General features: G+C 68.5%; 46 protein-coding genes and 3 pseudogenes. 31 read left to right on the plus strand and 18 right to left on the minus strand.

The features are described from left to right. The 12 genes and pseudogenes from AB0I73_RS27785 to glgA (AB0I73_RS27840) all read left to right on the plus strand — a co-directional run. A pseudogene (locus AB0I73_RS27785) lies at positions 1 to 431 on the plus strand (transposase); the annotation flags it as partial. Between the two features lie 747 nt (positions 432 to 1178). Continuing rightward, positions 1179 to 2927: an AMP-binding protein gene (locus tag AB0I73_RS27790; RefSeq protein WP_363041767.1), complete on the plus strand. Its 1749-nt coding sequence runs from the start codon at positions 1179 to 1181 to the stop codon at positions 2925 to 2927. A 69-nt stretch (positions 2928 to 2996) separates the two neighbouring features. Further along, a complete protein-coding gene (locus tag AB0I73_RS27795; protein ID WP_363041769.1) occupies positions 2997 to 3971 on the plus strand; it encodes a hypothetical protein in 975 nt (324 codons plus the stop codon). Continuing rightward, on the plus strand, positions 3964 to 4533 hold the full coding sequence (locus AB0I73_RS27800) for a hypothetical protein (protein WP_363041771.1): 570 nt from the start codon (positions 3964 to 3966) through the stop codon (positions 4531 to 4533). Before AB0I73_RS27795 ends, AB0I73_RS27800 begins: the two co-directional genes overlap by 8 nt. Positions 4534 to 4616: 83 nt before the next feature. Beyond that, positions 4617 to 5231: an SIS domain-containing protein gene (locus AB0I73_RS27805; RefSeq protein WP_363041773.1), complete on the plus strand. Its 615-nt coding sequence runs from the start codon at positions 4617 to 4619 to the stop codon at positions 5229 to 5231. A 5-nt stretch (positions 5232 to 5236) separates the two neighbouring features. After that, on the plus strand, positions 5237 to 5815 hold the full coding sequence (locus AB0I73_RS27810; protein ID WP_363041775.1) for an HAD family hydrolase: 579 nt from the start codon (positions 5237 to 5239) through the stop codon (positions 5813 to 5815). Beyond that, positions 5812 to 6915 (plus strand): galactose-1-phosphate uridylyltransferase, encoded by a 1104-nt coding sequence (gene galT, locus AB0I73_RS27815; protein WP_363041777.1) that lies wholly within the window; start codon positions 5812 to 5814, stop codon positions 6913 to 6915. The genes AB0I73_RS27810 and galT overlap by 4 nt, the downstream gene beginning before the upstream one ends. A gap of 7 nt (positions 6916 to 6922) precedes the next feature. Next, positions 6923 to 8674, plus strand: a complete 1752-nt coding sequence (locus tag AB0I73_RS27820; RefSeq protein ID WP_363041779.1) for an ABC transporter ATP-binding protein — start codon at positions 6923 to 6925, stop codon at positions 8672 to 8674. Positions 8675 to 8724: 50 nt separating this feature from the next. Then, positions 8725 to 10161 carry a glycogen/starch synthase gene (locus AB0I73_RS27825; protein ID WP_363041781.1) on the plus strand — a complete coding sequence of 479 codons (1437 nt, stop codon included), beginning with the start codon at positions 8725 to 8727 and terminating at the stop codon, positions 10159 to 10161. After that, the gene (locus AB0I73_RS27830) at positions 10161 to 10460 is read left to right on the plus strand and encodes an HAD hydrolase family protein (RefSeq protein ID WP_363041783.1); all 300 of its coding nucleotides are present in this window, start codon (positions 10161 to 10163) and stop codon (positions 10458 to 10460) included. The genes AB0I73_RS27825 and AB0I73_RS27830 overlap by 1 nt, the downstream gene beginning before the upstream one ends. Next, positions 10418 to 10999, plus strand: a complete 582-nt coding sequence (locus tag AB0I73_RS27835; RefSeq protein WP_363041785.1) for an HAD-IIB family hydrolase — start codon at positions 10418 to 10420, stop codon at positions 10997 to 10999. Before AB0I73_RS27830 ends, AB0I73_RS27835 begins: the two co-directional genes overlap by 43 nt. After that, positions 10981 to 12165 carry a glycogen synthase gene (gene glgA / locus AB0I73_RS27840; RefSeq protein ID WP_363041787.1) on the plus strand — a complete coding sequence of 395 codons (1185 nt, stop codon included), beginning with the start codon at positions 10981 to 10983 and terminating at the stop codon, positions 12163 to 12165. Before AB0I73_RS27835 ends, glgA (AB0I73_RS27840) begins: the two co-directional genes overlap by 19 nt. Before the next feature lie 34 nt (positions 12166 to 12199). On the opposite strand, the gene AB0I73_RS27845 is transcribed toward glgA (AB0I73_RS27840), so the two are convergent. Next, positions 12200 to 12451: a helix-turn-helix transcriptional regulator gene (locus AB0I73_RS27845; RefSeq protein WP_363041789.1), complete on the minus strand. Its 252-nt coding sequence runs from the start codon at positions 12449 to 12451 to the stop codon at positions 12200 to 12202. 110 nt (positions 12452 to 12561) lie between these two features. On the opposite strand from AB0I73_RS27845, the gene AB0I73_RS27850 reads away from it, so the two are divergent. Further along, positions 12562 to 13971, plus strand: a complete 1410-nt coding sequence (locus AB0I73_RS27850; RefSeq protein WP_363041791.1) for an MFS transporter — start codon at positions 12562 to 12564, stop codon at positions 13969 to 13971. 31 nt (positions 13972 to 14002) lie between these two features. After that, entirely contained in the window at positions 14003 to 15877 is a 1875-nt protein-coding gene (locus AB0I73_RS27855) for a BTAD domain-containing putative transcriptional regulator (protein ID WP_363041793.1), read from the plus strand. On the opposite strand, the gene AB0I73_RS27860 is transcribed toward AB0I73_RS27855, so the two are convergent. The 8 genes from AB0I73_RS27860 to AB0I73_RS27895 all read right to left on the minus strand — a co-directional run bounded on the left by AB0I73_RS27860 (position 15831) and on the right by AB0I73_RS27895 (position 23402). Beyond that, entirely contained in the window at positions 15831 to 16937 is a 1107-nt protein-coding gene (locus AB0I73_RS27860; protein ID WP_363041795.1) for a serine hydrolase domain-containing protein, read from the minus strand. The two genes, AB0I73_RS27855 and AB0I73_RS27860, sit on opposite strands and share 47 nt — an antisense overlap. A gap of 68 nt (positions 16938 to 17005) precedes the next feature. Next, positions 17006 to 18289 (minus strand): YcaO-like family protein, encoded by a 1284-nt coding sequence (locus AB0I73_RS27865; RefSeq protein ID WP_363041797.1) that lies wholly within the window; start codon positions 18287 to 18289, stop codon positions 17006 to 17008. Positions 18290 to 18302: 13 nt separating this feature from the next. Then, positions 18303 to 18983, minus strand: a complete 681-nt coding sequence (locus tag AB0I73_RS27870) for a nitroreductase family protein (protein ID WP_363041799.1) — start codon at positions 18981 to 18983, stop codon at positions 18303 to 18305. Positions 18984 to 18992: 9 nt separating this feature from the next. Next, complete coding sequence (locus tag AB0I73_RS27875) at positions 18993 to 20582, minus strand: hypothetical protein (protein ID WP_363041801.1); 1590 nt, start codon at positions 20580 to 20582, stop codon at positions 18993 to 18995. Further along, positions 20579 to 21136 (minus strand): TOMM precursor leader peptide-binding protein, encoded by a 558-nt coding sequence (locus AB0I73_RS27880; RefSeq protein WP_363041803.1) that lies wholly within the window; start codon positions 21134 to 21136, stop codon positions 20579 to 20581. The genes AB0I73_RS27875 and AB0I73_RS27880 overlap by 4 nt, the downstream gene beginning before the upstream one ends. Positions 21137 to 21164: 28 nt before the next feature. Next, the gene (locus tag AB0I73_RS27885) at positions 21165 to 21821 is read right to left on the minus strand and encodes a 2OG-Fe(II) oxygenase (RefSeq protein WP_363041805.1); all 657 of its coding nucleotides are present in this window, start codon (positions 21819 to 21821) and stop codon (positions 21165 to 21167) included. Between the two features lie 29 nt (positions 21822 to 21850). Then, on the minus strand, positions 21851 to 23041 hold the full coding sequence (locus AB0I73_RS27890) for a cupin domain-containing protein (RefSeq protein ID WP_363041855.1): 1191 nt from the start codon (positions 23039 to 23041) through the stop codon (positions 21851 to 21853). Between the two features lie 184 nt (positions 23042 to 23225). Then, entirely contained in the window at positions 23226 to 23402 is a 177-nt protein-coding gene (locus AB0I73_RS27895) for a hypothetical protein (RefSeq protein ID WP_363041807.1), read from the minus strand. A gap of 746 nt (positions 23403 to 24148) precedes the next feature. Here AB0I73_RS27895 and AB0I73_RS27900 point away from each other — a divergent pair. Next, positions 24149 to 24298, plus strand: a complete 150-nt coding sequence (locus AB0I73_RS27900; protein ID WP_363041809.1) for a hypothetical protein — start codon at positions 24149 to 24151, stop codon at positions 24296 to 24298. A 388-nt stretch (positions 24299 to 24686) separates the two neighbouring features. On the opposite strand, the pseudogene glgA (AB0I73_RS27905) reads toward AB0I73_RS27900, so the two are convergent. Then, positions 24687 to 25869 (minus strand): annotated as a pseudogene (gene glgA / locus AB0I73_RS27905) (glycogen synthase). Between the two features lie 17 nt (positions 25870 to 25886). Beyond that, on the minus strand, positions 25887 to 26930 hold the full coding sequence (locus tag AB0I73_RS27910; RefSeq protein ID WP_363041811.1) for a ParB N-terminal domain-containing protein: 1044 nt from the start codon (positions 26928 to 26930) through the stop codon (positions 25887 to 25889). Between the two features lie 1409 nt (positions 26931 to 28339). Here AB0I73_RS27910 and AB0I73_RS27915 point away from each other — a divergent pair. From AB0I73_RS27915 to AB0I73_RS27925, 3 genes are all read left to right on the plus strand, one after another. After that, positions 28340 to 29059 (plus strand): IS6 family transposase, encoded by a 720-nt coding sequence (locus AB0I73_RS27915; RefSeq protein WP_363041813.1) that lies wholly within the window; start codon positions 28340 to 28342, stop codon positions 29057 to 29059. 166 nt (positions 29060 to 29225) lie between these two features. Then, positions 29226 to 29963 carry a hypothetical protein gene (locus AB0I73_RS27920; protein WP_363041815.1) on the plus strand — a complete coding sequence of 246 codons (738 nt, stop codon included), beginning with the start codon at positions 29226 to 29228 and terminating at the stop codon, positions 29961 to 29963. A 236-nt stretch (positions 29964 to 30199) separates the two neighbouring features. Then, positions 30200 to 31045 carry an HAD family hydrolase gene (locus tag AB0I73_RS27925; protein ID WP_363041817.1) on the plus strand — a complete coding sequence of 282 codons (846 nt, stop codon included), beginning with the start codon at positions 30200 to 30202 and terminating at the stop codon, positions 31043 to 31045. A gap of 274 nt (positions 31046 to 31319) precedes the next feature. On the opposite strand, the gene AB0I73_RS27930 is transcribed toward AB0I73_RS27925, so the two are convergent. The 4 genes from AB0I73_RS27930 to AB0I73_RS27945 all read right to left on the minus strand — a co-directional run bounded on the left by AB0I73_RS27930 (position 31320) and on the right by AB0I73_RS27945 (position 34624). Continuing rightward, the gene (locus AB0I73_RS27930) at positions 31320 to 32303 is read right to left on the minus strand and encodes an NAD-dependent epimerase/dehydratase family protein (RefSeq protein WP_363041819.1); all 984 of its coding nucleotides are present in this window, start codon (positions 32301 to 32303) and stop codon (positions 31320 to 31322) included. An 83-nt stretch (positions 32304 to 32386) separates the two neighbouring features. Then, entirely contained in the window at positions 32387 to 33826 is a 1440-nt protein-coding gene (locus AB0I73_RS27935) for an AMP-binding protein (protein ID WP_363041821.1), read from the minus strand. Further along, positions 33823 to 34353, minus strand: a complete 531-nt coding sequence (locus AB0I73_RS27940; protein WP_363041823.1) for a phosphopantetheine-binding protein — start codon at positions 34351 to 34353, stop codon at positions 33823 to 33825. The genes AB0I73_RS27935 and AB0I73_RS27940 overlap by 4 nt, the downstream gene beginning before the upstream one ends. A 46-nt stretch (positions 34354 to 34399) precedes the next feature. Further along, positions 34400 to 34624 (minus strand): phosphopantetheine-binding protein, encoded by a 225-nt coding sequence (locus tag AB0I73_RS27945; protein ID WP_363041825.1) that lies wholly within the window; start codon positions 34622 to 34624, stop codon positions 34400 to 34402. A 319-nt stretch (positions 34625 to 34943) separates the two neighbouring features. Here AB0I73_RS27945 and AB0I73_RS27950 point away from each other — a divergent pair, with 319 nt between their 5' ends. The 11 genes from AB0I73_RS27950 (at position 34944) to AB0I73_RS28000 (ending at position 47413) form a co-directional block, all read left to right on the plus strand. Next, positions 34944 to 36476: a radical SAM protein gene (locus tag AB0I73_RS27950; RefSeq protein ID WP_363041827.1), complete on the plus strand. Its 1533-nt coding sequence runs from the start codon at positions 34944 to 34946 to the stop codon at positions 36474 to 36476. A gap of 66 nt (positions 36477 to 36542) precedes the next feature. Further along, entirely contained in the window at positions 36543 to 37955 is a 1413-nt protein-coding gene (locus AB0I73_RS27955) for a hypothetical protein (RefSeq protein WP_363041829.1), read from the plus strand. Next, complete coding sequence (locus AB0I73_RS27960) at positions 37952 to 39025, plus strand: TauD/TfdA family dioxygenase (protein WP_363041831.1); 1074 nt, start codon at positions 37952 to 37954, stop codon at positions 39023 to 39025. The genes AB0I73_RS27955 and AB0I73_RS27960 overlap by 4 nt, the downstream gene beginning before the upstream one ends. Next, positions 38995 to 39912 carry a hypothetical protein gene (locus tag AB0I73_RS27965; protein WP_363041833.1) on the plus strand — a complete coding sequence of 306 codons (918 nt, stop codon included), beginning with the start codon at positions 38995 to 38997 and terminating at the stop codon, positions 39910 to 39912. The genes AB0I73_RS27960 and AB0I73_RS27965 overlap by 31 nt, the downstream gene beginning before the upstream one ends. Beyond that, entirely contained in the window at positions 39899 to 41371 is a 1473-nt protein-coding gene (locus AB0I73_RS27970; RefSeq protein WP_363041835.1) for a hypothetical protein, read from the plus strand. The genes AB0I73_RS27965 and AB0I73_RS27970 overlap by 14 nt, the downstream gene beginning before the upstream one ends. Further along, positions 41368 to 42705 carry a condensation domain-containing protein gene (locus AB0I73_RS27975; RefSeq protein ID WP_363041837.1) on the plus strand — a complete coding sequence of 446 codons (1338 nt, stop codon included), beginning with the start codon at positions 41368 to 41370 and terminating at the stop codon, positions 42703 to 42705. Before AB0I73_RS27970 ends, AB0I73_RS27975 begins: the two co-directional genes overlap by 4 nt. After that, positions 42638 to 43423 carry a methyltransferase domain-containing protein gene (locus tag AB0I73_RS27980; protein ID WP_363041839.1) on the plus strand — a complete coding sequence of 262 codons (786 nt, stop codon included), beginning with the start codon at positions 42638 to 42640 and terminating at the stop codon, positions 43421 to 43423. Before AB0I73_RS27975 ends, AB0I73_RS27980 begins: the two co-directional genes overlap by 68 nt. Further along, complete coding sequence (locus AB0I73_RS27985) at positions 43420 to 44772, plus strand: condensation domain-containing protein (RefSeq protein WP_363041841.1); 1353 nt, start codon at positions 43420 to 43422, stop codon at positions 44770 to 44772. The genes AB0I73_RS27980 and AB0I73_RS27985 overlap by 4 nt, the downstream gene beginning before the upstream one ends. 63 nt (positions 44773 to 44835) lie before the next feature. Further along, on the plus strand, positions 44836 to 45834 hold the full coding sequence (locus AB0I73_RS27990) for an ATP-binding cassette domain-containing protein (protein ID WP_363041843.1): 999 nt from the start codon (positions 44836 to 44838) through the stop codon (positions 45832 to 45834). Further along, positions 45831 to 46628, plus strand: a complete 798-nt coding sequence (locus AB0I73_RS27995; protein ID WP_363041845.1) for an ABC-2 family transporter protein — start codon at positions 45831 to 45833, stop codon at positions 46626 to 46628. The genes AB0I73_RS27990 and AB0I73_RS27995 overlap by 4 nt, the downstream gene beginning before the upstream one ends. Next, entirely contained in the window at positions 46625 to 47413 is a 789-nt protein-coding gene (locus tag AB0I73_RS28000) for an ABC-2 family transporter protein (RefSeq protein WP_363041847.1), read from the plus strand. The genes AB0I73_RS27995 and AB0I73_RS28000 overlap by 4 nt, the downstream gene beginning before the upstream one ends. Positions 47414 to 47682: 269 nt before the next feature. Here the strand turns inward: AB0I73_RS28000 and AB0I73_RS28005 are convergent, their stop codons facing one another. The 3 genes from AB0I73_RS28005 to AB0I73_RS28015 form a co-directional block, all read right to left on the minus strand. Continuing rightward, the gene (locus AB0I73_RS28005; protein ID WP_363041849.1) at positions 47683 to 48789 is read right to left on the minus strand and encodes an FAD-dependent oxidoreductase; all 1107 of its coding nucleotides are present in this window, start codon (positions 48787 to 48789) and stop codon (positions 47683 to 47685) included. Positions 48790 to 49121: 332 nt separating this feature from the next. Beyond that, positions 49122 to 50303, minus strand: a complete 1182-nt coding sequence (glgA, locus tag AB0I73_RS28010; RefSeq protein WP_363041857.1) for a glycogen synthase — start codon at positions 50301 to 50303, stop codon at positions 49122 to 49124. 17 nt (positions 50304 to 50320) lie between these two features. Then, the gene (locus AB0I73_RS28015; protein ID WP_363041851.1) at positions 50321 to 51205 is read right to left on the minus strand and encodes a ParB N-terminal domain-containing protein; all 885 of its coding nucleotides are present in this window, start codon (positions 51203 to 51205) and stop codon (positions 50321 to 50323) included. Between the two features lie 1260 nt (positions 51206 to 52465). Here AB0I73_RS28015 and AB0I73_RS28020 point away from each other — a divergent pair. Further along, the gene (locus tag AB0I73_RS28020) at positions 52466 to 52846 is read left to right on the plus strand and encodes a glycosyltransferase family A protein (RefSeq protein WP_363041853.1); all 381 of its coding nucleotides are present in this window, start codon (positions 52466 to 52468) and stop codon (positions 52844 to 52846) included. 63 nt (positions 52847 to 52909) lie between these two features. Then, positions 52910 to 53258 (plus strand): annotated as a pseudogene (locus AB0I73_RS28025) (hypothetical protein); the annotation flags it as partial.

Here is a 53258-nt window from a genome sequence, read left to right on the forward strand (position 1 = left end):
GCCACCAGGTCTTCCTCACCGACACGCCCGTCGCCGGCGGCGGCTCGATCCAGTACCTGGAGGTCCGCCACCGCGCTCACGCCCGGGTCGAGGACCACATCCTCCCCCAGACTCCGTCCGGGGGCACCCCCAGCGGCAAGACCACAGGCTTCGGCCGCTTCCCCTCCCGCCACTTCGCCATCAACCAGGTCTGACTGGAGCTGTCCCTGGCCGCGATCGACCTGCTGGCCTGGGTGCGAACCCTGCTGCTGGACGGCGAGTTGGCCACCGCCGAGCCCAAGAAGCTCCGCTACCGCCTCCTCCACAATGCCGCCCGGATCACGCACGGAGCCCGCCGCCTACGCCTGCGGATCGCAGCTACCTGGCCCTGGCGCCACGAACTGACCACGGCGTTCAGCCGCCTGGTGGCACTACCCCGACCGGCCACCTGACAGACAAAGCAGCCCCTGACCACCCACGACCCGAGGACCCAAGGAGCAACCGGCCATCGCGCCGGGCCCTCGGCACGCCCAACGCCCGACGGCAGCCCCGCGACCTCCGACACGAAGACCACCCCGGATCAGCCGACGTGAACCGAAACACGGAGGTTAGTACGAGGTGTTCGACTGTCCAACTGCTGCAGTGCAGCAGTTGGACAGTCGAACACCCCGTGCCTCAAAGCGCGGGACTCCATAGGGTTGCTGACGGACAACCAGCACCGTGTCATGATCTGCGCCGTGAAGTTCTACGTTCTCGGTTCTTTGCGGATCTCCTCCGCTGCACCCCCACTAAATTCGAAGACTCACAATACTTACCCCAGCGCTCCAACAGAATACGAGGGGCACATTGTTCGATGTATATCCCCTGGACACCGCCGGGTGACGCTACCACGATCACGCAATCGCACCCGGGGGCAATTCCGCCCGTCGAAATTAGCGATGCCCCACCCCTGCCGACCAGGCTACTCACCAGACTTCATAATTCCTGAAAGTTCTTCATGTTTCGCATGAAGAACTCGCCTTTTGCGAGCAATTCGCCGGAGAGCGCGAGGCAGGCCGCCCCATCGAGACTCGTTGACAGAGGCTTTGGACAAAAGGCAGCATCTGCCCGCCACCCGCCGCGTCCAGGGCGCATGCGGTGAGCAGCATTCCGGCTCAGCACCGACATCAGGTTCACACCCGGCGGACGGAGACCGATCAATGAATTTCAGGAAGTCCGGTACCGTCGTAGATTTCTTTCTGGAGTGCGCATCGGAGAATCCCGAGAAGACCGCGATCGCGCTGGCCGACGGACGCGAGATCAGCTTCGCGCAATTGGCGGGAAGCGTGCTCAGCACCGCCGCAGACATCGGGGCCCTCGACTTGCCCCCCGCCTCCCGAGTCGCCCTGGGGTTCCGCGAAGGGGAGTGGATCGACTACGCGATCGCCTACCTCGCCACGCTGCTCTCGGGAGCAACCGCTGTGGTGCTGCCGACCGACGCGCAACTGCACACCCTGAGACTGATCTGTCGGGACTACGGCACCGCCCTCGTGCTGCACCCCGCCGGGGACGCCCCTCCGCAACTGGGGATCGCCGCACGCGTCGTGGGAGCGGGCGGCGGCACGCCGGGCGGGGGGGGCGCACCGCGGCTGCGCGTGGCCGGCCCGGCCACGCTGGCCGACATCGTCTTCACCTCCGGATCCACGGGAACACCCAAGGGCGTGGCCGCCACGCACGCGGACCTGCTGCGGATCGCGGGGGGCTACCGAGACCGGCCCGGTGCCGCGGTCCTGGCGCACGGAATCTCCCACTCCACGGCTATCGGTACCCGGCAACTGCTGCTGTCCACGATGGTCCGCGGGGCCACTATGGCCGCCTGCGTCCCCTTCGAAACCCGGGCGTTCCTCGCCATGGCGGCGGCGCGTTCCGCGTCCACCGCCGTGGTGCCCGCCGCCACGGGTCGGTCCCTCGCACGGGCACTGAACGAGTCCCCCGGCGTACGCCCCGACGCGTTGCGGGTGTTGCGCCTAGTCTCCGATTATCTGCGCCCGGAGATCCACCGCGACCTGGCTGCCTCTCTGCCCGGAGCGCGGGTGATCAACGCCTACGGGCTCACCGAGGCGGGCGATGCCCATCTGGTAGTGGCGGAGGAGGACTGCGACCTCGGTCCCGGTGGACACCCCGCACCAGGCACCGAGGCGGCGATCATGGACGAGGCTGGCGCCCTGCTACCACCCGGCGAGGAGGGGTATGTGTGCCTGCGCGACCAGAAGACGTCCCTGAGCTACCCGACCGACCCGTTCGGCACGGTCGACACCTGGCGCGACGGCTGGACGCTCACCGGAGACCGGGGCCGGATCGACGCCTCGGGTCGGGTCCGCCTCACCGGCCGGGACCACGGCCTGGCCGGGATCGGTGGCAAGACCGTGTCCGTGGCGAGCGTCAAAGCCGCGCTCGAATCCCTGCCCGGAGTGGAAGCCGCCGCCGTGGTGGCACTCCCTCACCCGACCCTGGGCCAGACACTGGCGGCCGCCGTCGAAACCACCGGAGACCCGGCGGAGGCCGACGTCGAGTCACTGGCCGATCGCCTCGCCGGCACACTGCCGGGCCACGCCATCCCCTCCCCCCTTGTGGCCGTGGGCGCTATGCCGCTGTCCCGCAACGGCAAACCCCACCAGGAGAGCGTCCTGCGGCTGGTCCAGCAGCAGTTGGCGTCGGCGTCACGGCCGTGCGAGACCCCCACGGAGAGGCTTGTCGCACATGCGTGGGAAAGGGTGCTGGACCTGGCGGAGCCGCCTGGCGCGGAGTCCGACTTCTTTCAACTGGGCGGGGACTCCATGAGCGCCCTGGAAATCGCCGTCGAACTGGAGAACGAGCTCGGAGTCGACCTTCCGTCGAACGCGCTCTTCACCGCGTCCACGCCCGCAGGCTTGGCCAGGGTTCTCGACGGCCTCCGGCAACAGCCGTGACAGCCCCCACGCGGTCCCGCCGCCCGCCGTTTGGGGCAGGGCCCGACGAGAGCAACGGGAGAAACACTCATGTACACCGACGCCAGCTGCTACCACGCAGCGCTGGCCACCCTGCTCGTCCAGGAGCATCCGGGCACCCGTCCCGAAGTCGTCCTAGGGTGCAGGGTCGGCACCCGAGCCGTCGAGCAGAATGGCGGACTTCTCTTCGGCGACCTGTGGCCTGCCCTGCAAAGTCTGGTGGCGAACGCGGGCCACAGGGTGCTCCACACCGCCGTGGATGAGGGCGTCGGTCTGCCGGAGCTCGCCGAGACGCTGGTCCGCCACGGCAGCGCCGTGGCGGTCCTCGACACCTTCCATCTGGACCACTTCTGGATGGCCCGTCGACAGGTGCACACGCTGCATTCCGTCGTCCTGCGCGAGTTCGACGCGGCCGACGGGTCGGTGCGGATGATCGACCCCGGCGATGTCGTCTCCTTCGACGGGCGGCTCACCCTGAGCTCCCTGGAGCCGGCTCTGACGCGTACCCCTCTCGGCCAGAGCTGGGTGGTAGTCGGGCTCCGTGCCGATGCCCAGGCGTCGCGACAGCAGTCGGCACCCTGGTCCGCGCACCGTTCCGCCCTGGTCGGGACCCATCAACAGACCCTCAGCGGCACCCAGTTGATGCAGGTCTTGAGCGGACTGCTGCCCGTGCTCTTCGCTGCCGGGAGGAGCCAGCCCGGCGGGGGCCCAGTGCCTGCGATTCCGGCCCTCCAGCGCGGCCTGTGGTCCTACCACCACACCCTGCGCTGGTTCGCCCGATACCTGCGCGCGGGGACCGCAGCCGACGGCACCGCGCCCGATACAGCTGCCGCCGTAGACCGGGCGGCGCAGGACCTCCTCGTCATCCGTTCGCTGCTCCGGCGCGCCGGTCTCGGGGACCCCGACTGGCAGCGGTACCGCCGCGAGATCGAACGGCGTCTGGACCGCATCGAGCAGAGCCTGCACTGGGTGGCGGCCGCGTTGCCGGACCCCTCCGCGGCAGCCAAGGAGCCCGACGGTGCATGACACCCACCACGCGCGACACGTCCTCGACCTGGCCGCGGTACGCAACAACACAGGCTGCGCACTGCCCGGCTTCGACTCCCCCGGCGGGTTCGACGGCTTCGGCCGCGCTTATCCGGCCGAGGACCTCCGCCGCCTCGGGGACCTGGTCGGCGGCTGGCCCGAAGGGTTCGGTCGTGGCGCGCACGACAACGTCGAATGCGACGGCCAGTACATCGGATTCACCCGCCCGGTCCTGCTCTCGTCGCTGGTCCTGCTCGGTGCCGCCTGCGGCGGACGGACGGCCGACGAACTGTCCCTCTTCGATGCGGACACGACATCCGAGACTGAAGTCGGGTTCGGCTTCCCCGACTTCCTCTCCCGCACTGATCACGACTGCGACGTGCCCGCCGTCACCTGTTCCACCCTGCGCGATCACGGCCGGGACATCGACGCTCCGCCGCCGAGCATATGGCGCACCGAAATCCGGCTGGCGCATCCGGTGACCTGCTCCGGCCTGCGCCTGCCCATCAATCCCGGACTGCACATGTTCGGCATCCGGGCGCTGGCGGAGAACCGCGTCTGACGGCACCTGCCGTCACTCCGGCGAACTCGCGCCCCACCGGGCTTCCCCACCTTATTCCTCTCGGACACCTGAGGCCTTACACCATGTATCCAGCAAGCGACTCCCACCGCGAGATCACCAACTACGTTGAGAACCTGCGCCGCGCCGTCGACGCCCTGTCACAGCCGGACGTCCTCCAGATCGCCCGGTTCCTGGAGGACACCCACCGCGCCCGGAGAACGGTCTACCTCTGCGGCAACGGCGGGAGCGCCGCCACCGCCTCGCACCTGGCAATCGACCTCTCCAAGAGCACACGGTCGCCCCTGGCTCCGCCCCTGCGCGCGATATCCCTCGTCGATCACGTCCCAGCGCTGACCGCGTGGGCGAACGACGCCAGCTACGACGATGTCTTCAGTAGCCAGCTAGCGGGCCTCGGCACCTCCGGCGACCTGCTGATCGCCATCAGCACCAGCGGGGACTCACCGAACGTCCTCGAAGCCCTGCGCTGCGCCCGGCAGCTCGAGATGCGCACCGCGGGGCTGTTGGGGCCCACTGGCGGCCGCGCAGCCGGGCTGTGCGACGTGTGGGTGGCAGCGCCAGCTCCGCACATCGAGGAGCAGGAGGACCTGCATATGTCCGTCGCGCACATGCTGACCCGGCACATGCGCGCCGTGATCCGCAACGGATGCCACGACGCCGTCGCGGTGGCAGCGAGGTGAGTGCCGTGACCGGGCGCCGTGCCGTTCTGCTCGACCGCGACGGAACACTCACGGAACCGCGGCACCACCCGCGCTCCCCCGCCGAACTCGTGCTGCAGGCAGGCGTCGCCGCCCCCCTGCGCCGACTGCAAGCAGCGGGAATCGCGCTGATCGTGGTCACCAACCAGTCCGCGGTGGCCCGCGGTCACCTCACCGAGCAGGATCTGACCGGCATGCACGACCACCTCCGCGCCGCCCTCTGCTCGCTGGGCGTGACCCTGGACGGGATCTACTCCTGCCCCCACCACCCGGACGGCGTGATCCCGAAACTGGCGCTGCCCTGCACGTGCCGCAAGCCTGAACCAGGCATGCTGCTGCGCGCCGCGCGGGACCTCTCCCTGGACCTCGGCCGGTCCTGGATGGTGGGGGACTTCGCCACCGACGTGGAGGCCGGCCGCCGTGCGGGCTGCCGCACCGCGTGGGTGGGGTCGCACGCGGTGCATGAGGCCGCGGCGCACCGGGGCGGCACCGTGCCCACCCTGCGCGCCCAGACCACCGCGGAGGCGCTGCGGCACATCGAGCTGTCCTTGCGGGAGGCGCCATGACTCGGCCCGCGCCCCGGGTCGGCCGCCTCGCCGACGGCCGCGCCCTGTACCTCTTCGACGACCACGGTCGGCACCCGGAACCCGGCTCTGTACCCGTGGATTCTCGGCGGCTCCCCCCGCCGCCACCGCGCAACCAGCTGCGCTGGGACCCGCTGGCACACGAGTGGGTAGTTATCGCACCGCACCGCCTCGGGCGCGGCCGCGGCCAGGACGGCGGGTGCGCGCTGTGCCCGAGCACTCCGGAGGCCCCCACCGAGATCCCCGCCACCTCCTACGACGTGGCGGTGTTCGATAACCGCTTCCCGGCGTTGCACGGCGCGGCTGAGGAGCCCGTGCCGGCGTGCGGCGGCATCGGTACAAGGGTGCCCACGGCCGGCCGCTGCGAGGTGATCTCCTTCTCCAGCGAGCACCGCACCTCTCCCGCCGATCTGCCGCCGCACCGTATGAGCACGGTCATCGAGGCGTGGATCCACCGCACCCGCGCGATCAACGCCCTCCCCGACGTGGTCCAGGTCGTCTGCTTCGAGAACCGGGGAGCACAAATCGGAGCCACCCAGTCGCACCCACACGGGCAGATCTACGGCTATCCCTTCGAGCCCGCCCGGCTGCGGCGAATGCGTACGGCCGTGCGCAGGGACCGTGAACGGGGTCTTGGCTGCCTGCACTGCCGCATCCTGGCCGCAGAGGAACGGGGCGGCGACCGGCTCGTTCTGCGCACCGAACGGTGGACGGCCTTCGTGCCGTTCGCAGCCCGGTGGCCGTACGAGGTGCATCTGTACCCGCGTCGGCATGTGGCCGAGCTGTCGGACCTCGACGGCCCGGAACGCCGGGAGCTGGCCCGGGTGTACCAGAGCCTGCTGCGCCGATTCGAGCGCGTCGACACGGCGCCGCTGCCTTACATGGCGCTGTGGATCCAGGCACTGGCGCGCGGCGACGAAGGCCTCACCCATCTCCACGCGCAGATGTTCTCCGACCACTTCTCCCAGGCCGTCGCCAAGAGACTCGCCGCGGGCGAACTGGGTGCCGGAACACATGTGAGCGAAGCGGTGCCCGAAGAGGCGGCCCGCAGGCTGCGCGCCGCCGACGACGCCGACCGCTGAGGAATCCATGACACGCGGAACCCAATCTTCGCGGCCACCTGCCGTCCGTGGCTTCCTCCCGCTGATCCGCACGGAGCGGTGGCCTCTGGCCCTCGCCTTCCTCGCTTTCGCCGGGAAGCACAGTCCGGCCTGGCTCGTCCCCTTGGTCACGGCCAACCTGATCGACGTCGTCGTGGCTCACCGGCCGCTCACCGGCCTCACAGCCAACGCGATCGCCCTCCTGATGGTCCTCGCCCTCAACGTGCCGCTGCACATGCTCTACGTGCACTGGATGTACGGCGCATCACGGCGGATCGGGCACCAACTGCGTGCGCAGATGAGTGCGCGACTGCAGCAGCTGTCCATCGGCTACCACCTGCGGCAGAGCGCCGGCGTGCTGCAGACCAAGGTGATCAACGACGTCGGCAACGTCGAACAGGCGCTGCGGCAGTCCGCCGACACCGGTTTCGCCGCGGCCGTCACCCTGGCGGGAGCCCTGGCGGTGATCGCGGTGCGGGCGCCCCTGTTCCTGCCGGCCTTCCTGCTGGTCACGCCACCGGTCGCGGTGCTGGTGCGCCGGCTCAGGTCGAGGCTGGGAGACCAGAATCGGCAGGCGCGGGTCCAGACCGAGCAACTGTCCACCCGTATCGCGGAGATGGTCACGCTCGTCCCACTCACCCGGGCCCACGCGCTGGAGGGCCCGGCACTTCATCGGGTCGAAGACGCCCTGGCCCGCCACACCAGCCGGCACCGGCAGCTCGACCGGCTCAACGGCCGCTTCTCGGCACTCTCCTGGATGACCTTCAACAGCCTCAACGCCCTGTGTCTGCTCGCCGCCGTGAGCGCCGCCTACGCGGGCGTCATGGACATCACCGTGGGCACCGTCGTCATGCTCAGCACCTACTTCTCCTTCCTGACCGGCGCGGTCGGCGGGCTGCTGACCCTGACACCGGTGATCACCAAGGGTGCTGCGTCCCTGGTCTCGATCCAGGAGGTGCTGGCCGAGGCCGAGTTGGAGCACAGCACCGGGCGGTCCACCGTCGCTTCGCTCGCGGGGCACGTCGAGTTCAAAGGGGTCGGCTACACCTATCCCGACTCCGGGCAGGCCGCCGTCAGCGACGTGTCGTTCGCCTGCGCACCGGGCAGGATCACCGCACTGGTGGGCTCCTCGGGCGCTGGCAAGTCGACAGTGTTCTCCCTTCTGATGGGCTTCCTACAGCCAGCTCAGGGCAGCGTCCTGGTCGACGGCCAGGACCTCGCCGACATCGACCTGCGCAGCTACCGCCGCTTCCTGTCCGTGGTGCCGCAGGAACCGGTCCTGTTCGAGGGGACCGTCCGGGAGAACGTGGCCTACGGCCTGCCGGACGTGCCGGACGCGGCGCTCCGCGTAGCGCTGCGGGACGCAGACGCGGAGAACTTCGTTGACGGGCTCGCGAACGGAGTGGACACGGTGGTCGGCGACCGCGGCACGCGGTTGTCCGGCGGCCAGAAGCAGCGCCTGGCCATCGCGCGTGCCCTGCTGCGGGACCCCAGGGTGCTGATCCTCGACGAAGCCACCTCCGCCCTGGACGCGCGCTCTGAGGCCCGAGTGCAGGCAGCGCTCGACCGCCTCGCTCGGGACCGCACGGTCCTGGTCGTGGCGCACCGGCTGTCCACCATCCGGAAGGCGGACCAGATCGTGGTCCTGGAGGACGGCCGGGTCACGGAGACCGGCACCCACAGCAGCCTCCTCGCCCGCCAGGGCACTTACGCCAGCCTGCAGGCGTCCCAACTCGCCTGATGCCGACAGTCCGCTCCGACAACCCACACCCACAGCGAGGTGCACACCAGATGAAATGCCTCCACATCACTCAGGAATACGCCCCCCTGTTCAGCGAGGGAGGCCTGGGCCTGAGCAGTGCAGCACTGCCCGCCGCTCTGCACAGCCGGTACGGCATCGAGCACGACCTGGTCCTGCCGTACTATCCCTGGCTCCTCGAGCAGCAGGGCCTGCGCACCGAGGCGGTGCTCACCCTGCCGGAACGACGGATGGGCGGAGTGCAGGCGCGCGCCACCGTGCACCGCCTGCTGGATGGTCCCGGCCACGGACGGTTGTTCCTGATCCAGGCCGACCCCTGGTACGACCGCGTCGGCATTTACCGGGACGCCTCCTACCGCCCCTTCGAGGACGAGACCGCCCGAGCGGCCTTCTTCGGCTGGTGCGTCGCAGAGTGGATCGTCCGGTCGGACCGCAGCTACGGGCTGGTCCACGGCAACGACTGGCAGTCCGGTGCCGCCATGGCGCACCTGCGCGATCGGCTCCCGTCCCTGCCACAGCTGCTTACCATCCACAACGCCCTCTACCAGGGGCCGTTGGGCCCCGGGGAGCCGGCCGAGTTCGACCTGCCGGTACCCACCGGCATGGCGGAGCCGAACAGCCTGCTGCTGTCGGCCGCCCTCGCCGCCGACGCCGTCGCCACCTGCAGCCCGGGGTACGCCGGGGAGCTGCTGGAGGCGTTCCGGGGCAGCGCGCTCGGCGACACTCTGCGAGACCGGGGACTGCACGGGATCGTCTTCGGCGTCGACCCCGAGCTGTGGGATCCGGCGGCCCTGGACCGGAGCTCGGTCCCCTTCGACGCGTCGGACGCGACCGCGGGCAAGCGGTTGAACAAGGAGGCGCTGCAGAAGCACCTCGGCCTGTGGGAGGACAGCGACGTCCCGGTCATCGGCGTGTGCTCCCGGCTGATCTCGGAGAAGGGGAGCGACCTACTGCTGGAGGCACTGTCCCCGCTGCTACGCCGGGAGCGGCTCCAACTGGTGCTGGTCGGCCCGGCAGACGCCGGACTGCGGACTGCGCTGGACGGCCTCCTGGCCGACGCACCCGGCCACATGGCCCACACCCCCCGGTTCGACCAGGACCTCGCCTGGCTTCTGTACGCAGGCTCCGACCTGACCGTGATGCCGTCACGTACCGAGCCGTGCGGGCTCAACCAGTTGATCGCCTACCGGTACGGCACGCTTCCGGTGGTCAGCACCGTGGGTGGTCTCAGTGACACCGTGACCGACCTGCGCCGGGACCCCGCCGCCGGCACTGGGTTCGTCATCCCCGAGCTGACCGCACGATCCGTCCGCGTCACCGTGTTGGAAGCACTGGACTGGATGGGCAGCAGTCCGGACCGGCTGAACGGGACCCGGCGCCGAATCATGCGCGAGGACTGGTCATGGGACAGGACAGCGAGCAAGTACTCCCACTTGTACGCCCGGCTCGGCCAGACAGAGGACCCCTGATGGGCGGGCCGCGCCCGAGCCTCGTTGCCACCGACCTGGACGGCACCCTGCTCCGCGGCGACGGCACCGTCTCCGCCCGTACGCTCGCGAGCCTCGGCCGGCTCACCCGCCTCGGCGTCCCACACGTCATCGTCACCGGCCGGCCAGCCGGCGGCTGTGCCCGGTTCTTCCACGCAGTCGGCTACCGCGGCCTGGCCGTGTGCGGACAAGGCGCCCAGATCTACGACGTGGACCGCGGGGAACTGCTCTCGAGCACGTGCTTCCCACGCCGCTGGCGCGGTCCTTCGTGCACCGGCTGACCGAGCGGATCGGACCGCTGCGGCTCGCCGTTGTCCTCTCGGGTCCGTCCGCCGAGTTCGTCGTCTCCGCGGAGTTCGCCGAGGGCCACGAGACGGCTCTCACTCCGTTCCGCATGGTGCGGGACCCCGACGGGTTGTGGCACCGCCCGGTGGACAAAGTGCTGCTGAGACACCCGGTGCTGGGCGACGCCGATGTGCTGGCCGCCGCCACGGAGTGCCTGGCGCCGGGCCTGGCGGTGACGCACGCGGGACCGGGCATGGTGGAGGTACTCCCGGCCGGCTTCGACAAGGCCAGCGGACTGTCCTGGGTGGCCCGGAAGCTCGGAGTGGCCTGCGAGGACGTGGTCGCTTTCGGCGACATGCCCAACGACGTGCCCATGCTCAAGTGGGCCGGACACTCCGTCGCCATGGCGAACGGGCACCCCGAACTCAAAGCAGTGGCCGACGAGATCGCCCCCGCCAACGACGACGGAGTCGCGGTCGTACTGGAACGGATACTGGATGAAGAGGAGGACGCGGCATGCGCGTCGATCTGCTGACCCGTGAGTACCCGCCGTTTACCTACGGCGGTGCAGGCGAACACGTCGCGGGCCTGGCGCGACACCTGCGGCCGCTCGTGGACCTCCGGGTGCACTGCCATGGCACGGCACGAGAAGAGGACGGGGTCCGCGCCCACCGGGCACCTGCGCCCCTCGCCGAGCACGACCCAGCGACCGAGGCGATGGCGATCAGCCTGGCCATGGCCGAAGCCGTGCGCGGCTCCTCGGTCGTGCACAGCCACACCTGGTACGCGAACTTCGCCGGCCACCTGGCGAAGATCCGGCACTCCCTGCCCCATGTGGTCACCGCCCACAGCCTCGAACCGCTGCGTCCGTGGAAGGGCGACCAACTGGCCGACGGCTACCGGGTCTCCTCCTGGCTGGAGCGCTCGGCCGTGGCCGGGGCGGACCGTGTGATCGCCGTATCGGACGCCATGGCCGCCGACGTCAGCCGCGTCTACCCCGAGGTCGACGAAGCCCGGATATCCGTGGTGTACAACGGCATCGACCTGGCCGAGTTCGCAGCCGACGACGGCACGGACGAGCTCGTCGGGTTCGGTATCGGGCCGGACCGTCCCGTAGTCGCGTGCGTCGCACGCATCACACCGCAGAAGGGGCTGCACCATCTGCTGCGGGCAGCACGCCACTTCAGCCCGGACGCCCACCTCGTCGTCGTGGCCCAGCACGCAGACAGCCCGCGGCTGCGCCGCTCGTTCGCCAACGACGTCCTGGCGGCGCGGGCAGCCGGCTGCCACGTGACCTGGATCGGCGACCACTTCACCCGCCGCGCGCTCAAGCAACTCCTCACGCTCGCCCAGGTATTCGTCTGCCCATCCGTCTACGAACCCATGGGGATCGTGATCCTGGAGGCAATGGCCTGCGGCGCGCCGGTCGTCGCGACGGCCACCGGCGGCATCCGCGAGGTGGTGGTGGACGGCGGAACGGGCCTGCTCGTCCCGATCGCCCCCGCTCCCGGCGGACTTGAGCCGGCCGACCCCGAGATCTTCGCCAAGGAGATCGCGGCCCGCGTCGAAGACCTGCTGCACGATCCGGCCACCGCCGACCGGATGGGCCGGGCAGGTCGGCTCCGCGTCGCCACGGAATTCTCGTGGGCGAAGTCCGCCGCACAGGTGAAGAGCATCTACGAGGCGGTCACGCGAGATTAACCGGCCACGATATCAGACACAGACCACAAAGGACTCATTCCTGCTTCTGCGCACTTTCCCCGGGAACAGTCGGAGATTCCGGTACGAGCAGTTCACCGATATCACAATCCAGAACGGCACATATGACGTCGAGGTCTGACAGTTTGAGGCTCTGCGGCTGACCTGACCAGGGTCCCGACATCTTCCCGGCAGATATGACCAGTCCGCGCGCCGCGAGCCGTCGGTTCAGCTCGACTACCGTCCACACCTCGCAGTTCGCCGCCACTTTGCGGAGATTCCATTTCATGGATTCAGGAGGCTATCATTCGGAGAAATCATCGGGCCCCCGCGATCTTCGACACCGCAGGACCCGTCCATCAGCGTGCCGCACTAGCCCTTCTCGTCGGCAGCCACTTCATGCTGAATGTAGACACCGCGATAGTCGAAGTGGCCCTGCCCTCTATCGAACGCGACATGTCGGTCAGTCTGAATGCGTTGTCCTGGGTCGCCAACGGGTACGCCCTGGCTTTTGGGGGGTTCCTGCTGCTCGGCGGACGGCTCGGGGACCTCCTCGGGCGGCGGCGGGTGTTCACCACCGGGCTGCTCCTGTTCGCCGCCGCTTCGCTGCTCGGCAGCCTCGCGACGTCCTCAGCAGTCCTGATCGCCGCACGGGCCGGGCAGGGCCTCGCCGCGGCGGTCATCTCCCCCACCGCCCTGTCCCTGCTCATGAGCGTCTTCCCCGACGACACCCCGGCCCGGGCGGCCCGCCGCGGCAAGGCGCTGGCCATCCTCGGAGCGTTCGCGGCGACCGGCGGGAGCGCTGGCTACTTCCTCGGGGGCGCCCTGTGCGACGTCCTCGGCTGGCCCGCCGTGTTCGTCATCAACGTGCCGCTGGCCGCGGCTGCGGCGCTGTGCACGCTGCGGCTGTTCCCGCCGGCTCCCCGCCGCACCAGGCGCCGGGGGTTCGGCGCGACGGGAGCAGTACTGGTGAGCGCTGGCATGACACTGCTCGTCTACGTGCTGGTCGACGCGAACACCGCAGGATGGACGCGTCCGCGCACCCTCGTGCTCGCCGCACTGTCCGCCGCCTTGCTCGCCGCCTTCCTGGCCGTGCAGCGGATCAGCGCAAAGCCGCTCGTGCCGCTGCGATTGTTCACAAGGCCCTCGTTCCGCGGGGCGACCGCCGTCGCCCTGCTCAGCAACGCGGCCATCGGACCGGTCATCTTCTTCCTTAGTCTGTACATCCAGCAGATCCTCGGCTTCTCGCCGTGGGCCGCCGGGCTCGCACTCGTACCGCTCATCGCGGCGGTCACCCTGTCGTCGTCACTGGCGGGCATATGTCTGCGCCAGTACAGCCAGCGGGCCGTCATGGCGACCGGGCTCGCAATGTTCGCGGTCGGCCTGCTGTGGCTGGGGCAGCTCGACGGAGGCGCCTACGCGGCCCAGTTGCTGCTGCCGGAGTGCATGATCGGCTTCGGCGGCGGCCTGGTCTTCGTGACCTTCACGGTCGCCGGTACGAGCGGGCAGGCCGAGCAGGACTCGGGCGCCGCCTCCGCCGTACTGACCACTGCCCAGAAGATTGGCGCCAGCGTAGGGCTCGCAGTCCTCACGGGCATCGCTGGCCGGTCCACGGCATCGGGACCAGACCCGCACGACACCGCCGCGGTCCTCCGGGTCGACTACGGCTCCGCCATCACCTGGGCCGCCGCGCCGGTCCTGCTGGCTCTCGCCGCCACCTGGGCCTGGATATCCGGCCACCGCCCGCGCGCCGTCCAGCCCCCGATGCCGCCGGCCACCGCGACCAGGGAACCGGAACTCCATGAATGACAGGCGGCGTACGGACAGCGGAGGTTGTGACATGAGGTTCTACGTTCTCGGTCCACTGCGGATGAGCGCGGGCGCCACGCAGGCCGCCCCGCAGGGCGTCCGCAACCGCGCCTTCCTCGGGGAACTACTCGTCCACTCACGGTCCGTGGTGTCAGCCGAGCACATCACCGAGCGGACCTGGCCTGACCGGTCGCCCCTCCACACAGCCAACGCAGTGCAGGTGCGGGTGTCCCGGCTGCGGTCGATCTTCCGCCAACTGGCTGGAAACGAGGAGGCGTCAGAGGCGCTATTGACCCACCCCGCCGGGTACCGGATGGAGCCGGCCTGGCTGGACTCCGCACACTTCGAAGGCCTGGTGGAACGCGCGCACCGGGTGCTGGCCCAAGGGAAGCTGACCGATGCGGCCGAGGCACTCGAGTCCGCGCTCGGCATGTGGCAGGGCGACGCATACGCGGACGTCCCGTCGAGCGAGTGCGTCGCACTGGAGGCATCGAGGCTCGGAGAGGTACGCCTCGACGCCCTGGAGCTGCACGCCGACGTACTGCTGCGCCTGAGACGCGCACCGGAGGCGGCCAGCCGCCTCCGTGTCCTCACGGAACGGCATCCCTTGCGCGAGCGCCTGCACGGCCTCCTGATCACCGCACTGCACCACAGCGGTCGGCCTGCCGAGGCACTGGCCACGTACGCGCGCCTCAGGCGCACGCTCATCGAGGAGCTCGGCACCGAGCCCAGTCCCGAGCTCCAGGAGCTCCACCAGAAGGTGCTCTCCGGGCAGGGCGATCCGGCCGCACCCAGCCGGTCTGGACCCGGCATGCTCCACCACGGCGGTTCCCGTGCCGTCATCCCTCCTCGGCAGCTCCCACCGGACATCGGTGACTTCACCGGGCGGGACACGGAGGCCGCCGACGTCATCGCGGCACTTCGGAACGCCCGCGGTTCACTCCCCATCGCGGCGATCGTGGGACGGGGCGGGACCGGTAAGACAGCTCTGGCCGTGCGCACCTCCCACCGCCTCCGCCAATGGTTCCCGGACGGTCAGCTCTACGCGAACCTGCGCGGTCCCCAGGCGGGGCCGGCGCGGCCGGAGGACGTCCTGGCCCGCTTCCTCGTTGATCTCGGCGTGGACCGCAACTGCGTGCCGGACGCCCTCGAGTCGCGGGCGGGCCTCTACCGCAGCGTCCTCGCCGACCTCCGAGTCCTCGTGGTGCTGGACGGCGCGGCCGACGAGGACCAAGTGCGTCCGCTGCTGCCCGGCAGCGCCACCTGCGGTGTGCTGATCACCAGTCGGGGGCGGCTTCCGGCGCTGCCCGGCGTGTCACGAGTGGAACTCAGCGCGTTGGAGCCGGCCACAGCCCGGGAGCTACTGGCCCGGGTGGTCGGCCAGCACCGAGTCACCTCCTCCCCCTGGTCCGTGGAGGAGATCGGCCTGCTGTGCGACCGGCTGCCGCTGGCCCTGCGGGCGGCTGGCGCTCGGCTGCTGGCCGACCCCCGCCTCAGCCCGGCCGAGCTGGCCGCAGCCCTGGCGGACGATCGGCGGCGCATCGACGAGCTGGGGCACGGCGCGGCAGACGTCCGGGCCTCACTGGCGGCCGACTGGGGCCGGCTCACCCCTTTCGAGCGCCGGTTACTGCGCCGCCTCAGCGCCTTCCACCGGGCGAGCTTCTCCGTCGCCGAAGCTGCGAGTCTGGTGCAGGGAGCCACCGTCGACGAAACGCGCGATTCGCTGCGCCGGCTCGCCGAAGCCTCACTGGTCGTCTACGGCCCCCTCGAGGGCGACAGCCGCTTCCCGTTCCGGCTGGGAAACCTCGCCCAGGCCTACGCACGGGAGATTTCCTGCCCCGCCGACGACCAGGCGGGGCTCAGGGCGGGTCGCAGGCCAGAGCAGCCTCGTACAGCTCGCTCATGATGCCGGTCTTCGTCGCCTGGTCGACGGCCAGGGCGCCGAAGGCGGCAGCTATGACGACGCCGGTGGCCGGATCGGCCCCGGCGAACACCTGCCCCACTTTGCCAGAGGATCCGAACGAGGAGTCCGACCACATATCGCCGAAGCCGTAGTGGCGCGCGAGACCGCTGAGGAACCCCCTGCCCATCGCGCAGGTGTAGCCCCAGGTCCGATCCCGCATCGGCGCACGCGGCGGCGACACCATGGCGTTTAGGGTGACCGGAGCGATGGGGAAGGACCCCGCGCCCTGCAAGCCAGCCAGGGCGGCCTCGTAGAAGCGCGCGAGGTCGCCCATCGTCGCGTAGTAGGCGTAGGACGGGATTTTCGCCCGGGCCCCAATCCTGGTGACCACGTAGGGGAAGGAGCGCACCCCGCCGGGTCGCACCAGGGTCGGCACGGCAAGCCGGTGCCGAACCGCGTCGTAGGTCTCGGGTGCCAGCCCGGCCCAGGTCGAGGAAAGGCCGAGCGGAGCGCACAGATGCCGGGCGAGGGCTGCACGGTAGTCCGCTCCTATCAGCGATTCGACCAGCGCCGCCACCACGTACCAGGCGGTCTCCTGGTGGTACCCCTGGTCCTCCCCGGGTGTCCAGCCCGGTTCCAGGGGGAGCCCGAGGACGTGGGCGAGGAAGTCCTCGTAGGAGTCGTGGGCCGGGTGCCCCTTAAAGCTCACGAACCCCGCGGCGTGGCTGAGGACGTCCGACACCGTGACAGCCTCCTTGCCTCCGGCCGCGAACGCCGGCAGGTGGTCGGCGACCGCGTCATCAAAGCGGATCATCCCCTCGTCGACGCACCGGACGAGCACCGCTGCCAGCAGCGGCTTGCCCGCACAGCTCAGGTAAAGGACCGAGTCGGCCGTCATGGCGACTCCGGGCCGAGCCTCGCCCACGCTCGCGTCCAGCAGCCGGGTGCCGTGGCGGGATGCGGATATCTGCGCCCCTGCCATGGGCAACCGGGCGTGGATCCTTGACAGCCGGTCACGAACCCCGTGGAATGCCTCGGGCCACTGGGGGCTCCCGTCATTCATCTGCCGCTCCTGGAACAGGTCCTGACTCCTCTTGATGTGTGCAACGACCTCTGGCTCACTGCGCCGCTTCAGGCGAAGGGCTGCGGAAGGGAGTTGAGCTCCTTCTCGCCGGCGACGGGGTGGCCAAGGAGCGCCGGAAGCCGGTACAGCCTGGGGTGGCCGCGGTATTGGGCATGCCGGCCGAACGTCAACGGCTGCAGGGTGGGGACCACCGCACACGCGACGTGGAGTCCGATGCCGCGCAGCTCCGGAGTGGTGATGTCGGCGGCGTACACCGGGTGGCCAGCCTGCTCGCAGCGGGCTACGAGACTGCGCAGCCGTGCGGCGTCCGAGTCCGAGGCGTCAGGAGGTGCAGCAGCGGGCGCGGCCGGGCGGCCGGCGCGGCCGGTGAGGAGGAAGTCGAACGCGGCGGCGTTCTCCCGTGCACCGTGCCACACCGCCCCCTTCATCAAGGGCTCGCATTCCTCCGGTGCCAGGCGCGCCGCATCCCGGACGGCCATGCGGAGCGTCACCCCCTCCGCCAGGGCGTGCTCCGCTGCTCCCGCGAGATCACTGCCGGCCGCCGCGCTGACCACCCGCCCCGCTAGCCCGTCATGAGGCGCCTCGAAAACGCAGTACACCGTGGGGACGCCGATCTCGGACGTGGCGTCAAACAGGTGCGCGGTGATGAACTTGCGGGCGCACCAGTCCACGAGCCGGGCCCCCTCGAGGGTGAGCGCACCGGGTTCCATGTGCGGCAGGCGCAGGCGCTGCAGCCAGGTGACAGCCACCATGTCCCGCTCGATCACCTCGCATAGGCCGGAAGCGAGCGCCGACTCCCAAGTGACGCCTACCGCGACGCCGGTGCTGACTGCCATCCAGAAGCGCTCCCCGGGCAGCTCGGGGAAACCAAGGCAGGTCATCACCGCCGGCAGGTGCACCGGCTCGCCGGTCTCGACCCGGACTCCCGGCACCCACCGGATCGCCTGCCGCTTATCGGGCAGCGTCAGCCCGCACTTCGGGTTCGCCCGTTCCGCCGCCGAGCAGCGCGGAACCGCGTCCAGGTCGATCGCGGTCGGCAGGGACACCGCGTCACTCACCACGACCCCGGAGCGCGGCGTGTAATTGGCCACCCGCTCCAGTGCCTCGATTGCGCTGATGCGCCAGGCGAGGTCGGGGTCGGTCGACCGTCCGCTGCCCCACACCTCCTCTCTGGCCCGGTGCACGCGGGAGCGCTGTTCCCGGGGCACGAAGGCAGTCGAGGACTGGTAGTGCCACCACGGCGGCACATAGGTGTCCGACATGCGCATCGGCCGGTGGACGACAGCGCCGTAAGGGCCCACCAGGGTGGGGACCAGGTCCAATGCGCTCATGAGAGAAGGCTCCTCAGCCGTGTACGGGGTGCTGGGCATAGCCCAGTGCCAAGGCCAGCAGGGGGCGGGACGTTACCCGGCCCAGTCCCACCGCGGCGTGCAGGGCGACCGGGTCGGGTCCTCGGAAGAGGCACCCCGAGACCCCGCTCCTGACCGCCGTCAACCAGGCGCAATGCAGACCGTATCCGGCGCGGACGAGGGCATTGAAGTACCCGTCGGGGCCCGACCTGCTCAGCTCGGCGGCCAGATCGAACAAGGGGGTGCACACGGCCGGTGCGGCGGCAATGTCCTCCTGGAGCGCGCCCCGCCCCGGCCCCGCGGCGGCCAGGTGCACGAAACTCCCTGATCTGAAGCTGTAGTAGGCGGGAGCCAGGTCCGACACCCTGCGGGCCCGCACCAGCCACACCGGTGGGGTGCCTTGTGGGAAGAGGGAGTCGTCCACTTCGGCGGCGGCTTGGCAGATGTCGGCGAGCACCTCTCGGCGCAGGGGCCTCGACGAGAACTCCCGAACCGACTCCCGTGCTCTGATGACCTCGTCGAGCTGCTGGGGCGTCAGGTCGGACAGCGCCTTTGCCACAGGAAGTTCGAATTTCTCGTTCCCTCCCCGGTCGAGGTCGCGACACACGCCGCGGACCGCCAGCTCCGCGGCGGTCTCGCCCAGCCGCTCCATCCCGGTATCGATTGTGTCGTTCACTGCCACCACCTAGAAGACGAGAATGCCGGTGACCACGTCGGTCCGCGGATCCAGATCGAGCAGGCCCGCGATCTCCGTTGCCGACCAGCTCCCGGGCATCCTGGGCGACAGCCCGAGGGTCCGGGCCACCAGGGCCGTCTGAGCCAGGGCCGCACCCGAGTCCAGCAGTGCGAGACGCACCGCGAAATCCTCGTACTTGGCCGCGAGTCTGTCGACGTCCGCCACCCACACCAGGAGCCACCTCCATCCCGGGGCGACGACCGTCGCCGCGGCCTCGGCTGCCTCCCCAGCGCTGATCCGCCCCGTGGCCATCAGCCGGTCCGCCAACGGGTGGTAGAGCGCGGTGCAACTCCCCAGCCCCGCCAGCTCCTCGGCCGAGACGACGTATGCCAGCTGGGAGTTGAGGTTTCCGGCAGACGGCTTGTTCCACAGCGGAACCCCATCCTTGCGAGTGGTCCGCAGCCCGGCGCTCCTGCGGAGCACGGAGAACATCTCGGTCAGCGGCCATACGGTCGCAGCCGGGGCAGGGACGGCAGGGCTCGTCGGCATGTCCCGGACGGCTCGCTGCAGTTCCCTGGAGTCCGTCTGAACGCGTCCCCTGACCGCCGACGAGGGCGGTGGCAGGGCGATCTCCTGCTCGTAGTCCCAGGCCAGCTGCGCCCGCTCGCCGCCCCCGGCGCCGGCGCCGCAGGACACGCACTCTATCCTCGCGTGCAGCTTGGCCCGCTCCATGGTCAGGCCGGTGCGTCCTGCCGCATCGGACGTCAGCCGGACCAGAGCTCCGGCCGTCTGGTTCGCACCTATACCGGCGACGACATGGACCACCTCCCCGGCGGTCACGCCGGCGAGGAGTGGCACGACGCCCGGTGCGGCCGTGTCCCCCACCAGCGGACCGCTCTCGGCCAACGCCCTTCCCACACACTCCAGGCAGGCGTGCACGGGATGCGCCAGAGGCCCGACCACACCGCCCTCCTCGGTGAGCCCCACTCCGATCCACACCACCCGTCGGGCGGCGCACGCCGCCAGGACCTCCCCCGAGGAGGCGCTGGCGGGAGCCCGGATCTCCACCACGACTCCGGCCGGCGGTCCCAGCCCGTCGCTCCCGGACAGCCGCGCCAACCCCTCCTTCGAGTACGGGGCCACCGCGATGCCCTGGGCTGCCAGTGTCCGCTGCACCAGCTCCGCGAGGGCCCCCTGGCCGGCGATGAGCACCCGCGCCGCACTGAGCCGACGCACGGCCTGCGCGCCCGATCCGGCGCGCGTCGCGTACGCTTCGGAGCGCGAGAAAAAGGCCCTCGCCTCAGGCTGCTCTTCGGGCGCAAGGTCCGGTCCGGCCTCCTCCGCGAGCCCCATCCGGTGCAGGAGTGCAACCGCCTCCACCACATCATCGGGGTGGAGGGCCAGGGCCGCGGCGAGATCGCCCACCGACCGCGTCCCATCCAGGAGTTCGCACAGGTCGGGCAGCATGTCGGTGGCCCCCACCCCGGACAGCGAGACCCGGACAGGCCCGCCCTCCACGACGTAGACGCCGTCCACCACCGTCCGCACCAGGCCTTCGACCAGGGCGTACCGCTGCTCTCGCGCAGGGGGGGAAGTCAACGCAGCACACCTTCCCAACGCGAGCACCCCGGCCGGGGCACGAAGTCGTGGCGCTCGGTCTCACCCGAGAGGACATGGCTGGTGTAGACGCCGCGCACGGGACGGGGCTCCTCGCCCATCAGCACCTGTGCAAGCCCTGCGGCGACCAGTGCGTGGTGCTCCAGGTACCCCCGAGGGCCGACCTCAGGGGACTGATCGTAGGTGTTCCACAGCGCCGTCACGTACTCGGGGCGGCTGTCATTGTCGAGCAATCGACTCTCCAGGCACTCGTGGCAACCGGGCAGGCCGGGAGCGAACACCGGCCCCACCTGGATGGTGGGATGCAGGTACGTCACCGGGACCCAAGTGCCGTCGACACGCCGGTCCAGAGCCCGGGCCGCGGACCGGCTGAATCTCCACGCGGCCAGCACCACCGGTCGGGTCCCCTCACCCCTCGGGCCGACGACATCCGGCAGTTCCGCGGTGGGGGCCTCAAGGAAGCGGGCGACCGCCTCGCCGAAGGCTCCCACCGCCACCACCGTCGCCTCTCGGCCGAAGCCGTGCTGCGCAGGCAACGTGTGGCCTCCTCTCCCTCTCGGATCTCTATCGAAGCGGCTGGAAAAAGCCCGTGAAGGACATGCGCAGGTTCTCCCCTGCGCGCGGGCTCACCTGGTTTATCTTGTGCGGTGTACCGGCTTTGATGACCACGAGTCGATTGGGCGACGCCGAGACGTAGTGCCCGAGATCCGTGTTGACTCCCTGGTACCGCCTGGTCGACGCCCTGCGGTCGCATGTGTCGGCGGCGATCAGCAGTTCCGCCCCCCAGGTCGACTTCCACTCGTCGTGGAGGTACAGGATGTAGGAACCGCTCCTGTCGCGCGCGTCGTCGTGCCAGGAGAGGCCGGAGGCGGCCGGATACATGTAGGGAGTGCAGGTCAGGTAGTCCCAGTCGCTCCCCTTGGCACCGACCCACGGGGACAGGGCGTCCTCGATTCCGAGGAGGGCCTCGATGACGGCGTCGGCCGGCTTCCCGGAGGGATAGCGCAGAAGGCCCTCGGGCACCGTCGGGTGGTCGTGGAACACCATCGGCCCAACCAGCGGGTCGCCCTCGATCAGTAGCTGGAAATTCTTCGGTTTCCAGGTGCTCTTGAGGTAGCTGAAGCCTTCATCTTCCAGGCCCTTCCGCACGGTCGCAATGGATTCCTCGCTGAGGAAGTCGTCGAACACGGCGAAGGTGTCGGTTTCGAAATGGGGCTTCATCGGCGTCTCCCCGGCGCGCGTCCCTCGGTTCACGAGGAGGCGTCGGGGACGAGTCCCGCGCAACCGGCCGCCAGCTCCGGCGTGAGCATCGCACAGAGCCCCTCCTCCACCAGGATCGAGGCGACCTCGCCCACCTCCGCACCGACGAGGCTCTGCACCTGCTCCAAGTGGACCGGCCTGCCGCTCAACAGAAGCCGCAACGAGGGCAGCGCCTCAACGGCGAACAAAAGGCGCTTACCGGCGGCCACCACTTCAACCGTGTCACCGTTGTCCTGGATCTGCGGCCGGAACTGCGAGATGCATACGACGGATTCCAGCGCACCGAAGATCTCCAGAAACGGCACATGCCGAGGAGGCAGGGCCTCCTGCGCGTGCGCCTCCAGGAACTTCGCGGGAGGCTGCTCTTTCATGAGTCGGGCGGCGGCGTCCTCCAGCGCGCCGAAGTCGGCTCCGGTGCGATCGAGGTCGTGCCGGAAGGTTTCGTAGGAGTGGGACCAGTTGGCCAGCCATGTCAGCCAGTTGACGCCGGTGCGGCGTGTTATGCCGAAGGTTGCGTGCAGGCTCGTGCCCGACCCGCTGCCCGTTCGGCTGGCCCGGTGCCAGTGACCGCGCGGGATGTGCATCACGTCGCCCGCCTTGAGCCGCCCCGTCCAGATGACGTCCTCGCTCGGCACGGCATCGGGTTCCGCGTCGCGGTACATCGGCTTGGGGTACGAGGGCCCGCGCACCTCCCACTTCTTCTCCCCGGCGAGTTGGACGACCAGGACGTCGTGCTCGTCCCAGTGCAGGGGGAAGCCTTCGGCGTCGTTCGTCGTCAGGTAGGCGTTCACCTCGACCCGCTCGTGCGACCACCATTGGAGGGCGCGGCAGGCGACCTCCAGGATCGGGTCGAATGCGTTGACCTGGTCGAGGATGAGAGTTGCGCCTTCGCTGAGCAGCGTCTGCACGGCACGCATGTCGACGAGGGAGATGCCCTGGCCCACGGACGAGACGTTCTGGGTGTAGTAGACGCCGGGGTGCACCTCTTCGCCCTTGCCGACGATGCGGCACTGGGGCCGTTCCAAGCTCCTGCGCATGACGATGTCGAGCAGGCGATTGGGGGTCAGAAGGCGGGAAGCGAGCTCGTCGTCCAGATGCCCCCGGGCAAAGCCCGTGCCGACCGCCTCGGCTCCACTCCAGCCGAACGCTTCCTCAATAGCCTGTACCAACCGATGTTCCACCATTGCTCCTGATGAAAGTGCGACGTCCTGACATGGCTGATCATGATGGCGGCACCGCAGAACCTGGCGGTGCCTAGCCCCCTCCGGGACGGGGACGACCCGTGAAGGGCCGGGACCAGCCCCGGAGGGAGCCAACTACGTGAATGACACTTCGAGCAGACGGCCCGAACGAGGCAGTCGCGGCCTAGTAAGGATGACCGGTGTACTCACCGACCGGGCCGCAGTTGCTCATGCAGCCGGAGGCTGCGCCGCCTTTCCGCGTGGGCACCTCCTCAACGGTGAGCAGGAGCCGGCGCTGCCCGGCGCTGCGGTCGTCTGCCATGGCGGCGTCGGTTTCGGCGACGCTACCTTCGATGTTCATCGATGCAACCTTCCCTTCACTGCGAAGAATCGGGACATGCGCGCCATTCCCGCCCGGAAGAGCGACAGGGTGCGGCCCGCAGTGCAAGTGTCTTGGTCAGAGCTTTCGTTCACCTTTCATCGGGACGGCTTCGGCGCCTGCCGCTGCCCGACACAACGGAAGACCATGGGCGGCGGGCAGCACAGAATGGGGCCCGACGGCCGCAGCGGCGAAATGAAATGCCGCGCATACGTCCCCGATTCGACCGTCAGGCGATCAACTGGTCAGGCACAGGCTCCGGAAGAGCCCCGGATCCAGCACCGTGCGCACGGCCTCGTCGAGCGAGCTGTACACCGACCAGCCCGTCTGCGCCAGGCCCGCCTTGCCCTGCGCCGCCGCTGTACAGCACGGCCCGCGTGCCGGCCCGCCGTGCCGGCTTCCCCGTCGTCCGCGGTGTCGCCGATCAGCGCACTGGAGCGTAGGTGATCTGGTCCAGCGGATGTCCGCCGGCACCGGCCTCTTGGATCAACTCACCCATGGTTCGTTGACCATGCACTCCTGCTTCGAGCCGGCTTATCAGCGCCTGTCCGGGGAAGAACGCCGACTGTTCCGCATGCTCGGACTGTGCGGGGCTGGAACGTACTTCGGGTTCGACGGAGCACAACTGCTCAGCCGATCGGAACTGGAGGCTACCGAGGTACTCGAACGGCTCGCAGAGACACGGTTACTGAACCGTTGCGCGCCCCCAAGTGGCGGGCGCGGGTCCCATGTTCGGACTGCAGACCCGCACGGGCGCCTATGCCAAGGAACGGGCGGACTCCGAGTCGTCGGACAGCGAGCGCGCGGCAGCAGCACATCTGCGACGCCGGCAGACGGATCCGTCCGAACGGCTGGTGCATCTCAGGGCCGTCCCCTGACACCGGCACAGGGGAAAAGGGGGGCCGACGGTCCTGCACTCCGTGTGCGAGCGCGACTCGTCGCAACCTCCGCACCCGTGGCCCCACAGCACGGTGGGGCCACGGCGACCGACACTCTCCTATGGGCAAACGGCTGATCGGGCGGGCCGTGGACGGCACGTGGGAGAACGCCCTCGACGCGGGGCCCCAGGGTGGACGCCGCCCGGCTGCGATGCAGGTGCCTACAGACAGCACAAGACCGTCGAGCGGTGCATCGACCTCGGGCAATGGCGCGGCGCGGCCACATGGACCGGCACCACCCGGCCGCCATCGTCATCGGGGTAACGCGCTGTCCAATGAGGTCTCCGGGGAGACCTCCGACAGCGGGAGTGCTTGACGCACCCGGGCATCACACGACGCCTCGATAGATCTCGGCGACCTGGTGTGCCACCCGTTCCCAGGTGAAGTGGGACAGCACTCGGCGTCTGCCGGCCTGGCCCATACGTTCGGCGCTCGCCGCATCCGTGAGGAGCTCGTTCACCCGGACAGCCAGCTCCTTGGCGAATACGGAGTGCTCGTCCACGCCGCCGCCATCTGTCGTCGCGGTCTCCAGCGGCACCAGATAACCGGTCTCACCGTCCACCACTGCCTCCGGTGTGCCCCCGGTCGCCGATGCGACGACCGGAGTTCCGCAACCCATGGCTTCGAGGTTGACGATACCCAGTGGCTCGTACAGCGAGGGGCAGACGAAAACCCGAGCATGACTGAGCAGCTGGATCAAAACTCGTCTCGGAAATGGACCACTGACCCAGTGCACGTCAACCGGGCTGTCTCCCATCGCGGCGACCGCCTCGGCGAACTCCGCACGGTGAGCCGCCGTGTCGGCGGACTGGGCGACCACCACCAACTGAGTACACGGGATGAAGTTCCACGCCGCTTGCAGAAGGTGCAGCAGGCCCTTCTGAGGGCTGATGCGCGCCACACAGGCCACAATGGGGCGATCAACGCTGATTCCCTGTTCCTCCAGAACGTCCGTTCCGGGGTCGGGCGCGTACTGGCTGGCGCCGACGCCGTTGTGGACAACGGTGACACGCCCGGGGTCCACGTCCGAGTAGACCTCCATGATGTCCCGGGCCATGGCATGGGACACCGCGATGACCCTGTCCGCACGGATCAGTGCCTCACGCTCCATGAAGCAGGAAATCTCGTAGCCGCCATCCAATTGTTGAGATTTCCAGGGCCTCAATGGTTCCAGGCTGTGTGTCGTGATCACATGCGGTATGCCGTGCAATTGCTGAGCGAATCGCCCGGCCAGGTTGGTGTACTAGGTGTGACTGTGCACCAGGGACGCGCCCGCAACTGCGTGTGACATCGAGGCATTCACGGCGAGTGCCTGGAGGGAGGGATTGGCCGCCGCAAGAACCTTCGGCACGTCGTGCGCAAGAAGCGATGCGTTTCCCTCAGCCGGCTCGAAGCCGTGAACCCGCAAGTCAACCAGATCCACGCAAGCGGTCGGCCAGTGACCCTACATGAATGCCCGCGCCTCCGTACACGTGGGGCGGATACTCGCGAGTAAGCAAATCCACACGCATCGACGTCTCCCTCTCGCTCATATCGCCTGACGCGGCGCAACGCGTTGACCTTCGTTCAACTCCACTGCGATGTCCTGCCATATCTCGGCATAGCTCAGCAGAAGTTCTGCGACCTGCTCGCGGCAGTGTGCCGGTACGTTGTCGACAATCCGGTCTCTTTGCCGGGTGGCAGCCACACAGGAGTCGAACAGCCGCAGAACGAGTCGGCCGGTTTCACTGAATCGAAGTGAGGGGTCCTTGCACAAGGCATCGAAAATCGGCACGAGGTCAGCGGACGGCCGAGTTCGGCGCCGAGAAACGGTGTCGCCGGTGGCTTTCCTGTCCTGCCGGTCCCGACGCACCGCCTCCTCCCGTAACCTCACGGGAACCGGATCGCACCCCTGTCGCAGACGTTTCCGGACGTCTGCCGCAGTACCGGGAGAGATACCCGCGGCCTTGGCGATTTGCCGCAAGGAAGCCTCGGGGTTTGCCTTGATGAGCTCGCCCGCCAACTCGCGCCCCTGCACTCGGTTCACGGGCCGTACACGACCGTCGATGCCTACGCGGACCCGGGAATCTGCGTCCGCACCCGCTTGGTGGCAGCGCATCTCGGCCACTTTCCTGGCTGACAGCCCGGTCACCGAGGCGATCGCACGGTCCGACCATTCGGAGTGAAAACCGAGAATGCGACCCGCAGCGGCGAGCCGGTCTGCGCTGGATAGCGGCAGGCCATTGTTCGCATTCGCCGCCACGGACAGTACGAAAGCATCTTCCTGTTCGCCGTCGAAGAATCTGACCGCGATGTGAGATTGGCCCCGCAATTGCGCGGCTCTGAGGCGATGCCCTCCGTCGATCACCCGCATCGTCGCTCGATGTACCGTAATGGGCGGGTAGGCGCGCTCACTCTCCGCCAGGATCCTCACGTGCCCGTCGTCTTCTCCCGCTGTACGCGGAGAGTCATCGGCAACGAGAGTCTTGATCGACACTGTCACCACAGGCGATTCCACCACCGACTGCTGGCACTTGGCTATATAGGCCAGCACATTGCATGCAGGATCCCCCGCCAGTCCCGCAAAACTCAACACATCTCCTTCTATCGACTACTGAAGGGCCCAGCTGCGGTGACATCAACACCCTGCGGAGGGCACAGTCATGCACAACTCGGGCAAAAGTAGCTGCAAAATAACGTAGATGCCGACACTAGTTAACATCAACTTCAGACGATCACTTGCATCATTTTCGGCCAGTCGGAGCATCGCAAGATCCAGACACTTGGGTGTGTACTCCCCATGGGTCGACCGGCAGACTCCCTTGCGGCCAGGCATGGAGAGCCCCGAGACCCCCTGCACCACCGCTTAGTCATCCCCTCGCGGGGTTACCGGTCCGGCGAATAGGCTCCGCTCGGTACAGTGGCTTGAACGCGTCGATAGCGCAATGCTGTTCAGACGACTCTTCACCCACTATTTGATCTGTACACCTAGGTCAGGTCGACCAAGAACTGACAGTCACCCAGAAACCTTCAGATCTCTCGGACAGCAGGATGAGTTTCGCCTACCCGGCACCTTCAGACATCAACATAATTGCAGACGCCATCGGGACGAATCCCTGATTTGGCCTCGATTCGTCAGCGGGGTTCGGTCGCTGACCGGTCCGGCGGTTCGCCCGTAATGTCCTCCCCGGTTGGAGGACGGGCCGTCGCGTGACACCGCGGGGTGCGCCGGGTTCCACGGGCCCGGAGGTTGCGGGTCCTTCTCCTTCCTGGTGATCGTCGGGGCGAGGCCGGTTCGTCAAGTGACGGCCGGAAGTTCGGTCAGCCGTTGCCGGCAGGTGGTGAATGCCTCGGCCCAGGGCCCAATGCCCCGCAGTTAAGCGGAATCAGCACTGGTCAACTCGGGGGATTTTTGGGCATATTGAGTGTGGGTGTAGTTGCCGGGCCCGCTGCGTTCGATGATGCCTTGGCGCACCCAGCGACAGAGTTCACTGACCAGACTGCGGTGTCGGGAGGGTGGAAAGTCCAAGGCGTGCAGGATTTCGTGGGCCTTCCATGATCGTCCAGGGTGTGCCTGAAGGAGGGCGATCGTGCGTTCTCTCGCGGTGTGTCCGGCGCGTCCTGGGTGGGCTGGATCGGCCCACGCCGGGGTCAGGATGTAGGCGCCGGGGGCGGTTCGTTCCAGTACTCCGGACAGTGCCCACTGTCAGAGCTGACCTGCGATGACGCTGTGCTTGGGGAGGCCGAGGGAATGAGTGATCTCGCGGGCTGTCCAGGAGCGGGCGGGCATGCTCTGCAGGAGCTGGACGACCTGTTCTTTGCGCCGGGAGCGGGAGGCCGTGAGCCGTTCGTCCTGGACGGGGGTGTAGGTGGGTGCACTCGGGAAGGCGACGTGCCCGTCGTAGATATCGATGGCCAGACGGACAACGTTTTTACGGCGCTGTCACGTTGGTTGACCGGGTGGGATGATCTTCGGGTTGATCATGCTGGGAGGGGTCGTCCGTGGAGAGCACGTCGCCGTCGTACAGGGGGCGCCGGTACCCGGCCGAGGTGATCTCCCACTGCGTGTGGCTGTACCACCGATTCCCGCTCAGCTTCCGTGAGGTCGAGGAGTTCATGCTCCAGCGCGGCGTCATCGTCTCCTACGAGACCATCCGTCGCTGGTGCGCCAAGTTCGGCCAGGCCTACGCGAATGGACTACGCCGTCGCCGGCCCCGGACCGGCGGTAAGTGGCACCTGGACGAGGTCTTCATCAAGATCAACGGTGGGCTGACGTACTTGTGGCGGGCCGTCGACCAGGACGGCAACGTGCTCGACATCCTCGTGCGGAGCCGACGGGACAAGGCCGCCGCCCGGCGCTTCTTCCGCCGCCTGCTGAAGAAGACGCGCGCGGTGCCGCGGGTGGTCGTCACGGACAAGCTCCGCTCCTACGGCGCGGCCCACCGCGGGGTCATGCCCTCGGTGGAACACCGCTCGCACCAGGGCCTGAACAACCGGGTTGAGAACAGCCACCAGCCCACCCGGCAGCGTGAACGCGCGATGAAGGGCTTCCGCAGCGTGGGCGGGGCCCAGCGGTTCCTGTCCGCTTTCAGTGGCATCTCACCTCACTTCCGGCCCCGCCGCCACCTGCTCACCGCTGGCGAACACCGCCTCGAGATGACCGTCCGCTTCGCGATCTGGGAGCAGGTCACCGGCGCTGCCGGCCGGCCCACCACGGCCTGACCCCAGACCCGGACCGCAAGCCCACCACGCCCCAACGCACCATCAGCCGGTCACACCCCCACCAACGTGACAACGCCCGCGAGCCGCAGACGGTGCAGGGCGCCTCCTCTCTCAGGGGTCGCCCCAAGCAGGCATACACGTCGTCAACCCACCGGAGACCCACGCCATGACTGCTCAGCAGCCCCTCACCTACGACACGTTCGTCAAGATCGCGGCAGCCGATCTGGCCGTTGTCGGCCTTGTCCTCAAAGGGTCCCAGGCCCATGACGGCATGGTCACCCCGTACTCCGACCACGACCTGTACGTGATCGTCGCCGACGACGTCAGGACCGATCTGACCCGGTTCGCGGGCCACCGCAGCGCCGACCTCGACCTTGTCATCGTCACGCTCAGCGAGTTCCGTGGGGCCGGCGTGCCCGACTGGGAACGCTACGCCCTCGCCCGTGCCAAGGTCGTGCTGGACCGGCTCGACGGCGGCATCGCCCGCGTCCTTGCCGACTGTGCACAGTTGGACGCCGATGAAGCGTTCCGGGCATCGGCCGAAGTGCTCGACGCCTACGCCAACTCCCTCCTGCGCTCGGTCAAGAACCACCGGGACGGCCGGGCTCTCGCCTCCCGCCTCGATGCGGCCGACAGCATGCGGTTCCTGCTCGAACTGCTCTTCACCCTCGACCGTCGCCCCCGCCCCTACAACAAGTACCTGGAGTGGGAACTCGCCCAGCACCCGCTCCCGGGCTGGGACACCGACATACTCCTCCGTGCCGTGGACCGCATCTCGGCCACAGGTGACGTCTCCCTGCAACGGCATCTGTTCACGATGGTCGAGGCGGCGGTCCGGGCCGCCGGACACGGCGAGGTGCTCGACGCGTGGGGCGACGACCTGGACGCGATGCGACCGCAGTGAGAGCGTCGGCCATGCTTGTGCACCGCGACGACGCCCGGTCCTTCGGAGTGGCTATCGATGAAGTCCTTTCACCTCACGCAGATACACACCCCTCTCCCCCGCGCGGGCAGTACGAGGCTGAGACCGGGGCGCCCTGCACGGTCGATGCGAACAGCCGCGTATGAGGGGCCTGTTCTCGGGGCGTACCCCTGCGGACCGACAGGAGCCCGCACCCCTGCCGGCGAGCGGGCCGTCTGATGCCGATCGCGGGAACCACCATGGTGGCGACGGACCTGGACGGCACGCTCCTGCGCAGCAATCTCGCGGTCTCGGCACACACACGGCGCGTATTGCGGCGTCTGGACGAGAAGGGAATACGTCATGTTATCGTCACGGGCCGTAGCGCGTCGAACTGCGCTCCCATCTTCCGGGCCCTGCACTACCGGGGCCTCGCCGTGTGCGGCCAGGGCGCCCAGATCTACGACGTGGACCGGGACATCCTACTCTCGCAGGCGGTGCTGGACCGGAACGCGGCGCAGGCGTTTGTGGCCCGGCTGGCCCGGCGGATCGGACGCCTGCACCTCGCTGTCGTCACCTCCGGGCTGGGGAGCGAGTTCCTCATCACACCAGGTTTCGGCCGGAAGGACGAACGTGTGTTGTCCCCCTTCCGCCTCGTCGAGGACGAACACCTGTGGAACCGCGCCATCGACAAGGTGCTCCTGCGTCATGACGTCCTGACCGACAGCGGACTGGTCACCGAGGCAAGCGTGTGCTGCGGGCCCGGGCTGAAGGTGACGCACGCCGGCCCTGGGATCGTCGAACTGCTGCCATCGGGCTTCGACAAGGCCACGGGACTGTCCCAGGTCTGCGCGGCCCTCGGCGTCGCCCCCCACGAGGTCGTGGCGTTCGGCGACATGCCCAACGACGTACCCATGCTCACCTGGGCCGGTCACGCGGTCGCCATGGCCAACGGGCATGCCGACGTCAAGGCCGTGGCCGACGAGATCGCACCACCCAACGACCAGGACGGGGTGGCCACCGTACTCGGCCGGCTCCTGCGCGAGACGCTGCCGGAGCCCACCGAGGCGCAGGACATCAGCTGAGCTCCGGACAACGCCTGCGGTGCCGCTCCGCAAGGGCGGAGCGGCACCGACCGGCCGTCCAGGCCGAGGTGTTCGACTGATCAACTGCTGCCCTGCCGCACTTGGACAGCCGAACGCGCGTGATCCCCGCACGGCCCGCGAACACCGGTGACACCGGATAACCGGCTCTCGTCCGGCCACGCCACTTGCTGCCTGCCCACTGCGCGCCCAGGCCCGGTACGCCTAGGCCTGCGGCGGGCATCACCGTGTCCCTGTTCCGTGCTGGTGGGCCGGCTCAGACGACGACGCGGACGAGCGAGGGCTGCTGCGCCCTGGAAGCGAACCAGCCGACGGTGCGGCTGATCCCTTCGTCGAGTCCCACCAGAGGTCGCCAACCCAGCGCGGAGCGGGCGAGGGAGATGTCCGGCCTGCGCAGGTCCGGGTCGTCGACCGGCCGTACCACGAACACGATGGGCGCGCTCGACGCGCACTCGGCCCGTACCCGTTCGGCCAGTTCGAGGATCGTCAGCTCGGTGGGGTTGCCGATGTTGATCGGCCCCGGATGAGAACCGATCGTCGCCGCCAGAACCCCGGCCACCGTGTCGTCGATGTAACACATCGACCTCGTCTGCAGGCCCTCCCCGGCCACGGTGATCGGCTCCCCGGCCAGGGCTTGAGAGACGAAGGTTGGCAACGCCCTGCCGTCCTCGGCCCTCATCCGCGGCCCGTAGGTGTTGAACAGGCGGACGATGACCGTGTCGGTGCCGAGCGTGGTGCGATACGCCGTGGTCAGGGCCTCCGCGAAGCGCTTGGCCTCGTCGTAGACACTGCGGGGCCCGATCGGGTTGACGTTCCCCCAGTAGTCCTCGCTCTGCGGATGGACCAGTGGATTGCCGTAGACCTCGGAGGTGGAGGCCAGCAGGAAGCGCGCGCCCTTGCGGTGCGCGAGGTCCAGCGCGTTCAGCGTGCCGTGGGATCCGACGGTAAGCGTCTCGATCGGGTACCGCGCGTAGTCACGCGGAGACGCCGGCGAGGCCAGGTGCAGGACCAGGTCGACGGGCCCCGGCACGTCACAACCCTGGGAGACGTCCTGCCGAATCAGCGTGAACTGCGGATCCTCCAGCAGGGACCCGAGGTTCTCGGGCCTTCCGGTCAGCATGTTGTCGATGCAGACCACAGTGGTGCCCAGGGCGCGGAGGCGGTGGCACAGGTGCGAGCCGATGAACCCGGCTCCGCCGGTGACAACCACCCGCTCGATCACACGATTATGGCCCTGCATGCGTCGGTCTCCTTCTGTTGCTCAAATCTGGGATGGCCGCAGGCCGCGCCTCGGCCGTGGTCGGCTCCGGGCTCACGGCGGCGCTACTGGTACCGATAGCGCTGAATCTTTCCGGCGTGCGAGCGTTCGAACTCCGGGACCGTCCGCACCGAGGCCGGGACCTTGTGCGCCTCCAGGCGCCGTGCGCAGAAGGCGCGCAGATCGGCCCCGCCGGGGGGCCGCGCCGGATCCGCCGGCACGACGAAGGCGGACACGACCTGGCCGAGCAGGTCGTGCGCCCGGCCGACCACCAGCGCCTCACGGACGTCGGGGTGGTCGAGGAGGACCCCCTCGACCTCGCGGGCGCTGACGTTGGCCCCTCCGACGTTGATGATGTCGTCCACCCGGTCCGTGAGGTAGAGGTATCCGTCGTCGTCCAGGTAGCCCAGGTCCCCGACGCTGTAGAACCCCCCGCTGTGCGCCCTCAGATGTGCCGCCTGCGCCGCCCCCAGCCGGCGGGTGGCCGCGGTCCTCATGAAGACCTCCCCCACCGTCCCGCGCGGCAGCTCCGCACCGTCGGGCCCAACGATCCGGACCTGGGTCATATGAGGCCGACCGACGGTTCCGGGCCTGGCGAGCCACTGCGTCCCCGAGGAGATGACCGCACCGACCATCTGGGTCGACCCGTAGAGCTCGAACACCCGGTCCCCGCCGAGGAGGTCAATCCATGCCTGCTTCACGGACCGGGGGCAGGGAGCGGCGGTGTGCATCAGTCCCGTCAGATGCTTTGCCAGGCGGCTCACCGTTGCCGTGTCCGCGAGCAGCAGCGCCATCTGATGCGGCGTTGCCTGGAGCCACGTCGGTGAGAAACGCGCAACGGCGTCCTCCACCGCCTCGCGGGTGAACCGTTCCACCACCACGATGTGGTTGTCGGCGTAGAGGCCGGTCATCGCCGAGGTGTAGGGGGCGGCATGATGCAGCGGCCCCATGACGAGCTGGGTGGAGCCCGGCTGCCATCCCAGGGAGCGCAACAGATGGCTCTGGCTGGCGAGTTGCTGCGACGGCCGCCCGGCCACGGGGATGAACCGGGGCAGGCCGGTGCTTCCGCCTGACGGCATGCACCACGCCTGTTCGGGTTCGGGGCCGGGGGGCACGGTCCCGTGGTCCGCCGTTTCCTCCTGCGGGACGGGGCTGAACACATGGGTGGCCGAGCGTGGTCCCGGCTGGCTGGAGAACAGCGTGTCGAGCTCCCGCTCGCTGCTGCCGGGCGGCGCGATGAGAGGGGTCAGCCCGGCACTCCACGTGGCCAGCACCGCCACGAAGAAGTCGACCCCGTTGGGCAGCGCGACCAGCACCTTCCCGGTGGGGTGGTCCGCCGAACGTAGTGTACGGCCCGCGGTGTTCACGCGCCGGAGGAGTTCGGCGTTGGTCAGGCGGGTCCAGTGGCCGTCGGCGGAACGGGCCGACAGGGCCGGCGCGTCGGGTTCGGCCTCGGCCCTGGCACGGAGCCGTTCGAGGACACCGGTCAGCTGCTCACGCGTCACCGCTGCCCGCCCTTCCCCTCGATCCGTGCGCTCAGTTCCCGCACGGTGCCGCACTCGAAGAACTCGTCCACGCCGACCTCGGTCCCGACCCGCTTCTCCGTCTCGGCGAGGATCTCTACAGCGGCCAACGAGTCGCCGCCGAGCTCGATGAAGTCGTCGTCGATGCCGATGCCCTCGATGCCGAGCGACCGTTCCCACACCTCGACCAGGAGCCGCTGCACCTCCGTCGTGGGAGGGCAGGGCCGGTACAGCGGCCGTTTGGCGAGCAGTTCCTCCACCCGTCCGAGGGCGAGCGACCCGCTCTCGTCCCGTTCCAGCGCGGGAACCACGGCATAGGCGTCGGGGACGGTGGCGGTGCCCGCGTCACCGAGAAGCCGACGAACGTCGAGCGGCGTGAGCCGTTTCGAGGCGACGACGAGCACCAGTTCGCCGTCGTGCTGCGCCCGGACAGCCGCGTAATCGCCGATGACGCCTTCCGTGGACAGGGTTTCCTCAAGCGCCGGGTGGAGCCTCACTTCGGTGTACATATCGCATTCCTCCGTTACCGTCGACATCCGCTCGAACCGGGCGCGATCAAGTGTGGATTTCCCGGTACAAGGACGCGAGATCGCGGGCGATGAAGATCTGTTCGGCCTCGATCGTGGCACCCCAACGCTCATGGACCAGTGCAGCGAGCGCTGACGCGGTGAGCGAATCGCCGCCCAGGGCAAAGAAGTTCGAGTCGGGTGTCGGCGTGGCGCCGGGAAGGAGCTCCGCACACAGGTCCAGTAATTTCTCTAAAGTGAATGATTCAGGCAAAGCGCACTCCTGGGTGATAGGCGATCCGTTTGTCTGAGTTGCAGATGGAATCGCGGTCGGGCGTCGAAGTACGGCCAGTCCTGCACGAAGGTTCCGAGGTGCTGAGTCTGCGTGAACCCTGAAGGGCATTACAAGATCTGGCCGTCCAAGTGCGCAGGTCGAACACAGTGGCTGAAGCAGCCGCACCGAGTCAGACTGGGAGCGGCCTGCTCGCTGTTTGTCGCCGGTCGATTCGGGTGGCTCAGTGATCCCGCCGGCCGTTGTGGACCGTTTGTTTGGCAAGCTGCATCGCTCGACGACGAAAGAGAATTTGGAATTGATGAACGAGCTCGACGATTCGCAGAACTTGCTGTCCAAGGAACGCGGAAAGAACGACGTGCAGATCGAGGCGCTGCGGACCGCATACAGCAGACAGGACGCCCTTGCCAGCCTGCGCGACCTCGATCCTGCCTACCCCGAACCGGACGAATGCAGGATCCTGGCCGCTCCTGAGAACGACCATCTGCTCGAATACGTCACGTCCGACGCCTTCACCCATGTCTTCCCCGGCGACCGGGAACTGGACGGCCCCGAGGAATTCTTCGCCAGCCTCGACGCGGAACTGCGGGCCGCGGGATCCCTGCACTTGTGGCCCTACCTGCCGCTGTGTGCCTACCGCTGCCACTACTGCCAGTTCCCTCTCCTCATCGTGAACCCCGGAACCGAGCGGGCCGCGAACAGCGCCCGTCGCTGGGTGGACGCGAACATCGCCGAGGCACGCCTGTGGCTGGAGGCGGTGCCGGCCCTGCGCGAGGTGCCGGTGCGCGAGTTCTGCCTGTTTGGCGGCACCCCCACCGTCTTCCCGCTCAGTGAGATCGAGCGGCTGATGGACTTCTACGCCGACGCCTTCGTCTTCGACCCGGCCATCACCTCGCTGCGGGCGGAGGGCAGCCCGGACACGCTCGACGAGGAGATGATCACTGGGCTGCGGCGCCTGGGGTTCGACAAATTGACCTACGGCATCCAGACCTTCGACGACGAACTCCTCGCCCTCGCGAACCGCAGGCACACCGGCCAACAGGCCGAGGACGCGCTCCGCCTCGCCCGTAAGCACGGATTCGCACGGGTCGACGCCGACCTCGTATGGGGCCTGCCCGGCCAGGACGTGGATGCCTACCTCCACGACGTGCGCCGCATGATCGACCTGGACTTCTCCACGGTCGTGATGACCAAGCTCCACCTGCGCTCCTTCGCGAGTGTCGACACCGCGATCGGACACGTCTCCTCGGCGGTGTGGGAGAGCGTCGACGTGCGCGAGCGGATCGCGGCCTCGGGGCGCAGCTGGCCGACGCTCGGCCGCCAGTACCAGATGCGGGCCGAAGCCGTGCAGGCGCTCAATGCCGCCGGGTACGCCGAACATCCGACGACGTACTTCCCCCGCAAGGAGATCGGCGCCCCGATCTGGCGCTCGCTCAACCTCGACCAGGACAAGCAGGTACCCAACCTGGGCATCGGGCTTGGTGGTTACACCTGGAGCAGCCACTCCGAGGGCAACATCACGTCCGATCCCCGCGAGTATCTCGATGCCGTCTCCGCAGGTCGGCTTCCGCTGACCGCCATCACCGCTCTGAGCGAACAGGGCCGGGAAACCAGGTCGGTGCGCATGGCCATGTCCACGTGCCAGCCGCTGCGCGAGGAGATCCACCAGGAGCGCTTCCCGGGCTCCTCGCTGTTCTCCGAGCGGTGGCTGCCGATCTTCGAGCGGCTGCGCGACCGCGGGCTGGCCGAGATCGACCGGGCGGCGGGCGAGATCCGCCTGACTACGCCCGGCCAGAGCCTCGTGGAAGCCATCATCAACACCGAGATCAAGTAGGCCGTGGACGTCGTCGGAGAAAGGGGTGCAATGCGGCTTGCTGTTGTGTGCTGTGACGGCGTTCCGGTGAGCGGTCTGCTGACCGTGCTGCGCAATGTCGTCGAGCGCGGCATCGCGCTGGGCGTGGTCGAGCCGGAGGTCCACGCGGACCTCGGCTACTCGTGGCGGCCGGACAAACCACGTTACTTCCCCACCGGACCGGCGGCGGCGGGCTACTCCTCCTGGATGCGCGTCCGCGACCATGCGCCACCGCTACGGATGCCGACGGCCGAGCTGGCAAGCCGGTTCCTGTCCGTCAGGGACCGGGTCGCCGAGGCCCATGAACTCGGTGCCGACGAGAGCGACCTGCTGCGGAGCGACATCGACGAGATCGCACAGACGTACCAGCCGTACTTCACCGCGTGGCTCGCGGAGCACCGCATCGACTGGGTCGTAGCCGTCAACATGACGCTGAGCGACGCACCCGGTGTCACCCTGGCGCTGCATCGGGCCGCACAGGAGCGCTGGGGTTCCGGGCGGCCAGGAGGCATCGTCTTGTGGGACCATGATCTGTTCGGCAGTTGCTCGGTCCACGAGAACGGCCGCCGCGTCTACCCGCTAACGCCCAACGAGTTCACTCCGGTCCCGGGACGTCGTGCGCACGAGCGCTGGGTAGTCATCACCGAGAAGCTGGCGAACGAGGCCGCTACCTATACCGCCGGGGTCAAGCCCGAGGTGCTCCCGAACCTGTTGCCCCACATCCCCTCGGGGCCCCTAGAGCCCCGGCACCTCAACTTCATGGCCGACAACGGCCTGGAGCGGAACAGACCGGTCCTGCTGGCGCCGGCTCGCATCTTCCGCCCTAAGGGAATCGAGATTGCCCTGACCCTGCTGGCCGAGATGCGCGAACAGAGCTTCGCCGATGGGGAACCGCCACCGTACCTGCTCGTCTTCGGACAACTGGACGAGGACCCCGCATACGCGGCTGAACTGCGCGAGCACGCGCACCGGTGCGGCATCGCGGACGACGTGCTGTTCTTGGACGGCGTCCCAGTCGCCACGTTTCGGGACGTACAAGGGCACTGGCGGCTCGACGAGGTGGACCTGCTTCGCCTGGCGGCGGCCAGTGGCGGCGCCGTGCTGTTCACCCCGAGCAGGCCCGATGTGGAGTCGGTGGGCCTTGGGCCAGCCCTGGCGGTCCAGGCAGGCATCCCCTGCGCACACACCGCCTACGACGCGTTCGGTGCCGTGTATGGGGACCAGTTCCGTGGCGTACGCGTCCCGACCGACTCGGAGGGGCTCGCCGCGGCCGCCACGTCGTTGCGCAATGCGATGCGCGCCCGGCGCCGAAGCGCTGGCATGTACCCCGAGGACGTGGCCAACCGGGCCGTTGTGGAGGAGCGGTTCCCCTCTGACGCATGGGACGGCTTCCTCTTGGAACTCGCCGACGCCCTTGCCACGCCCGGCCCGCTTACACTGGAAGCTGGAGAACGGAGATGACCATCAATCTTGGGGTTCGTTCCGGCCTTGCGGCCCCGATACCCGAGTTCCGGATCCTGCAGGAGGACCGCAAGGATTTGCTGCGCCATCTCGCCGCGCTCCGGGAGGACCACGGGCAGGCCGACGAACGCGCCTACCTCGCATCCCTGCGCTACCTGAGCGATGTACTGCCGCGCGAACTGCGCGCTGAGTTACAGCGGTTGTGCACCGGTGACTCCTGTGGCTCGCTGGTGGTCCGCGGAATGTCCTTCGACGACGCACCGCCGACCCCGGTGCACTGGAGTGAACGGGACCACGACGCCACGACCTTGCAAGATTTCTGGCTGACGCTGCTCGCGGGGCAACTCGGCGAGTTGTTCTGCTGGTCGTCGCTCCAGGACGGCCGCCTACTCAACGACATTGTGCCGGTCCGCGGCCACGAGCAGGCGCAGACCGGTGCGGGGAGCACCGCACCACTGGAGTTCCACGTCGAGGACGCGTTCCATGACGACCGGTGCGACCTCCTCGCCCTGCTCGCGATCCGCAACCCCGACCGGATCCCGACCATGCTGGCGAGTATCGATGACATCGATACCAACGGTTTGGACCTCGACGTCCTGTGCGAGCCACGATTCCTCATCAAGGCCGACCCTGAACATCTGCGAGGGCTCGACGCGACGAGTGAGGTCAACTGCGTCAGGCCGGTGGTGACCAGAGAAGGAACGCTTCTTCGTCTGCGTGTGGACCCCGCCTACACCACCGCGCTGCCCGGCGACGGACGCGCGGCCAGGGCATTCTCCGACGTGTGCGCCCGCCTGGAGGCGAAGATCCGGCCGGTCGCTCTGGACGCCGGGGACATCCTATTCTTCGACAACCATCGCTTCGTCCACGGCCGCGCCCCCTTCCAGCCGCGCTACGACGGCACAGACCGGTGGCTGCGCAAGGCGGTGGTCCTGCGCGATCCCGCACGCACCCAGGCGCGCCGTGTCGGTTCCGACGGGTTCCGGTTCGCCGTTCCGGCACTGGACGGGCGACCGAACGGCCCCTCGAAGGGAGAACGATGCCTGCAGACATCGACGAGCGAGCGCTGAGCGACTGGTGCCTGGAGCACCTGGGCAACGCCGTCGCAGAACCCATCTTCACCACGGGGAACCTGTCTGCGGTCCACGGCCTCTGGCTGGCGGACGGCCGCGAGGTGGTGGTGAAGGTCCGTGATGCCGACGCGCGGCTGGAGTCGTGCACCTGGGTGCACCGCCGGATGTGGCAGGCGGGTTTCCCGTGCCCACAGCCGCTGGCCGGTCCCACGCCGCTGGGCGGTATGGTCGCCAGCGCCGAGACCTGCGTACCGGGGGACGAGGCACCCGGATCCGCCGACGCCCCGAAGCTGTTCGCGCGCCTGCTGAGCGACTTCGTGGCCTGCGCGGAGGGTTTCGACCCACAGCCGCTGCTGCGGCCCGCCCCGGCCTGGGTCCACTGGTACCACGAGGAGGACGGCGTCTGGCCGGTGCCGGACGATCGTGACGTCGACCTCAACGCCGAGCGGTGCTCCGTCACGGCGTGGGTCGACGACCTCGGTGCGGCTGTGCGCGAGCGGCTCAAGGAGGTCCGCAATGCCGCCTGCGTCATCGGGCACGGGGACTGGGACGGCCGCAACGTGAAGTTCCGCGACGGCCGGCCGCTCGCGGTCCACGATTGGGACAGCGTGGTCTACGAGCCCGAGGTGGTGATCGTCGGCCAGGCCGCCGCCATGTTCCACGGCGGGCCCACTGGTGCGGGAGCTTCGGTCGAACAGACGGAGGTCTTCCTGGAGGAGTACCAGATCGCACGCGGGCGCAAGCTGAGCGCCGGCGAACTGCAGCTGTGCTGGGCCGCCGGCCTGTGGGTCCGCGCCTTCAACGCCAAGAAGTTCCACCTAGACCACTTCGACGCGCTGGAGCGCGACGAGGCCGAGACAAGGATGAGGTATGCCGGCATCTGACGTGACGAAGGCCGACACGGCGACGGAGCACCAGGGCAGGCGCAGGGCCCGGGTCGCCCTCGTCTGCGGCGACGGACTGCCTGTCAGCGGGCTGCTGACGATCTTCCGGAATATCGTCGACTTGGTCCGCGCCGAGTGCGGCGGGATCGAGTTCCCGATCACCGCGGACCTCGGCTACTCCTGGCGGCCGGACAAGGCCGTGTTCTACCCGTCCGGCGCGCCCGGGCTCGGCTACCCGCAGTGGCTGGAGGTCACCGACGCGACGCCTGTCCCGGACCACCCGGGGCTGGCCGAGGAGTGGCTCGGTCTGCGCGCGGACATCGAGAGGGCACACGAACTCACCCCTGACGAGCGGGCCGCCGTCACCGCGCGGATCGAGGAGCTGGCCGCGCCCTACGAGGAGTACTTCCTGTCGTGGCTCGAGAAGGAGCAGATCGACTGGATGGTCGGGGTCAATATGACCCTCTCCGACGCGACCCCGGTGACGTTGGCGCTGCACCGCGCCGCGGCCGCCTACTGGTCGGACGGCCGTCCCGGGGGGTTGATCCTGTGGGACCACGACCTCTTCGGCAGTTACTCGGTGCACGAGGGCGAAACCCGGGTGTACCCGCAGGCGCCCAACGTCTTCACGCCGGTGCCGGTGGCGCCGCAGCGGTGGGTCGTGCCGACACAGCAGCTCCAGGACGAAGGGCGCTCCTACCCCACCGAGCTGGAGCCGACGCTCATCCCCTACGTCCTGCCGCGTCGCCCCCAGGGGCCGTTGCGGGCACGCCACGAGGAGTTCCTCGCCCAGCAGGGGATTGAACCGGACCGCCCCGTGGTCCTGGTGCCGGTACGGGTCTTCCGGGTCAAGGGGGTGGAGGTCGCGGTGCGGCTCTTCGCGGGCCTGATGCGCGAGTGCGAGCGGCGCGGTGACCCTCACCCGGTGCTCGCCGTCTTCGGCAGCCTCCAGGAGGACCCGGACTACAGCCGGGAGGTCCTCGCGACGGTGGAGGCCGAGGGCATCGGCGACGCCGTCCGGTTCCTCGGCGGCGTCCCGCTGACCAGCAACCAGGACGAGGCCGGCACCTGGCGGCTGGACGAGGTCGACCTGCTGCATGTCGCCAAGGCCACCGCGGGCGGCGTCTTCTATACCCCCAACCGCCCCGACGTCGAGAGCGTGGGCCTGGGGCCGGCCCTCGCGGCGGCGGCCTGCCTGCCCTTCGCCGCCACCGTCTACAACGCGCTCGACGGGGTCTACGGGCCGGGCTGGCGCTACGTGCGGATCGCGGACACGGGCGACCTCGACAAGGCGGCGCGGCAGTTCGCCGATCTGCTCGCTGCGCACCGCGCCGCCGATCCCGCCCTGGAGGCGGATCTGGAGCACAACGCGGCCCAGGCGCGTCATGTGTTCCCGGACGAGCCCTGCCTGCGGTTCGTCCGCGGCCTCGGATCGGCGCTGTCACCGGGCAGCCGATGACGGCCACGGGAGAACCGGCTGTCTGGCCGCTCTCCGTCACCCAGCGGGGCCGGATCCTGCGGGACCGCAGCCGCGGTGCGACGTCCTACAACATGCACGTCGCCTGGGACGTGGAAGGGCACATCGACGCGAGCCGCCTGGAGCGGCGGCTCGCGTCGCTGGCCTCCCGACATCCCATGCTGCGTGCCCGGATCGTCGCGTCCGCCTTCACCCAGGTCGTGGAGGAGTGCGTGCCGGTTCTCCTGCGGACGGAGACCGGGCTGACCGACGCCGCGGCAGACGCGCGACTGCGGGAACACGAGACCTCGGCGTTCGACCGCTCACGGGCGCCGCTGTGGGAATGCCTGCTGCTCGAATTGCGGTCCGGCCGCCAGCGGCTCGCCCTGACCCTGGACCACATGATCTGCGACGGCCACTCCCTGGACCGGCTCATCGGTGAACTGGCCTGCGAGGAGGAGCCCGACGGGCCCCTCGGAGCGAGTTACGGCGACTTCGTGGCGAGAGAGCAGGCCCGGTACGGCCCAGGGGCGGACCACATGATGGCCTACTGGCGTGAGCATCTCGGCGGGACCGCACCGGACCGCGGCGTGGACCTCCCCTTCTGCTCCCGTCAGGACGCCCCTCTGTCCGGCAGGATCGAGCAGCGGAGCCTGGCCCTGTCCCCCGAGGAGAGCGAACGGGTGCGGCAGGGCCGGTCGCGGCAGGGCGTGACGGCGTTCCTGTACTTCCTGGCGGCGGTGATGGCGGGCCTGTCCTGGCTGTCCGGCCGGCCGGACATCACTGTCCGGCTTCCGGTGCACGGCCGGTCCCCCGAATTCGCCGCGACCGTCGGCTGGATCGCCAACCTCGTCCGGTTCCGGCTGCCGAACGCCGCGCACCCCGACTTCCGCCAGGTCGTCGAGGATGTCCGGCACACCTGGGCCAAGCAGCTGGCCCACCAGTCCGCCCCCTACGACGTGGTCCGGGAGCGGCTCACCCAGTCGCCGCCTGGCTCGGCGCGCCCCGCCGTGGTGACCGTGGCTCTGCACACCGCGCCGGTTGTGGTCGAAGCGCTGGGAGCCCGCCTTCTGCCCCGTCCCCCGACGGGAGCCATCGGCCTCGGCGACGAGGCCGGGCTGTACCTCTCCTTCACCGAGACGGCCGACGGTACTGTGCTCGGCTGCCGCTACGACCCTGCGCGCTACGCCCCTGATGAAGTCGACCTGGTGCTAGGCACTGTCCGACTGCTCCTGACCGGATCAGACCCGGCAAGATCGGAAGCGAGGCATGCGTACACCGGTTTTCCGGAATTCCGACGAGACGGACTGGGGGCTGCCCCCCTTCACCACTGCTGACATCTGGCGCGACCTGTGGGATGCCGTCCGCGCCGTGTTCCATCACCTCTTCGTCCACTCCGCGCAGACCCGCCGGCTCCACAGGCACCTGCGCAGGAACCCGGGTCCGGTCCAGGTCTCCGTCGGGTCCGGTCGCTCGGTCCCGGACGACGGCTGGGTGGGCCTGGGCTTCCGCAAGGGGCCGCGTGTCTACCGCTGTGACCTGCGCAAGCGCCTCTTCTTCCGCGACGGCACGGTGGACATCGTGCTCGCGGAGCACATCGTCGAGCACTTCTGGTTCGACGACATCCCCGCCCTCTTCGGGGAGTTCTTCAGGATCCTCCGCCAGGGAGGGATCGTACGAGTTGCCTGCCCGGGCGCGCTGGTGGTCTGCGCCCTTCTGCAGGGGGAGGGGAACGAGCGCACGGCGTTGCAGAAACAGATGGACGCCCGAATGCACCGCTGGCGGCCGGAAGAGGCGACGCCCCTGCGGGTGGCCAACCGGATGGCCTACGAGTTCGGCAACCACAAGGCCCTGCTGACCGAGCAGGCGCTGGTCGATTCCGCGGCCGGCGCCGGCTTCACCGGCATCAAGACGACAACCATTGACAGGAGCGTCTATTTCGCGAGCCCTCCCGGGACCCACCTCGCACGCTATCCGGACGGCGTCCTGGAGGCCGTCGTGATCGAAGCGGTACGCCCGCCGTCCGCACCGGACCGACCGGAGACCGGACCATGACGATGCAGCACAGCGTACGGTTCTCCGGGCAGCGTACCGGCGACGCTCCGCTCACCTGGGGACAGCAATGGCTCTGGGAGGAGGTCGAGAAGTTCGCCCCGCATCACGAACACCTCAATCTGAGCGAGGTGGTCGACGTGCCGGAGGGTGTGAGTCTGCCGGACGTTCTGACCGCCCTGCAAAGACTCCTCGAGCAGTGGGAATCCGTTCGTACCACGTACTCCGTCGGCCCGTCGGGGGAGCCGCAGCAGCACGTTCCGTCCGGTGGGACCCTTGATGTGGTAGAGCGGACCGCACGGGCCGAGGAGGCCCGTTCGGCCGCGCACGCCCTTGCCGCGGCACTGCGGAGCGTGCCCTTCCCGCTGGACGGCTTCCCGATCCGGGCTGGCGTGGTGACCAGCGAAGGCTGCCCGCGTCACCTGGTCATCGTGATTTTTCACCTGGCGACAGACGGCTGGGACCTGCGGAATCTCCTGGCCGAGATTAAGCAGTTGCTGGCGGCTCCCGGCGAGGAGCGGACCGTCGCGGCGAGAATCCATCCCCTGGACCAGTCCGAATGCCAGCGGGGCCCTGAGGGGCGGGCTGTTTCCGAGCGGTCGCTCACCTACTGGAAGAAGCAACTGCTCAACGCTCCAGCTGACATGTTCTCCGGACGTGCGCCCGTTCCCGAGTCGCCGCGGTTCCAGGAGAGCTACGTCGAGTCCGAAGCCCTGGCCGTCGCGATCCGCGACCTGTCACGCCATCTGAAGGCCAGTCCGACCGTCATATTCCTGGCTCTTGCCTCCGTGTGCCTGGGGAGACTGACCGGAGAGCCGAGGGTGCTTCTCCTACTGGGGTGTCACAACCGTTTCAGTCCGAGCAAGAGAGCGGCCACCGGGCCGCTGTACCAGGACGCACCCCTGACGGTCGATCTGGCGGGGGCGGACTTCCAGGCAGTGGTCCGCCGGACCTGGCGGGCCTCCTTGTCGGCCTACTCCGCCGCGAAATGGGATCCACGGCTGGTCGAGGCAGCTGTCCAGGAGGTCGTGCGGGAGCGAGGACAGAGCGTCGATCTCTCCTGCAACGCCATCGTGATGCTGGAACCCCACACAGGACTGCCTCCGTCCCCGAGCCCGGCCGACGCCGGGTTCGTCGAAGCTCTTCGTTCCCGGACGCGGAAACTCAAGATGCCGGGCACCGCTCAGGACCGCACCGGGCGGAGGTTCTTCCTGAGGGCCCAGAACACGTCGCGTGCCGTCCTGACGTCGCTGCGCACGGATACGACCGTGCTGTCCGGCGAGGACTGCGCACAGTTCCTCGACGACGTGGAGGAACTGGCCGTGCGGGAGCTCCTCACGATCTCGCGTTGAATCCTCCGGTCCCGAGCAAGCGCCAGGGATGCGACGGAGACGTCTACATTCGGGAGTCATCAGTTGATCCGCGCAGAGGCACTGACCAAAGAGTTCCGCAAGTACGAGCGTCGTCCCGGGCTTCGCGGAAGCCTGGGCACACTGTTCAGCAGGAAGTACGAGACGCACCGAGCCGTCGACAACATCTCGTTCACCGTGGAGGCCGGCGCCAAGATGGCCTACCTCGGGGCCAACGGGGCCGGAAAATCCACGACCATCAAGATGCTGGCCGGGATCACCACCCCCACCTCCGGACGTTGCCTGGTGAACGGAATTGAACCGTATCTCAACCGGCGGGCCAACGCGCAGTCGATCGGGGTGGTCTTCGGTCAGCGGACCCAACTGTGGTGGGACCTCTCCGTTCCCGACTCCTTCCGTATCCTGCAACGCATCTACGACATCCCCGAGAAGGTCTACCGCCGGAATCTGCGCCTGTTCCAGGAGTATCTCGACATCGACGCGCTGGCCAGCACGCAGGTGAGGAAGCTGAGTCTCGGGCAGAGGATGCGGGCCGAGATCGCCGCCAGCCTTCTGCACGACCCCAAGGTCGTGTTCTGGGACGAGCCGACCATCGGCCTCGATGTCATCCTCAAGGACGCGGTGCGGGAACTGATCAATCATTTCAACCGAGAGCTCGGCACCACCGTGCTGCTGACCAGCCATGACATCGGCGACATCACGTCCATCTGCGACCAGGTCCTTGTGGTCGACCGAGGAAAGGTCATCCACCAGGGAACCCTTCAAGAGCTGATTTCCACCGCGGCGTACCGGTCGATCTCCTTCGAGTGCGGCCGGCAGGACCTAGCGGCCGCCGTGGCCGCCATCGAGGAGGCGCTGCCCAAGGCCATCGCGACCGCGGCCGGCGGCCATCGGATACGGGTCGACTACCCGATCGATCACCTCACCTCGAAAGAGGTGCTCAGCTGCCTCCTGGAGCGCTTTGACATCACCGACTTCTACGCACCCGAGCCCGAGCTCGGAAGCGTGGTGCGGGAGATATACGGGACCGGGAAGACCGCATGAGGCGCTATTTCTGCTTCTCCTCGGCCAGCCTGCAGACGGTACTGGAGTACCGGTCCCTCATGCTGGCGAACCTCGCCACATCCCTGGTGTCCACCGCGCTGGTCGTCTTCCTCTGGCGCGCGGTGATCGTGCAGACACCGGGCGACGAGATCGCCGGCTTCGGGCCGCAGGAAATCACCACGTATCTGCTGGCGGCACAGCTGCTGAACGTCGTCAACATGAACCAGGCGGACTCGGAGATCAGCAGTGACGTCCTCCGCGGAAGCATCTCGATCTCCCTCGTGCGACCGGTCAGCTATCCCCTCGTCAGATTCATGGTCAGCCTGCCGGTGGTCCTCGTCAACGCTCTGCTGATCGGCCTGCCACTCGTCCTGACATTCGGCCTGCTCTTCGAGATCGAGATTCCGTCCGCCCTGGGCCTCTGCCTCTTCCTGCTGGCGACGATACCCTCGGTGATCATCGGCTTCGAGATCAGCTTTCTCACCGGAGTGGCATCGCTGGTCACCACCAACATCTGGGGTGTGCGAGTCGTCGTCACCGCCCTCGTGGGCATTTTCTCCGGGAGCCTTGTCCCCATCGACCTGATGCCCCCGCTCCTGGCCGACATCTCCATGGTGCTGCCCTTCAAAAGCATGATCAACTCGCCGGTCCAGTTGCTGCTGGGGCGCTACGACGGTCTGTCCGAGGCCGCTCTGGTCATCCTTGGCCAGTGCGCCTGGTCGGCCGGCCTTCTCGCCCTATGCACGGTGCTGTGGCGTGGCGCGATGCGGAAGATCGAGGTGCTCGGCGGATGAGAGAGCTCAAACTGACCCTGTTCCTCTGCGGCGTCAGCCTCCACCGGCTCGCGGAATACCGCGTGGACTTCCTGCTCGGCGCCTTCGGGTTCATCATCCGCGTCGGCGCACAGATCATCCTGGTCCACGTCGTCTTCGCACTGGTCCCGAGCGTCTACGGCTGGGGCTACTACCACGCTCTGTTCCTTCTCGGGTTCGCACTGCTTCCCCGCGGGCTGGACCGGCTCTTCACCGACAACCTGTGGATGCTCAGCGGACAGTACGTCCGGACCGGCGAGTTCTACCGTTATCTGATCCGCCCGGTGCGGCCTTTGTTCCTGCTGATCTCCGACCGGTTCTTCTGGCCGGACGCGCTGGGCGACCTGATCACCGGCGTGGCTCTCCTGGCCTATGCGACCGGACACCTCACCTTGGGCGTGCCGCCGGTCGTGGCCGTCGCACTCACTCCGGTCCTGGTGCTCCTCGGCGCCGTGGTGTACTTCGCCGTCAAGCTGGCGTTCGCCTCCCTGGCCTTCTGGACCACCACGAGCTATCCGGTGATGCACGCGGCCAACGAGCTGTCGGAGTTCGCCAGCTTCCCGCTCGACCTCTACCGGCCGACGGTCCGCTGGATCCTGACCTGGGTGCTTCCGTTCGCGGTCACGTCCTACTTTCCCGCCACCTTCCTCCTGTTCGGCGATCGTGCCCATCTGCTCTGGATACCGGCGACGTCACTGGGCGCGCTGGCCGTCGCGTGCCTGATCTGGCGGGCGGGACTCAGAAGGTACGACATGACCGGATCCTGAGGACGCTGCGGCTTTCGCCGCCCCCCTCGCGCCACGGGTCGCCGTGCCTGCGGCGCGCGGGGGCGCGGTCGTACTGGTTGGCTGCTGTCGCGGACATCCGCGGTCGCCGCCGCGGGCCCGACCGTCGGCACACCTCGGTCCCGGCGGGACGAGTCGTCCGACGGGAGCCGTGCTGGTCGCCCTCGGGACGGGAACCGTGACGGCGGGCCGACTGCCGGGGGCCGGCGGGTGAGGAGAGCGGCAGGGTCACAGGGCCGCGGCGGCACCGGTCACAGGGAGACCCACAGGTCCTTCCCCACCACGGCGTGCAGCTCGCGCCTGACCGCCTCGGCGGCGAGGAAGATGGTGTTCACCTTCCCGGCGAACACCGATATCCGACGGCCCGAGCGGCGGACCGACACCACGCGTGCGTCGCTCTCGGAGCGCATCTTGGCCTTCACCGAGAAGAAGGCGTTGACATGCCGGAAGCTTTCCCGGAAAGGGGTCCAGTACCGGACCACTTCCGTCTCCATGGCTCGGCGTGTGCGGTCGAGGGTATCGGCGCTCTGCCGGGCGATGCACTGCCGGGCCTCTTCATGGGAGCGGCATCTGGCCAGGGGAGTATGGGTGACCGACGTGAGCGTGTGGAGGCCGTTCCGGAAGGGATAAACTGAAAAGAACGGCCCGTCCACCAGCGTCAGCCCGAAGTCGCGGCGCTCCGACTCGTAGACGAGGGTCACGCACGGCTCGAAGTACAGGTCCGACCACACCCCTTTGCCGCCCGCTGCCCAGGCTCCCCAGGTGCAGTCGATCAGGGCGTCGAACAGCTCGCCGTTGACCAGGACCCCGCCGTCGGTCTCCTCGAACGATTCGACGGGGGTGTCGAGGCGTAGCTGTGGCCGCAGCGATTCACCGAAGTGGGCCTTGGCCCTGTCCGTCAGCAGCAGTTCCTCGGGGACCCGGAACGCGGTGGTCGACGGTTCCAGACCGTAGGCGGTGGAGTCGACCTTCTCGAACGGCAGCCGTGACGCCTGCATCACCTGCTGGTAGGTCTCCCCGTCGAGCAGGGAGTCGTCGCGGGGGACGGCGTAGACGTTGTCGGTCACGGGTCGGCTGAGTGCCGGATAGACCTGCTTGAACCTCCTGTATCCCTGGCTCGCCTGCCGGCGGGTCACGGCGGAGCGGGCGTAGTGGAACCCCAGGTGCAGGCGGTTCTGCGTGTGCCCGGACGCGCCTCCGAAGATCTCGGGCAGCGCTTCGAAGAGATGCACGTCGTGGCCGTCGGCCTGCAGTTCCTCGGAGATGTGGCAGCCGTACCAGCCCGCGCCGACGACCGCCACTTTGGCGACGGGGCCGTGGCCACCCGCCGGGGCCGCGAGAGCGTCAAGCCCCGGCATCGGGCACCGTGATCCTGTGGTTCGTGACGGCATACGGAACATGCGCCATGTCACCGTCACCTCCGACGTGCCAATGGGCTGGCAGCCCGGGACCTGGCGGGTCCGCCTCCGCGAAGTTCCGTCCCACCGGCCTGCCCGGGGGCGGCGCCGGTTGAAGGGCCCCGGCCCGGACGGTCCGCACCCCGGCGGAGCTCTGTACGCGCTTGTCCCGGGCCCGCCGCTCGGTGCTGCGCAGACCGGTCGTCACAGCAGTCAATGACATCAAGACCCCCTCGCCCCTGCATGCTGCGCTCGATCACGCCTGCCGCCCGGCCGGACCGCGCGTCAGGCCGTCACACGAGGGTCCGGTAGACCTCGGCGACCTGGCGTGCCGCACGATCCCAGGAGAAGTGGGACAGCACACGCTCCCGGCCGGCCCGGCCCATCCGTTCCGCGCTCGCGGCATCCGTGAGCAGTTCGTTCACCCGAACGGCAAGCTCCTTGGCCAGTACGGAGGACGCCTCCTCCTCGGCCTGGTCCGTCATCGTGGGCTGCAACGGCACCAGATGACCGGTCTCGCCGTCCACGACGGCCTCGGGGCTGCCCCCGGTCGCGGTGGCGACCACCGCGGTTCCGCACGCCATGGCCTCCAGGATCACGATGCCCAGCGGCTCGTACAGCGAGGGGCTGACGAAGGCCCGGGCGTGGCTGAGAAGCTGGATCAGGGCCCGCCGTGAGAAGGCTCCGCTCACCCAACGGACGTCCACCGCACCGTCCCGCGCCGCCGCCACCGCCTTAGCGAACTCCGCCCGGTGGGCGGCGGTGTCGGCGGACTGGGCGACCACCACCAGCTGGCTTCCCGGCACGAAGAAGGGAACCGCCCGCAGCAGGTGCAGCAGGCCCTTCTGCGGGCTGATACGTCCCACACAGACCACGGTGGGGCGGTCGACGGCGATCCCCTCCGCCTCCAGGGCCTCGGTGCCGAGGTCGGGTGCGTACTGCTCGGCGTCGATGCCGTTGTGGACCACGACGACGCGCGCGGGGTCCACCTCGGGGTACACCTCCGTGACGTCCCGGGCCACGGCATGGGACACGGCGATGACCTGGTCGGCCCGGGCCATCGCCTCCCGCTCCATGAAGCAGGAGACCTCGTAGCCGCCGTCCAGTTGCTGGGCCTTCCAGGGCCGCAGCGGTTCCAGGCTGTGCGCGGTGATCACATGCGGGATGCCGTACAGCTGCTGGGCCAGCCGACCGGCGAAGTTGGTGTACCAGGTGTGGCTGTGGACCACGGCCGCGCCCGCGACCGCGTGCGACATCGACGCGTTGATCGCGAGTGCCTGAAGGGAGGGATTAGCCGAGCCGAGAACGTCCGGCACCCCGTGCGCCAGCACGCGGGAGCGGCCAGCATCCGGGCCGAAGCAGTGAACACGCAGGTCGACCAGGTCCCGCAAACGGTCCGTCAACGCACCCACATGGACGCCCGCGCCCCCGTACACATGGGGCGGGTACTCGCGGGTCAGCAGGTCCACACGCATAGGTGTCCTCTGTTTGCTCATATCACCTGGCGTGACACGACGCTGCGGCCGTCGCTCAGCTCCACCGCGATGCCCTGCCATATCTCGGCGTAACTCAGCAGGAGTTCCGCGACCCGCTCACGGCAGTGCGTCGGGAGGCTGTCCAGGATCCGGTTCTGTTGTTTGGTGGCCACCGCACACGAGTCGAACAGCCTCAGGACGATGCGGCCCGCTTCGCTGAAGCGCAGTGACGGGTCCTTGCACAGTGCTTCGAAGACGGGGATCAGGTCCGCCGGTGGCCGCCGCCGGCCCTGGAGTACCACCTCTCCAGAAGGCCGTCCGCTCGGTGGGTCCTGACGCCTGGTCTCCTTCCGCAGCTTCATCGGGACCGGGTCGTGTCCCTTCCGTAGACGGTCCCGGACATCGGCCACTGTCGCCGGCGAGATGCCCGCCGCCCTGGCGATCTGGCGCAAGGACGCGTCGGGATTGGCCCTGATGAGTTCGCCCGCGAGTTCGCGTCCCTGAACGCGGTTCACCGGCCGCGCGCGGCCGTCGATGCCCACCCGGACCTTGGTGACGTCGGCCACGCCCGCGTGGTTGCGGCGGATGTCGGCCACCTTCCTCGGGGACAGTCCGGACACCAGGGCGATCGCGCGGTCGGACCACTCGGGATGGAAGCCGAGGATGCGGACGGCGGCGGCCAGCCGGTCCGCCCTGGACAGCGGCAGGCCGTGCTTCGTGTTGGCCGCGACGGACAGCACAAAGGCGTCCTCCCGGTCACCGTCGAAGAACCTGACCGCGATGTCGGTCTGGCCGCGCAATTGGGCGGCTCTCAGGCGGTGCACTCCGTCGATCACCCGCATCGTCCTTCGATGGACCTTGATCGGCGGGAATTCCTGCTCGCTCTCGGAGAGAAGTTTCACGTGATCGCTGTCCTCTCCAGCGACACGCGGGGAACTATCGGTGACAAGTGCCGCGATCGGCACGCTCACCACAGGGGCCTGTTCCAATGACCGCTGGCACTCCGCGACGTAGACTAAGACATCGCCCGAAATATCCTCGACATCTTCCACAGAACTCAACATATCTCCTTGTTGGATATAGTTAAGATCACGTCCACAATCACTTCAATGCGATTCAGAAATGCACTCCGGTGCACAGGCAGTGGGTCTCTTTGAGGCGTTGACCGATCCCCCGGTTGATACGTCCTGCCTCAGCTGGCGACACGTCGCCGACTGCCGTACAAGGCAGATGAACTTTGCTTTCGTTCGGCGTCGTGATGTTGCTACATACCGCGCCGGACTGTCAACGATCACAGGGCGGTTGTTGATCAACCCACCTCCTGGGACGGCCGCTGCCATAAAAGGGCGGCAGGTTTTGAGTGCGTGTGCCGACAAGTGGGGCGCTGGTTCCGATCTGATCCAGGTATGTACCCTGATACCGGGTCAAGTGCTGCACGGAACGGCCACCGCCGACCGCCTCCGGGAATGTCCGGCCCCGGAAGATTTCACTTCGCCGGGGCCAGGTCGACCGCTCACCGCCTGGCCCATGCGGCGGCATGCGGGGAGCATCGGCCGTAACGATCACGCCGTTCGGCACCGGCACCACGGAACGCACGGCGCGTCCTCGCCCGGACAGGTGGACCCCGGCTCCCGGACGGCTTCAAGGGGTGGTGCAGCGGTCCACGTCCCACCACTGCCCCGGCACGTCGCGGGCGGCCCCGCGGTCGGGCGTTGCCGAAGAAACACCCGGACGACGCCGTCCGCGAGACATACCAACAGGTACTGGCGTAGATCCAGTTGGCCAGTTTTCGCTTGCCAACGAAACCGTGATCCAGGAGTATCGAGGCCACTTGATCGACCACCTGTCAGACACCTGGGCCCCGTCGCGACCTCGGCCGGGTGCCGTGCAACGCCTCAAGCTGTCCGGGCGCGGTGGCGGCGGTGCGCGTCACCACCGCGTTGGACGTCCGTCCCTGCCAGCGGTGCGCGACCGGTCCCGTACGGGGCCGTGAGAACCAGGAAGACCCACAAGGAAGTTGTCGTCCGCACCCGGAGGTCCCCCGGGCCGAGGAACCCGGGCAATGCGGTGCCCTGATGTCCGGGGAAACCTCGGCCGGGCACCCCTCATGCCCGACTCCACAGCTGTCACTCCGGTAATACATCAAAATCCTATATTGCCCGATGAAATTCGGAGAGGTCTCGATGAACGCGCCGGATGTCTCAGTCATCATTCCCGCATACGACCGTCCAGAGGAACTCCGCAGGAAGCTCGTCAGCCTTACGCGCCAGACCCTTCCGGTGCGACGATTCGAAGTGATTGTGGTCGACGACGGCTCACCTTCCGATGTCTTCGCGAAGTCGTGGGAGGTCATCGATGAGATGGAGAACCTGACTCTCATCAGGAACTCCCCCGGCCGCGGGGTGTCGGTTGCTCGCAATGTCGGGGCCAGACAGGCCAAGGGGGACCTGTTGGTGTTCCTCGATGTCGACTGCATGGCTCATCCGGCGCTCCTGGAGAAGCACCTGGAGGCACAGCGGGAACGTCCGGTGGCCGTGTGCTGATTCACCCACGGACGGGAACTCACCCCGTCCGCGTGGTCACTCCTGCTCGGTGACGCATGGGAGATGGAAGAGCCCGAAGAGACCTTCCGGAGAGCCCACGAAGAGCCGAGGCTGCACGACCCGCTCGTCGAACTCCTGCACAAGCCCTCGGACAACGACTGGGCGTTCTTCTGGACCCACAATGTGAGTGTCCCGCGTTCCTCCTTTGAGGAGATCGGCGGATTCTGCGAGGACTTCGAGCTCAAGGGCGTCGAGGACATGGAGATCGGCCTCAGGGGTCCTTGCAGAATGATCTTCCTGTGGCACGGTGGAGATGCAGGTGATCTCGTGCTGTGTGGGGGTGACGATGGCGCGGCGGAAGCCGTGGGAGGTCAGCGACGAGCTGTGGGCGGTGATCGAGCCGCTGCTGCCG

Source organism: Streptomyces sp. NPDC050388 (genome assembly GCF_040655635.1).
GTDB lineage: Bacteria > Actinomycetota > Actinomycetes > Streptomycetales > Streptomycetaceae > Streptomyces.

What these genes read in the sequence shown, in the direction of transcription:
- AB0I73_RS27790 (WP_363041767.1), top strand. Translation starts at nt 1,179, where the DNA reads ATGAATTTCAGGAAGTCCGGTACCGTCGTAGATTTCTTTCTGGAGTGC.
- AB0I73_RS27795 (WP_363041769.1), top strand. Translation starts at nt 2,997, where the DNA reads ATGTACACCGACGCCAGCTGCTACCACGCAGCGCTGGCCACCCTGCTC.
- AB0I73_RS27805 (WP_363041773.1), top strand. Translation starts at nt 4,617, where the DNA reads ATGTATCCAGCAAGCGACTCCCACCGCGAGATCACCAACTACGTTGAG.
- galT (WP_363041777.1), top strand. Translation starts at nt 5,812, where the DNA reads ATGACTCGGCCCGCGCCCCGGGTCGGCCGCCTCGCCGACGGCCGCGCC.
- AB0I73_RS27820 (WP_363041779.1), top strand. Translation starts at nt 6,923, where the DNA reads ATGACACGCGGAACCCAATCTTCGCGGCCACCTGCCGTCCGTGGCTTC.
- AB0I73_RS27825 (WP_363041781.1), top strand. Translation starts at nt 8,725, where the DNA reads ATGAAATGCCTCCACATCACTCAGGAATACGCCCCCCTGTTCAGCGAG.
- AB0I73_RS27830 (WP_363041783.1), top strand. Translation starts at nt 10,161, where the DNA reads ATGGGCGGGCCGCGCCCGAGCCTCGTTGCCACCGACCTGGACGGCACC.
- glgA (WP_363041787.1), top strand. Translation starts at nt 10,981, where the DNA reads ATGCGCGTCGATCTGCTGACCCGTGAGTACCCGCCGTTTACCTACGGC.
- AB0I73_RS27845 (WP_363041789.1), bottom strand. Translation starts at nt 12,451, where the DNA reads ATGAAATGGAATCTCCGCAAAGTGGCGGCGAACTGCGAGGTGTGGACG.
- AB0I73_RS27850 (WP_363041791.1), top strand. Translation starts at nt 12,562, where the DNA reads ATGCTGAATGTAGACACCGCGATAGTCGAAGTGGCCCTGCCCTCTATC.
- AB0I73_RS27855 (WP_363041793.1), top strand. Translation starts at nt 14,003, where the DNA reads ATGAGGTTCTACGTTCTCGGTCCACTGCGGATGAGCGCGGGCGCCACG.
- AB0I73_RS27860 (WP_363041795.1), bottom strand. Translation starts at nt 16,937, where the DNA reads ATGAATGACGGGAGCCCCCAGTGGCCCGAGGCATTCCACGGGGTTCGT.
- AB0I73_RS27865 (WP_363041797.1), bottom strand. Translation starts at nt 18,289, where the DNA reads ATGAGCGCATTGGACCTGGTCCCCACCCTGGTGGGCCCTTACGGCGCT.
- AB0I73_RS27885 (WP_363041805.1), bottom strand. Translation starts at nt 21,821, where the DNA reads ATGAAGCCCCATTTCGAAACCGACACCTTCGCCGTGTTCGACGACTTC.
- AB0I73_RS27895 (WP_363041807.1), bottom strand. Translation starts at nt 23,402, where the DNA reads ATGAACATCGAAGGTAGCGTCGCCGAAACCGACGCCGCCATGGCAGAC.
- AB0I73_RS27900 (WP_363041809.1), top strand. Translation starts at nt 24,149, where the DNA reads ATGTTCGGACTGCAGACCCGCACGGGCGCCTATGCCAAGGAACGGGCG.
- AB0I73_RS27920 (WP_363041815.1), top strand. Translation starts at nt 29,226, where the DNA reads ATGACTGCTCAGCAGCCCCTCACCTACGACACGTTCGTCAAGATCGCG.
- AB0I73_RS27925 (WP_363041817.1), top strand. Translation starts at nt 30,200, where the DNA reads ATGCCGATCGCGGGAACCACCATGGTGGCGACGGACCTGGACGGCACG.
- AB0I73_RS27930 (WP_363041819.1), bottom strand. Translation starts at nt 32,303, where the DNA reads ATGCAGGGCCATAATCGTGTGATCGAGCGGGTGGTTGTCACCGGCGGA.
- AB0I73_RS27940 (WP_363041823.1), bottom strand. Translation starts at nt 34,353, where the DNA reads ATGTACACCGAAGTGAGGCTCCACCCGGCGCTTGAGGAAACCCTGTCC.
- AB0I73_RS27950 (WP_363041827.1), top strand. Translation starts at nt 34,944, where the DNA reads ATGAACGAGCTCGACGATTCGCAGAACTTGCTGTCCAAGGAACGCGGA.
- AB0I73_RS27960 (WP_363041831.1), top strand. Translation starts at nt 37,952, where the DNA reads ATGACCATCAATCTTGGGGTTCGTTCCGGCCTTGCGGCCCCGATACCC.
- AB0I73_RS27965 (WP_363041833.1), top strand. Translation starts at nt 38,995, where the DNA reads ATGCCTGCAGACATCGACGAGCGAGCGCTGAGCGACTGGTGCCTGGAG.
- AB0I73_RS27970 (WP_363041835.1), top strand. Translation starts at nt 39,899, where the DNA reads ATGCCGGCATCTGACGTGACGAAGGCCGACACGGCGACGGAGCACCAG.
- AB0I73_RS27975 (WP_363041837.1), top strand. Translation starts at nt 41,368, where the DNA reads ATGACGGCCACGGGAGAACCGGCTGTCTGGCCGCTCTCCGTCACCCAG.
- AB0I73_RS27980 (WP_363041839.1), top strand. Translation starts at nt 42,638, where the DNA reads ATGCGTACACCGGTTTTCCGGAATTCCGACGAGACGGACTGGGGGCTG.
- AB0I73_RS27985 (WP_363041841.1), top strand. Translation starts at nt 43,420, where the DNA reads ATGACGATGCAGCACAGCGTACGGTTCTCCGGGCAGCGTACCGGCGAC.
- AB0I73_RS27995 (WP_363041845.1), top strand. Translation starts at nt 45,831, where the DNA reads ATGAGGCGCTATTTCTGCTTCTCCTCGGCCAGCCTGCAGACGGTACTG.
- AB0I73_RS28000 (WP_363041847.1), top strand. Translation starts at nt 46,625, where the DNA reads ATGAGAGAGCTCAAACTGACCCTGTTCCTCTGCGGCGTCAGCCTCCAC.
- AB0I73_RS28005 (WP_363041849.1), bottom strand. Translation starts at nt 48,789, where the DNA reads ATGCCGGGGCTTGACGCTCTCGCGGCCCCGGCGGGTGGCCACGGCCCC.
- glgA (WP_363041857.1), bottom strand. Translation starts at nt 50,303, where the DNA reads ATGCGTGTGGACCTGCTGACCCGCGAGTACCCGCCCCATGTGTACGGG.
- AB0I73_RS28020 (WP_363041853.1), top strand. Translation starts at nt 52,466, where the DNA reads ATGAAATTCGGAGAGGTCTCGATGAACGCGCCGGATGTCTCAGTCATC.